This is a genomic window from Phorcysia thermohydrogeniphila (assembly GCF_004339575.1).
GTDB lineage: Bacteria > Aquificota > Aquificia > Desulfurobacteriales > Desulfurobacteriaceae > Phorcysia > Phorcysia thermohydrogeniphila.
On the sequence record NZ_SMFV01000004.1, the window covers coordinates 1 to 56305 of the forward strand.

63 protein-coding genes and 2 tRNA genes (1 of these 65 cut by a window edge) are annotated in these 56305 nt (G+C 44.4%); 30 read left to right on the plus strand and 35 right to left on the minus strand.

Features of this window, described 5'->3' with window-relative positions:
• From CLV27_RS05585 to CLV27_RS05655, 15 genes are all read left to right on the plus strand, one after another.
• Positions 1-171: EF-Tu C-terminal domain-related protein (locus tag CLV27_RS05585; protein ID WP_486644306.1), on the plus strand; the 171-nt coding region annotated here is incomplete at its 5' end.
• A gap of 67 nt (positions 172-238) precedes the next feature.
• Positions 239-403: a 50S ribosomal protein L33 gene (rpmG, locus tag CLV27_RS05590; RefSeq protein WP_132526691.1), complete on the plus strand. Its 165-nt coding sequence runs from the start codon at positions 239-241 to the stop codon at positions 401-403.
• A 21-nt stretch (positions 404-424) separates the two neighbouring features.
• A tRNA-Trp gene (locus CLV27_RS05595) sits at positions 425-500 on the plus strand.
• Between the two features lie 86 nt (positions 501-586).
• Positions 587-769, plus strand: coding sequence for a preprotein translocase subunit SecE (gene secE, locus CLV27_RS05600; protein ID WP_132526693.1), 183 nt, complete (start codon positions 587-589; stop codon positions 767-769).
• Between the two features lie 13 nt (positions 770-782).
• On the plus strand, positions 783-1523 hold the full coding sequence (gene nusG, locus CLV27_RS05605) for a transcription termination/antitermination protein NusG (RefSeq protein WP_132526695.1): 741 nt from the start codon (positions 783-785) through the stop codon (positions 1521-1523).
• A gap of 18 nt (positions 1524-1541) precedes the next feature.
• Complete coding sequence (gene rplK, locus CLV27_RS05610; protein ID WP_132526697.1) at positions 1542-1967, plus strand: 50S ribosomal protein L11; 426 nt, start codon at positions 1542-1544, stop codon at positions 1965-1967.
• 53 nt (positions 1968-2020) lie between these two features.
• Complete coding sequence (rplA, locus tag CLV27_RS05615; RefSeq protein ID WP_132526699.1) at positions 2021-2743, plus strand: 50S ribosomal protein L1; 723 nt, start codon at positions 2021-2023, stop codon at positions 2741-2743.
• A gap of 197 nt (positions 2744-2940) precedes the next feature.
• Positions 2941-3474: a 50S ribosomal protein L10 gene (gene rplJ / locus CLV27_RS05620; protein ID WP_132526701.1), complete on the plus strand. Its 534-nt coding sequence runs from the start codon at positions 2941-2943 to the stop codon at positions 3472-3474.
• A gap of 37 nt (positions 3475-3511) precedes the next feature.
• On the plus strand, positions 3512-3889 hold the full coding sequence (gene rplL, locus CLV27_RS05625; protein WP_132527111.1) for a 50S ribosomal protein L7/L12: 378 nt from the start codon (positions 3512-3514) through the stop codon (positions 3887-3889).
• A gap of 116 nt (positions 3890-4005) precedes the next feature.
• Positions 4006-8340 (plus strand): DNA-directed RNA polymerase subunit beta, encoded by a 4335-nt coding sequence (gene rpoB / locus CLV27_RS05630; RefSeq protein ID WP_132526703.1) that lies wholly within the window; start codon positions 4006-4008, stop codon positions 8338-8340.
• Between the two features lie 79 nt (positions 8341-8419).
• Entirely contained in the window at positions 8420-12832 is a 4413-nt protein-coding gene (gene rpoC, locus CLV27_RS05635) for a DNA-directed RNA polymerase subunit beta' (protein ID WP_132526705.1), read from the plus strand.
• A gap of 83 nt (positions 12833-12915) precedes the next feature.
• The gene (locus CLV27_RS05640) at positions 12916-13851 is read left to right on the plus strand and encodes a YifB family Mg chelatase-like AAA ATPase (RefSeq protein WP_132526707.1); all 936 of its coding nucleotides are present in this window, start codon (positions 12916-12918) and stop codon (positions 13849-13851) included.
• The gene (locus tag CLV27_RS05645; protein ID WP_132526709.1) at positions 13839-15491 is read left to right on the plus strand and encodes a hypothetical protein; all 1653 of its coding nucleotides are present in this window, start codon (positions 13839-13841) and stop codon (positions 15489-15491) included. The genes CLV27_RS05640 and CLV27_RS05645 overlap by 13 nt, the downstream gene beginning before the upstream one ends.
• Positions 15492-15510: 19 nt before the next feature.
• Entirely contained in the window at positions 15511-16527 is a 1017-nt protein-coding gene (locus CLV27_RS05650) for a DNA double-strand break repair nuclease NurA (protein ID WP_132526711.1), read from the plus strand.
• Positions 16528-16539: 12 nt separating this feature from the next.
• A complete protein-coding gene (locus CLV27_RS05655) occupies positions 16540-18261 on the plus strand; it encodes an ATP-binding protein (RefSeq protein WP_132526714.1) in 1722 nt (573 codons plus the stop codon).
• Here the strand turns inward: CLV27_RS05655 and CLV27_RS05660 are convergent.
• Together CLV27_RS05660 and CLV27_RS05665 are read right to left on the minus strand one after the other, a co-directional pair.
• Positions 18251-19330 carry a Druantia anti-phage system protein DruA gene (locus CLV27_RS05660; protein ID WP_165863692.1) on the minus strand — a complete coding sequence of 360 codons (1080 nt, stop codon included), beginning with the start codon at positions 19328-19330 and terminating at the stop codon, positions 18251-18253. The genes CLV27_RS05655 and CLV27_RS05660 overlap by 11 nt on opposite strands.
• 8 nt (positions 19331-19338) lie before the next feature.
• Positions 19339-20520, minus strand: a complete 1182-nt coding sequence (locus CLV27_RS05665) for a TniQ family protein (RefSeq protein WP_132526718.1) — start codon at positions 20518-20520, stop codon at positions 19339-19341.
• Between the two features lie 67 nt (positions 20521-20587).
• Here CLV27_RS05665 and CLV27_RS05670 point away from each other — a divergent pair, with 67 nt between their 5' ends.
• Positions 20588-20770 carry a hypothetical protein gene (locus CLV27_RS05670; RefSeq protein WP_132526720.1) on the plus strand — a complete coding sequence of 61 codons (183 nt, stop codon included), beginning with the start codon at positions 20588-20590 and terminating at the stop codon, positions 20768-20770.
• On the opposite strand, the gene CLV27_RS05675 is transcribed toward CLV27_RS05670, so the two are convergent.
• The 3 genes from CLV27_RS05675 to CLV27_RS05685 are packed head-to-tail and all read right to left on the minus strand — an operon-like array spanning position 20754 to position 24215.
• The gene (locus CLV27_RS05675; protein ID WP_132526722.1) at positions 20754-21647 is read right to left on the minus strand and encodes a TniB family NTP-binding protein; all 894 of its coding nucleotides are present in this window, start codon (positions 21645-21647) and stop codon (positions 20754-20756) included. The genes CLV27_RS05670 and CLV27_RS05675 overlap by 17 nt on opposite strands.
• Positions 21648-21657: 10 nt before the next feature.
• Complete coding sequence (locus tag CLV27_RS05680; RefSeq protein ID WP_165863693.1) at positions 21658-23478, minus strand: Mu transposase C-terminal domain-containing protein; 1821 nt, start codon at positions 23476-23478, stop codon at positions 21658-21660.
• A 56-nt stretch (positions 23479-23534) separates the two neighbouring features.
• The gene (locus CLV27_RS05685) at positions 23535-24215 is read right to left on the minus strand and encodes a TnsA endonuclease N-terminal domain-containing protein (RefSeq protein ID WP_132526726.1); all 681 of its coding nucleotides are present in this window, start codon (positions 24213-24215) and stop codon (positions 23535-23537) included.
• Between the two features lie 167 nt (positions 24216-24382).
• Here CLV27_RS05685 and CLV27_RS05690 point away from each other — a divergent pair, with 167 nt between their 5' ends.
• The 3 genes from CLV27_RS05690 (at position 24383) to CLV27_RS05700 (ending at position 26316) form a co-directional block, all read left to right on the plus strand.
• Positions 24383-25066, plus strand: a complete 684-nt coding sequence (locus CLV27_RS05690) for an ATP-binding protein (protein WP_243644896.1) — start codon at positions 24383-24385, stop codon at positions 25064-25066.
• 201 nt (positions 25067-25267) lie between these two features.
• On the plus strand, positions 25268-25756 hold the full coding sequence (locus tag CLV27_RS08625; RefSeq protein WP_274542983.1) for a prepilin-type N-terminal cleavage/methylation domain-containing protein: 489 nt from the start codon (positions 25268-25270) through the stop codon (positions 25754-25756).
• A gap of 68 nt (positions 25757-25824) precedes the next feature.
• Entirely contained in the window at positions 25825-26316 is a 492-nt protein-coding gene (locus tag CLV27_RS05700) for a prepilin-type N-terminal cleavage/methylation domain-containing protein (protein ID WP_132526730.1), read from the plus strand.
• Here CLV27_RS05700 and CLV27_RS05705 read toward each other — a convergent pair whose 3' ends face one another.
• Entirely contained in the window at positions 26317-28263 is a 1947-nt protein-coding gene (locus CLV27_RS05705) for an LPS-assembly protein LptD (protein WP_243644897.1), read from the minus strand. It lies immediately after the preceding gene.
• A 63-nt stretch (positions 28264-28326) separates the two neighbouring features.
• Between CLV27_RS05705 and CLV27_RS05710 the strand changes: the two genes are divergently transcribed.
• Genes CLV27_RS05710 through CLV27_RS05720 form a run of 3 tightly spaced genes read left to right on the plus strand, consistent with a single transcriptional unit; the run spans position 28327 to position 30492 of the window.
• Complete coding sequence (locus CLV27_RS05710) at positions 28327-28638, plus strand: phasin family protein (protein ID WP_132526732.1); 312 nt, start codon at positions 28327-28329, stop codon at positions 28636-28638.
• Positions 28638-30137 carry an ABC1 kinase family protein gene (locus CLV27_RS05715; protein WP_132526734.1) on the plus strand — a complete coding sequence of 500 codons (1500 nt, stop codon included), beginning with the start codon at positions 28638-28640 and terminating at the stop codon, positions 30135-30137. The genes CLV27_RS05710 and CLV27_RS05715 overlap by 1 nt, the downstream gene beginning before the upstream one ends.
• A 37-nt stretch (positions 30138-30174) precedes the next feature.
• Positions 30175-30492: a hypothetical protein gene (locus CLV27_RS05720; RefSeq protein ID WP_132526736.1), complete on the plus strand. Its 318-nt coding sequence runs from the start codon at positions 30175-30177 to the stop codon at positions 30490-30492.
• 17 nt (positions 30493-30509) lie between these two features.
• Here the strand turns inward: CLV27_RS05720 and CLV27_RS05725 are convergent, their stop codons facing one another.
• The 10 genes from CLV27_RS05725 to CLV27_RS05770 all read right to left on the minus strand — a co-directional run bounded on the left by CLV27_RS05725 (position 30510) and on the right by CLV27_RS05770 (position 38148).
• Positions 30510-30932: a F0F1 ATP synthase subunit delta/epsilon gene (locus CLV27_RS05725; RefSeq protein WP_132526738.1), complete on the minus strand. Its 423-nt coding sequence runs from the start codon at positions 30930-30932 to the stop codon at positions 30510-30512.
• Between the two features lie 11 nt (positions 30933-30943).
• Positions 30944-32386, minus strand: a complete 1443-nt coding sequence (atpD, locus tag CLV27_RS05730; RefSeq protein ID WP_132526740.1) for a F0F1 ATP synthase subunit beta — start codon at positions 32384-32386, stop codon at positions 30944-30946.
• Positions 32387-32400: 14 nt separating this feature from the next.
• Positions 32401-33261, minus strand: coding sequence for an ATP synthase F1 subunit gamma (gene atpG, locus CLV27_RS05735; RefSeq protein WP_132526742.1), 861 nt, complete (start codon positions 33259-33261; stop codon positions 32401-32403).
• 12 nt (positions 33262-33273) lie between these two features.
• Positions 33274-34782 (minus strand): F0F1 ATP synthase subunit alpha, encoded by a 1509-nt coding sequence (gene atpA / locus CLV27_RS05740; RefSeq protein WP_132526744.1) that lies wholly within the window; start codon positions 34780-34782, stop codon positions 33274-33276.
• A 29-nt stretch (positions 34783-34811) separates the two neighbouring features.
• A complete protein-coding gene (atpH, locus tag CLV27_RS05745) occupies positions 34812-35345 on the minus strand; it encodes an ATP synthase F1 subunit delta (protein WP_132526746.1) in 534 nt (177 codons plus the stop codon).
• An 11-nt stretch (positions 35346-35356) separates the two neighbouring features.
• Entirely contained in the window at positions 35357-35830 is a 474-nt protein-coding gene (locus tag CLV27_RS05750) for a F0F1 ATP synthase subunit B (protein ID WP_132526748.1), read from the minus strand.
• Between the two features lie 9 nt (positions 35831-35839).
• Entirely contained in the window at positions 35840-36277 is a 438-nt protein-coding gene (locus CLV27_RS05755; RefSeq protein WP_132526750.1) for a F0F1 ATP synthase subunit B, read from the minus strand.
• Entirely contained in the window at positions 36277-37311 is a 1035-nt protein-coding gene (gene mnmA, locus CLV27_RS05760) for a tRNA 2-thiouridine(34) synthase MnmA (protein WP_132526752.1), read from the minus strand. Before mnmA ends, CLV27_RS05755 begins: the two co-directional genes overlap by 1 nt.
• Before the next feature lie 204 nt (positions 37312-37515).
• A complete protein-coding gene (gene ruvX / locus CLV27_RS05765; RefSeq protein WP_243644898.1) occupies positions 37516-37938 on the minus strand; it encodes a Holliday junction resolvase RuvX in 423 nt (140 codons plus the stop codon).
• A 3-nt stretch (positions 37939-37941) separates the two neighbouring features.
• Positions 37942-38148, minus strand: coding sequence for a ubiquitin family protein (locus CLV27_RS05770; RefSeq protein WP_132526754.1), 207 nt, complete (start codon positions 38146-38148; stop codon positions 37942-37944).
• Positions 38149-38176: 28 nt separating this feature from the next.
• On the opposite strand from CLV27_RS05770, the gene CLV27_RS05775 reads away from it, so the two are divergent.
• From CLV27_RS05775 to gatA, 4 genes are read left to right on the plus strand one after another with little or no spacing between them, the layout of a single operon-like run.
• The gene (locus tag CLV27_RS05775; RefSeq protein ID WP_132526756.1) at positions 38177-38497 is read left to right on the plus strand and encodes a cyclic-phosphate processing receiver domain-containing protein; all 321 of its coding nucleotides are present in this window, start codon (positions 38177-38179) and stop codon (positions 38495-38497) included.
• The gene (gatC, locus tag CLV27_RS05780; RefSeq protein ID WP_132526758.1) at positions 38494-38784 is read left to right on the plus strand and encodes an Asp-tRNA(Asn)/Glu-tRNA(Gln) amidotransferase subunit GatC; all 291 of its coding nucleotides are present in this window, start codon (positions 38494-38496) and stop codon (positions 38782-38784) included. Before CLV27_RS05775 ends, gatC begins: the two co-directional genes overlap by 4 nt.
• Before the next feature lie 20 nt (positions 38785-38804).
• Positions 38805-39029 (plus strand): DUF6485 family protein, encoded by a 225-nt coding sequence (locus CLV27_RS05785; RefSeq protein ID WP_132526760.1) that lies wholly within the window; start codon positions 38805-38807, stop codon positions 39027-39029.
• A 10-nt stretch (positions 39030-39039) separates the two neighbouring features.
• Complete coding sequence (gene gatA, locus CLV27_RS05790; RefSeq protein WP_132526762.1) at positions 39040-40503, plus strand: Asp-tRNA(Asn)/Glu-tRNA(Gln) amidotransferase subunit GatA; 1464 nt, start codon at positions 39040-39042, stop codon at positions 40501-40503.
• Between the two features lie 8 nt (positions 40504-40511).
• On the opposite strand, the gene CLV27_RS05795 is transcribed toward gatA, so the two are convergent.
• Positions 40512-40606 (minus strand) — tRNA-Sec (locus CLV27_RS05795).
• Between the two features lie 44 nt (positions 40607-40650).
• Entirely contained in the window at positions 40651-41325 is a 675-nt protein-coding gene (locus CLV27_RS05800; protein WP_132526764.1) for a histidinol phosphate phosphatase domain-containing protein, read from the minus strand.
• A gap of 33 nt (positions 41326-41358) precedes the next feature.
• On the opposite strand from CLV27_RS05800, the gene CLV27_RS05805 reads away from it, so the two are divergent.
• Genes CLV27_RS05805 through CLV27_RS05820 form a run of 4 tightly spaced genes read left to right on the plus strand, consistent with a single transcriptional unit; the run spans position 41359 to position 43909 of the window.
• A complete protein-coding gene (locus CLV27_RS05805) occupies positions 41359-42009 on the plus strand; it encodes an endonuclease III domain-containing protein (RefSeq protein WP_132526766.1) in 651 nt (216 codons plus the stop codon).
• A 30-nt stretch (positions 42010-42039) separates the two neighbouring features.
• Positions 42040-43071 (plus strand): flagellar brake protein, encoded by a 1032-nt coding sequence (locus CLV27_RS05810; RefSeq protein WP_132526768.1) that lies wholly within the window; start codon positions 42040-42042, stop codon positions 43069-43071.
• A gap of 3 nt (positions 43072-43074) precedes the next feature.
• Positions 43075-43482 (plus strand): hypothetical protein, encoded by a 408-nt coding sequence (locus tag CLV27_RS05815; RefSeq protein ID WP_132526770.1) that lies wholly within the window; start codon positions 43075-43077, stop codon positions 43480-43482.
• Complete coding sequence (locus CLV27_RS05820; protein ID WP_132526772.1) at positions 43451-43909, plus strand: MotE family protein; 459 nt, start codon at positions 43451-43453, stop codon at positions 43907-43909. The genes CLV27_RS05815 and CLV27_RS05820 overlap by 32 nt, the downstream gene beginning before the upstream one ends.
• On the opposite strand, the gene flhB is transcribed toward CLV27_RS05820, so the two are convergent.
• The 17 genes in view from flhB to CLV27_RS05905 are tightly spaced (at most 17 nt apart) and all read right to left on the minus strand, a layout consistent with a single transcriptional unit that may run on beyond the window.
• Positions 43906-44949: a flagellar biosynthesis protein FlhB gene (gene flhB / locus CLV27_RS05825; protein WP_132526774.1), complete on the minus strand. Its 1044-nt coding sequence runs from the start codon at positions 44947-44949 to the stop codon at positions 43906-43908. The genes CLV27_RS05820 and flhB overlap by 4 nt on opposite strands.
• Positions 44942-45730 (minus strand): flagellar biosynthetic protein FliR, encoded by a 789-nt coding sequence (locus CLV27_RS05830; protein WP_132526776.1) that lies wholly within the window; start codon positions 45728-45730, stop codon positions 44942-44944. The genes flhB and CLV27_RS05830 overlap by 8 nt, the downstream gene beginning before the upstream one ends.
• Positions 45727-45996: a flagellar biosynthesis protein FliQ gene (gene fliQ, locus CLV27_RS05835; protein ID WP_132526778.1), complete on the minus strand. Its 270-nt coding sequence runs from the start codon at positions 45994-45996 to the stop codon at positions 45727-45729. Before fliQ ends, CLV27_RS05830 begins: the two co-directional genes overlap by 4 nt.
• Complete coding sequence (fliP, locus tag CLV27_RS05840) at positions 45993-46712, minus strand: flagellar type III secretion system pore protein FliP (protein ID WP_132526780.1); 720 nt, start codon at positions 46710-46712, stop codon at positions 45993-45995. Before fliP ends, fliQ begins: the two co-directional genes overlap by 4 nt.
• Positions 46666-46971 (minus strand): flagellar biosynthetic protein FliO, encoded by a 306-nt coding sequence (locus CLV27_RS05845; protein WP_132526782.1) that lies wholly within the window; start codon positions 46969-46971, stop codon positions 46666-46668. Before CLV27_RS05845 ends, fliP begins: the two co-directional genes overlap by 47 nt.
• Entirely contained in the window at positions 46958-47200 is a 243-nt protein-coding gene (locus tag CLV27_RS05850; protein WP_132526785.1) for a FliM/FliN family flagellar motor switch protein, read from the minus strand. Before CLV27_RS05850 ends, CLV27_RS05845 begins: the two co-directional genes overlap by 14 nt.
• Before the next feature lie 2 nt (positions 47201-47202).
• Positions 47203-47715, minus strand: a complete 513-nt coding sequence (locus CLV27_RS05855; RefSeq protein ID WP_132526787.1) for a flagellar basal body-associated FliL family protein — start codon at positions 47713-47715, stop codon at positions 47203-47205.
• A 17-nt stretch (positions 47716-47732) separates the two neighbouring features.
• Positions 47733-48950 (minus strand): flagellar hook protein FlgE, encoded by a 1218-nt coding sequence (locus CLV27_RS05860; protein ID WP_132526789.1) that lies wholly within the window; start codon positions 48948-48950, stop codon positions 47733-47735.
• Positions 48951-48952: 2 nt separating this feature from the next.
• Entirely contained in the window at positions 48953-49615 is a 663-nt protein-coding gene (locus CLV27_RS05865) for a flagellar hook assembly protein FlgD (protein ID WP_132526791.1), read from the minus strand.
• Positions 49590-50915 carry a FliI/YscN family ATPase gene (locus tag CLV27_RS05870; protein WP_132526793.1) on the minus strand — a complete coding sequence of 442 codons (1326 nt, stop codon included), beginning with the start codon at positions 50913-50915 and terminating at the stop codon, positions 49590-49592. Before CLV27_RS05870 ends, CLV27_RS05865 begins: the two co-directional genes overlap by 26 nt.
• A complete protein-coding gene (locus CLV27_RS05875) occupies positions 50887-51552 on the minus strand; it encodes a FliH/SctL family protein (RefSeq protein WP_132526795.1) in 666 nt (221 codons plus the stop codon). Before CLV27_RS05875 ends, CLV27_RS05870 begins: the two co-directional genes overlap by 29 nt.
• Positions 51549-53138, minus strand: a complete 1590-nt coding sequence (gene fliF / locus CLV27_RS05880; RefSeq protein ID WP_132526797.1) for a flagellar basal-body MS-ring/collar protein FliF — start codon at positions 53136-53138, stop codon at positions 51549-51551. The genes CLV27_RS05875 and fliF overlap by 4 nt, the downstream gene beginning before the upstream one ends.
• A gap of 12 nt (positions 53139-53150) precedes the next feature.
• On the minus strand, positions 53151-53438 hold the full coding sequence (gene fliE / locus CLV27_RS05885) for a flagellar hook-basal body complex protein FliE (RefSeq protein WP_132526799.1): 288 nt from the start codon (positions 53436-53438) through the stop codon (positions 53151-53153).
• A gap of 12 nt (positions 53439-53450) precedes the next feature.
• Positions 53451-53858, minus strand: a complete 408-nt coding sequence (gene flgC, locus CLV27_RS05890; RefSeq protein WP_132526801.1) for a flagellar basal body rod protein FlgC — start codon at positions 53856-53858, stop codon at positions 53451-53453.
• A 3-nt stretch (positions 53859-53861) separates the two neighbouring features.
• Positions 53862-54236, minus strand: a complete 375-nt coding sequence (flgB, locus tag CLV27_RS05895) for a flagellar basal body rod protein FlgB (RefSeq protein WP_132526803.1) — start codon at positions 54234-54236, stop codon at positions 53862-53864.
• Positions 54220-56157 (minus strand): tetratricopeptide repeat protein, encoded by a 1938-nt coding sequence (locus CLV27_RS05900; RefSeq protein ID WP_132526805.1) that lies wholly within the window; start codon positions 56155-56157, stop codon positions 54220-54222. Before CLV27_RS05900 ends, flgB begins: the two co-directional genes overlap by 17 nt.
• Before the next feature lie 2 nt (positions 56158-56159).
• Positions 56160-56305: the final stretch of a hypothetical protein gene (locus CLV27_RS05905; RefSeq protein WP_165863694.1), read on the minus strand. Its footprint extends 1024 nt past the window's final position; 146 of the gene's 1170 nt are visible here — the last part of the coding sequence; its start codon lies beyond the right edge, outside the window; the stop codon is at positions 56160-56162.

Genomic DNA, 56305 nt, shown 5'->3' on the forward strand with positions numbered 1-56305 from the left:
ACAGGAAAGGTTAAGCTTCCAGAAGGCGTAGAGATGGTAATGCCCGGAGACAACGTTACCTTTGAGGTAGAGCTTCTCAAGCCAGTAGCTATTGAAGAAGGACTCAGGTTTGCTATTCGTGAAGGTGGAAAGACTGTTGGTGCTGGCGTAGTTACTGAAATTCTTGACTAATAAAACTCTCGCCCCCTTCTACGAGGGGGCTTTTTCTTCAAAAATACCCTTAAGTTAGGAGTCAAAAATGGCAAAGAAAGGTGCACGTGAGATAATCCAGCTTGCCTGCACAGAGTGTAAGAGGAGGAACTACACAACAACTAAGAACAAGAGGAACACGCCCGACAGGCTTGAACTCAGGAAATACTGCAAATGGTGCAACAAACACACCTTGCACAGAGAGGTGAAATAGTCTATATTTCCTCTTGCAGGTAGGCCAGTAGCCCAATTGGTAGGGCTCCGGACTCCAAATCCGGCGGTTGGGGGTTCGAGTCCCTCCTGGCCTGCCATTTATTTTTATTTCCGTCTTTTTTGATAAAATCTCTAAATCAAAATCCCAAGTTAAAAATAACTCTTTACAGCTTAAGAGGAAATCATGTCTCCAGCAAAGTTTTTAAAAGAAGTCAGAGAGGAGTTAAACAGAGTTACATGGCCTAACAAGGAGGAGGTTGTAGAGGCAACGGTAGGAGTTGTTGTCTTTTGCGCCTTTATCGCAGTTTACTTTTGGGTACTTGACTTTGTATTTTCCGAGCTCTTAAAAGTCATAATTGCCAAATAAAGGGGTGATTCCAATGGGAGAAAAAAAGTGGTATTCCCTTCACGTCCAGTCGGGATTTGAACACAGGGTTAAGGCGAATATCCTCAAGGCTCTGAAAGAAGAGGGACTCAGCGAAAAGGTAGAGGAAATCTTCGTTCCTGCAGTTGAGAAGGTGGTATTCAAGGTGAAAGGAAAAGAAAAGGGGGAGCTCCCTCTCTACTCAGAAGAACCAAGAATCTACGAGGTTGAGGGAGAAGAGGGGAAAAAGGTCGTTTTCAGGATTGAAGACGGTAAGGTATGGGTTGAGTCCTGCGAGTGCGAAAAGAAAAAGTGCACGCCAGATAAGCCAATTGAGAAAATCGGCCAGAAAATCAAGTGTCCAGAAAATAGAGTAGAGGCTAAAATAGAGCTCCGCGACAGACTCTACCCCGGTTACATATTCATAAAGGCAGAGCTTGACAAAAACGTTCAGAGCACAATAAGGAGAGTTCCAAGGGTCTTAGGCTTTGTCAGCGCCGGTGGAAGGCCTGTTGTAGTGCCAGAATCTGAAATTACCATGATGAGGGAAAGGCTCAAGAAGGGCGTCCCAAGAATCAGGAAGCTCGGCCTTGACATTGGAGACAAGGTTAAGATTAAAGAAGGTCCATTCATCGGCTTTGAAGGCACAATCTCAGAGATTGACCCTGTCCACGAAAAGATTATAGTTTTGGTGAACATTTTTGACAGGCAAACTCCGGTTGAACTGGAGTTTGACCAAGTGGAGAAAATCAGTTAAGGATAGACGGAGGAAGATATGGCTAAGAAAGTAGTAGCTGAGGTTAAGCTTCAGCTGCCTGCCGGTGAAGCAACACCTGCACCACCGGTTGGACCGGCTCTTGGTCAGCACGGCGTAAACATTATGGAGTTCGTAAAGGCCTTCAACGCAGCAACAGCTGATAAGAAAGGTCTTGTTATCCCCGTTGTAATTACGATTTACGCAGACAGGACATTCTCCTTCGTCCTGAAAACACCTCCAGCTTCCGTCCTCATCAAGAAGGCAGCAGGAATAGAGAAGGGAGCTCACAGCCCTAAGAAGGAGTGGGTAGGTCAAATCACAAAGAAGCAGCTCAGGGAAATCGCAGAAATGAAGATGCAGGACCTCAACTGCTACGACATTGAAACAGCTATGAAAATCATAGCTGGAACAGCTGAAAACATGGGAGTAAAAATCGTTGACTAAACTTACTCCAACCACCTAAAAGGTGGGAGGCAAAAAAGCCGAAGGAGGTAAAGATGCCAAAGCACGGTAAGAAGTACATGAACGCCTTAGCCCTCGTGGACAGGCAGAAGCTCTATCCCCTTGACGAGGCCATTGCCCTCGTTAAGAAGATGGCAGAGGTAACAAAGAGGAACTTTGACCAGACCGTTGAAATGGCCGTAAGGCTTAACGTTGACCCAAAGTATCAGGACCAGATGGTAAGGGGTAGCGTCGTCCTCCCCCACGGTCTCGGAAAAGAGAGGGTTGTTGCAGTAATCGCTCAAGGTGAAAAGCTGAGGGAAGCTCAGGAAGCCGGTGCTGACTACGTTGGTGGCGATGAGCTTATCCAGAAGATTCAGCAGGGATGGCTTGACTTTGACGTTCTCATTGCAACTCCCGATATGATGGGTAAAGTGGGAAGGCTCGGTAGAATCCTTGGTCCAAGAGGACTTATGCCTAACCCCAAGACTGGAACTGTAACCTTTGACGTTGCAAAGGCCGTTAAGGAAGCTAAAAGCGGTAAGGTTGACTTTAAGGTTGAGAAGGCCGGTATCGTTCACGCTCCAATAGGAAAGGTCTCCTTTGACGAGAAGAAACTCCTTGAGAACGCAGTTGCCCTCTTAAAGGCTATCCTTGCAGCAAAGCCATCCGGAGCAAAGGGTCAGTACGTTAAAACAATCGCCGTTTCTGCAACAATGGACCCAAGTGTTAAAGTTGACGTATTTGACGCTATAAGCAGAGCTCAGTCAACAGAGTAAACTCAGAGGTTGACAAACTGTAAATTTTGAATAAGATTAGCGCGACAGTTTAGGTGCGGTCGTAGAGGGCAGGTGCATAGAGCTTAAACGCCTTAAAAGGCGGCCTGCTGAGACCGGGAGAAGCCTGTCAACCTATCCCTCCCCTCTATGCCCTCCCTCTACGAGACTCCGCGCAAAACTCTCCGGAGGTAGCTCCATTGAAGACGAGAAAACATAAGGAGCAAATTGTAAAGGAAATAAGAGAAAAGTTTGAGAAGGCTTCCCTCGTAATACTCACAGACTTTCACGGCATGACCGTTGCCGAGAGCACCACTTTAAGAAGAAAGCTCAGGGAAGTCGGCGCTGAGTACAAGGTAGTAAAGAACACCCTTATGAGGCACGCCTACCCCGGAACACCTGTAGAGCAGATTAAGGACGCCTTCGTAGGGCCAACAGGTATCGTTTTCGCTACAGAGGACATCGTAGCCGCTGCAAAAGTTTTAAAGGAGTTCTTTGAGGACGAAGGCTTCAACCTTAAATTCAAGGCGGCCGTTGTTGAGGGTAAGGTTGCCGACTACGAGATGATAAAACAGCTCGCGTCCCTTCCAAGCAGGGAGGAGCTCCTCGGTCAGCTTGTATCTGTCCTCAAGTACCCAATCAACGCTATCGCTTGGTCTCTTGACAACCTCTTTACAAAGCTCGTTACAGTTCTTGAGAACGTCAAGGCTGAGAAGGAAAAGGCAGGTGCTTAAATTTTCATAAATCAAGAGGAGGAGAAAAATGGCTGAGATCACAAAGGAGCAGATCATTGAAGCTATCAAGAACATGACAGTTCTTGAGCTCGTAGAGCTCATCAACGCTATTAAGGAAGAGTTCGGCGTTTCCGACATGCCTGTTGTTGCAGCTGGAGCTGTTGCTGCTCCCGGAGCTGCTGCAGGAGCTGCTGCTGAGGAGAAGACTGAGTTTGACGTAATCCTCAAGTCCCCCGGTTCCAAGAAGATTCAGGTTATCAAGGTTGTTAGGGAAATCACTGGTCTCGGACTCAAGGAAGCTAAGGAGCTTGTTGACGGAGCTCCAAAGCCAGTTAAGGAAGGAGTATCCAAGGAAGAGGCTGAGGAGATTAAGAAGAAGCTTGAAGAAGCCGGTGCTGAAGTAGAAATCAAGTAACCCCTTGAAAACCGACTAAAGAAGGACTATAATTTATCAGCTGGGAGACTGCCTATAGGGGTAGTCTCCCTTCTGCTATTTAAAGGTAAAAAAACTTCCGGGAGAAGAGGACGACTATGGGAAAAATCAAAAAAACAGCCCCCTCCACCGTTAGAGAGCCAATAACATCTCTTCCAAGGAAGAGTTTCGCAAAAAGAAAAGAAACTTTCCCAATTCCTGACCTTCTCCAGTTTCCATTTGAATCCTACGAGAGATTTCTCCAGCTCAACAAAGCTCCCCACGAGAGGGAAAACGTAGGACTTGAGTCCGCTTTCAGACAGGCTTTCCCAATTGTAGATGAAGCTACAGGAGTTGAAATCCACTACAAAGGTTACGAGATTGGCGACTGGTACTGTAAGTGTGGAAGGTTTCAGGGGCTTGGCGGTAAAGGGGTAGTTTGCCCTAAGTGTGGAATGGAAGTTGTCTTCCGCCCAAAGTACACCCCAGATGAGTGTAAGGAAAGAGGAATAACCTACAGCGCACCTTTAAGGGTTCTATTTGAGCTCCACGTATGGCAGAAAGACCCAAAGACCGGCGAGAAAATCGCCCCCATCATCAAAGAAAACAAGATGTACTTTGGTGAAATTCCCCTGATGACAGACAGGGGAACCTTCATCATAAACGGAACAGAAAAAGTAGTCGTTAGTCAGCTCCACAGGTCACCGGGTCTCTTCTTCAAGAGCGAAGTATCAAAAACAACGCAGGTTGCCCGCATCATTGACATTGCCAGCATTATACCCGCAATGGGTTCATGGCTTGAATTTGAAATACCCCACAACGAGATACTCTACGCAAAGATTGATAGGAAGAGAAGGTTCATTGGAACTTACCTTTTAAGGGCCTTCGGAATTAGAACCGACGAAGAAATCCTCAACCTCTTCTACGGCGACGTTATAGAGACATTTAAGGTTGAAAACGGTGAAGTTATCAACGTAGAGACCGGTGAAGTTAAAACCCCCGAAGAGCTTACCGGTTACTACCTTGTAACCGACGTTATTGACCCAGAAACCGGTGAGGTTATTCAGGAAGCTTATGAGGAGCTCTCCACCAGCTCAAGGAAGCTCCCAGAAGGAGCTGAGTTTAAGGCTGTAAACAAGAAGGCTACGCCTTACGGTGCCGTAATCATCAACACCTTAAGGAAGGAAAAGAGGGACAGGGTAAGGGAAAAGATAGAAGACCCACTAATTGCTGCCTACGTTGAGATATTCAGAAAGGTAAGGCCGGGAGACACCGCAACAGTTGAAGGAGCTAAGAAGCTCTTTGAGTCCATGTTCTTCAGCACCAAGAACTACGACCTTTCAAGGGTTGGTAGGGCTAAGATAAACGAAAAGGTCTACCCGAAAGAAAAGCTCCAGAAGCTCACAAAGGAAGACCTTAAAAATATTGAGTGGCTTCCACCTTTAAGGGTAGCCAAGGACATCTACAACGAGGAAAACGACATCGTCGTTCCTGCCGGAACTCTCATTGACTCTGAAGTTGCCCTAAAACTTGCCGCTGCAAACGTAGACGAAATACCTGTTGAGCCAGACTACGACGAGGCCGGAAGGATTCTCCACAAGGCCGACATCGTCGGTGCAGTTAAGGCACTCCTTGAAGTTCACGCCGGCATCAGGGAGTACGACGACATTGACCACCTCGGTAACAGAAGGGTTAGGGGAGTTGGAGAGCTTGCAGAGATTGCCTTTAAGTCCGGTCTCTTTAAGCTTGAAAAGGCAATAAGGGAAAAGCTCGCCGTTGCCGATATAGACTCCGTAATGCCCCAAGATTTAATTAACCCAAGGACTGCTCTCAATCCACTAAACGAGTTCTTCACACTCACATCCCTCTGCCAGTTTATGGATCAGACAAACCCACTGGCAGAGACCACCCACAAGAGGCGTCTCTCTGCACTAGGTCCCGGTGGTCTTACAAGGGAGAGGGCTGGATTTGAAGTCCGTGACGTTCACCCATCCCACTACGGAAGAATCTGTCCAATTGAAACTCCAGAAGGTCAGAACATCGGTCTTATCAACTCTCTAACAACCTACGGAAGGATTAACTGGCTCGGATTCCTTGAAACTCCTTACAGGAAAGTTGTTAACGGTAAGGTTACAGACGAAATCGTATACATGACTGCCGACGAGGAAGAGAAGTACGTTATAGCTCAGGCAAACGCTCCCGTTGACGAGAACGGCTACATAGCCGCCGATACGGTAATGGCACGCCACAAGGCGGAGTTTAAGCTCGTTAAGAGAGAAGAAGTCCAGTTCATGGACGTCTCTCCAAAGCAGGTATTCTCAGTCTCCTCCTCTCTCATCCCGTTCCTTGAGCACGACGACGCTAACCGTGCTCTCATGGGTTCAAACATGCAGCGTCAAGCGGTGCCCCTCATAAAGACGGAGGCACCACTCGTTGGAACGGGAATGGAGAAAGAGGTTGCCCTCTACAGCCGCGCAGCTGTAGTCGCAAAGAGATCCGGTATCGTTGAGAGCGTAACCGCTGACAAGATAATAATCAGAGTTGACCCTGAAGAGTTAGAGGAAGGTGGTCTCTCCGTAGATACAGGATTTGACGTTTACGAGCTCAAGAAGTTCCAGAAGTCCAACCAGAAGACCTGCATCAACCAGAGGCCTATCGTCAGAAAGGGACAGAGGGTCAAGAAGGGTCAGATTATCGCAGACGGCCCATCTATGGAAAACGGAGAGTTAGCCCTCGGTAAGAACGTCCTCGTCGCCTTTATGCCGTGGCGCGGTTACAACTTTGAGGACGCTATTCTGGTAAGCGAGAGACTCCTTAAAGACGACGTTTACACATCTATCCACATTCAGGAGTTTGAGTGTGAAGCTGTAGAGACAAAGCTCGGAAGAGAGGAAATTACGAGGGATATTCCTAACGTTCCAGAGTCCCTCCTCAAGAACCTTGACGAGTCCGGTATCGTAAGGATTGGAACTTACGTTAAACCGGGAGACATCCTCGTCGGTAAGGTTACTCCTAAGGGAGAGCAGGTTCTCACTCCAGAAGAAAAGCTCCTTCAGGCAATCTTCGGTGAGAAGGCTAAGGGCGTTAAGGACTCCTCCCTCTACGTTCCCCACGGTGTTGAGGGAGTTGTTATAGACGTTAAGATTCTCTCAAGGAAGGGAGAGAAGAAAGACCCAAGAACCCAGCTCATTGAAGCTGAAGAGAAGGCAAGGCTTGAAAGGGAGAAACAGGAAGAGATTGCCCTCATCAAGAAGGACAGGGACAGAAAGGCTGCTGAGGCTATCCTCGGTAAGAGGGTTAGGGAAGACGTCCGCGACGCAGCCGGAAACCTCATCATATCTGCTGGTGAAGAGATTACAGAGGACAAGGTTGAACAGCTCGTATTCTTTGCCCTCAGGAAGCCGTCAATCATTGACGACGAGGCTACAGTAGAAGAGCTCAAGAAGATAAGGCTAAAAGCGGTAGATAAGATTGCCCTCATTGAGAACATCTATGAAGAGAAGAAGGCTGCCCTTGAAATGGGGCACGACCTTCCTGCCGGCGTTAACAAGAAGGTTAAGGTTTACATCGCTACGAAGCGTAAGCTCACCGTTGGCGACAAGATGTCTGGTCGCCACGGAAACAAGGGTGTTATCTCCCAGATTAGACCCGTTGAGGACATGCCATTCCTTGAGGATGGAACACCTATTGATATCGTTCTCAACCCACTTGGTGTTCCGTCACGTATGAACGTTGGACAGATCCTTGAAACCCACCTTGGACTTGCAGCTAAGGCCCTCGGTAAGAAGATAGAGGAGCTCCTAAAGGTAGGCCTTGAGAAGGTAAGGGAAGAGCTTAAGGCTATCTACAACGACGAGAGAATCAGCAAGCTCATAGACTCCCTCTCAGATGATGAGCTTAGGGAAGTCGCCAAGAAGATAGCTAAGCAGGGTATAAGGTTTGAGTCCCCAATCTTTAACGGTGCAAAAGAGGAGGAGATTAAGGAGCTCCTAAGAAGAGCAGGCCTTCCCGAAACCGGAAGGTTAAAGGTCTACGACGGCCTTACAGGTGAACCTTTTGACCAGGACGTTACAGTTGGTTACATGTACATGCTTAAGCTCATCCACCTTGCCGACGATAAGATTCACGCCCGTTCCACAGGTCCATACTCCCTCATTACTCAGCAGCCTCTTGGTGGTAAGGCCCAGTTCGGTGGCCAGAGGTTCGGTGAGATGGAGGTGTGGGCCCTTGAGGCTTACGGTGCTGCCTACACCCTCCAAGAGATGCTCACCGTTAAGTCCGACGACGTTGAAGGTCGTTCAAGGGTTTATGAGGCCATCGTCAAAGGTAAGTACTCCTTTGAGCCGGGACTCCCTGAGTCCTTCAACGTACTGGTAAGGGAGCTTAAAGCTCTCGCCCTTGACGTAAGGTTCATCAAGCAGATTGAAGAGGATGAAGAAGGAAACGAACATTAAGGCTAATACGGGTGGGGAGCTCTTAGCTCCCTGCCCTTAAACTTCCCTCCCTTAAACCCCTAATCAGGAGGAACTGGTAGTGAGCAAGAAAGAAATAATCTTCTCTGAAGAACCAAAAACTTTTGACTTTGATGCAATTGAGATTGGCCTTGCCTCCCCTGAAAAAATTAGGGAATGGTCCTACGGTGAAGTTAAGCTTCCAGAGACCCTTAACTATAGAACGCTAAAGCCCGAAAGGGACGGTCTATTCTGTGCAAGGATTTTTGGCCCCGTCAGGGACTGGGAGTGTCTCTGTGGTAAGTACAGGGGTTCAAAGTACGCCGGCGTTGTCTGTGATAGGTGTGGCGTTGAGGTAACCCTTTCTAAAGAGAGGCGTAGAAGATTTGGTCACATAGAACTTGCCGCTCCCTGTACCCACATCTGGTACGTTAAGTCCGTTCCGAGTAAAATCGGAGCTCTCCTCGGCCTCTCTGTAAGGGAAGTTGAGAGGGTCGTCTACTTTGAGAGCTACATCGTCCTTGACCCGGGAGACGAGGAGGAAACCGGCCTCAAGAAATTCCAGATACTCACCGAAGAGGAGTACAGGGAAAAGGTAGAGGAGCTCGGAGAGGACGCCTTTGAAGTTGGAATCGGCGCTGCCGGTATAAAGGAGGCACTCAAGAGGGTAGACCTTGAGGAGCTTGCAGAGGAGCTCCGCGAAGAGATTAAGATGTACTCCGGTGAAATCTCCTCTATCAACGCAGACCTCCAGAAGCGCCTACCCAACGTATTTAAAGCAGCAGTTGACACCCTCTCCTACTACACAGGCCTTTCTGAGGACGTAATTATCGGAATCGTTAAGAACGTCCTCGTAGTTGTAACAGACCCGGGCGACTCTAATCTGGAAAAAGGCCAAATAATTGAGTACAACGAGTATAAAGCCCTTAGGGACAAGGTTAACATAGAAGTTGAAAAGGGCGGAAAAGCCCTTGACTGGTACGTTGACTTCTTAGTTGAGCAAGGAAAAATCCAGAGTAAAGAGCTCGTAAAGGAAGAGATAAGAAGGGCTACGAGGAAGGACACAACAGAAGCTAAACTGAAGAAGCTCGTTAGAAGGCTAAAGATAGTTGAGTCCTTCCTCAACTCAAACAACAAGCCAGAATGGATGGTTCTTGAGGTTCTTCCCGTCCTTCCGCCAGAGCTCCGTCCACTTGTACCTCTTGAGGGAGGAAGGTTCGCAACATCTGACCTTAATGACCTCTACAGGCGCGTTATAAACAGGAACAACCGTCTAAAGCGCCTCATTGAGCTTGACGCTCCAGACATCATCATAAGAAACGAAAAGCGCATGCTTCAAGAGGCCGTTGACACTCTCATAGACAACGGAAGACGTGGAAGACCCGTTAAGTCCTCCAAAGGACACCCACTTAAGTCTCTCTCTGATGTCTTAAGGGGTAAGCAGGGAAGGTTCAGACAGAACCTCCTCGGTAAGCGTGTTGACTACTCCGGTCGTGCCGTTATCGTTATCGGTCCTGAGCTCAAGATGCACCAGTGTGGCCTTCCAAAGGTAATGGCCCTTGAGCTCTTTAAGCCATTCATCTACAGGAGGCTTGAAGAGAAAGGCTACGCCAACACGGTTAAACAAGCCAAGAAAATGGTTGAGCGTCAAGAGCCTGAGGTCTGGGAGTGCCTTGAAGAAGTTATTAAAGAACACCCAGTCCTCCTAAACCGTGCGCCAACCCTTCACAGGGTTTCCATACAGGCCTTTGAGCCCGTTCTCGTTGAGGGTAAAGCTATTAAGCTCCATCCACTCGTATGTACAGCATTCAACGCTGACTTTGACGGCGACCAGATGGCCGTCCACGTGCCACTCTCCCTTGAAGCACAGCTTGAAGCCTACACTCTCATGCTCTCAACCCAGAACATCCTCTCCCCCGCCCACGGAAAGCCGTTAGCTGTTCCAACTCAGGACATGGTTCTTGGGCTCTTCTACATGACCCTTGAAAAGCCGGGAGCTAAGGGAGAAGGAAAGGTATTCTCCTCAATAGACGAGGTTCTAAAAGCCCTCGACCTTGGACTTGTAGACCTTCACGCCAAGATAAAGGTAAGACTCCCTGCCAACAAGACAGAGTCCGGAAAGCCTGAAATCGTTGAGACAACGGTAGGTAGGGTTAAGTTCAATACACTCCTTCCGGAGAACTACCCCTTCGTTAACAAGGTAATGACAAAGAAGGCCGTTGCAGAGCTCATTGCCGACATCCACAAGAAGATGGGTAACGAAGTAACCGTTGACATGCTTGACAGACTAAAAGAGGCCGGCTTCATTCAGGCTACCCTTGGAGGACTCTCAATCGGAATTGACGACCTCCACGTTCCTCCTACGAAGAAGGAGCTCATTGAAAAGGCCAAGAAAGAAGTTGCCGAAATAGAGGAAGGCTATAGAAAAGGCCTCCTTTCCAAAGACGAACGTTACAACAAGATCGTTGACATCTGGACAAGAGTTACCGAACAGCTCACCCGCGACATGATGGAGTACATGCAGAACCACGACCTTGACGCCCGCGGAAGGCTTCCAAACGACGGAAGGTTCAACCCCGTCTTCATGATGCTCCACTCTGGAGCTCGTGGTAACGTTACACAGATTCGTCAGCTTGCCGGTATGCGTGGTCTTATGGCTAAGCCTTCCGGTGAGATCATTGAAACTCCAATTATCTCCAACTTCCGTGAAGGTCTGACAGTTCTTGAGTACTTCATCTCTACCCACGGTGCAAGGAAAGGTCTTGCAGATACGGCTCTTAAGACCGCCGACGCCGGATACCTCACAAGGAGACTTGCAGACGTTGCACAGGACGTAATCATCACTATGGAAGACTGTGGTTGCGACGACGGTATAGAAGTTTCTGCCCTTATGGAAGCTGGAGAGGTTGTTATTCCTCTCTCTAAGAGGATTGCCGGAAGATACGCAGCAGAAGACATCGTTGACCCTGTAACCGGAGAGGTTCTCGTTAGGAAGAACGAGGAGATAACCGACGAGGTTGCAGAGAGAATTGAAGACCTTGGAATAGACACGGTTAAAATCCGCTCCGTCCTAACCTGCCGTGCATCCTTTGGAGTCTGTGCCAAGTGTTACGGTAGGGACCTTGCAAGGAGACGCCCCGTACAGCTCGGAGAGGCGATAGGTATCATCGCAGCCCAGTCCATCGGTGAGCCGGGTACTCAGCTAACGATGCGTACCTTCCACATCGGTGGTATTGCCATGAGGGGGGCTGAGGCCTCCGACTACAGGGCTAAGCACGACGGTATCGTCAGGATATTTGACGTCAACACAATCACCGATAGGGAAGGCAGGGTTATCGTCATCAACAGGGCCGGAAAGATTGCCGTTGTTGACGAGAAGACCGGCAAACACCTTGAGCGCTACGACATACCCTACGCTGCAGTCCTTAAGGTTAAAGACGGAGAGAAAGTTACAAAAGGACAGGTACTTGCTGAGTGGGATCCTCACGCAATTCCAATTCTTGCCCTCAGGAAGGGTAGAGTTAGGTACAAGGACATCATCCCCGGTGTAACGATTTCTGAGACTGAGCCGGTAGTTCTTGAGTACAGGACACTTCCTTACGAGCCTACGGTGGAGCTCCTTGACGAAGAGGGCAACGTAATTGACTTCTACCCAATCCCCGTAGGCGCAAGGATTATGGTTAAGGAAGGCCAAGAGGTAGAAGTTGGTGAGCAGATTGCAAGGCTTCCAAGGAAGATCGGTGGAACAAAGGACATCACCGGTGGTCTTCCAAGGGTTGCGGAGCTCTTTGAGGCAAGGAAGCCTAAGGACCCTGCAATCCTTGCCGAGATTAGCGGTAAGGTCTACATAGAAACCGACAAGAACAAGAAGATAATAACAATCCTTGACCCAGAAACCGGTATTAAGCGTGAGTACGAAGTTCCAAAAGGTAAGTACATCTACGTAAGGACTGGAGACTACGTCAAAGCCGGAGAGCCTCTCACCGACGGACAGCTCAACCCTCACGACATCCTCAACATCCTCGGTGAAAGGGCTGTTGCAAGGTTCCTCCTTGACGAGATTCAGTCCGTATACCGCGCTCAGGGCGTAGACATCAACGACAAGCACTTTGAGGTAATCATCAGGAAGATGCTCTCTAAGGTAAGGATTGAAGACGCCGGAGACAGCAACTTCTTAGTTGAAGAAGTTGTTGACAGAGAGGAGTTTGAAAGGGTAAGGGAACAGCTCTTCAAGGAGGGTAAGAGACCTCCTAAAGCAAGGCCTGTCCTTACAGGAATCACAAAGGCAGCCCTCTCTACAGACTCCTTCATCTCTGCTGCATCCTTCCAAGAGACGACAAGGGTTCTCTCTGAGGCCGCAATTGCCGGTAAGAGGGACTACTTACGCGGTCTCAAGGAGAACGTAATAATCGGAAGGCTCATTCCTGCTGGAACTGGAAGGAAGGAGTACAGGAAGGTTACTTGGACTCCGTGCAAGGAGACCCAAACTGAGTGAAACCTCTTCAGCGAGGAAATTCTCTAAGCCCCGCCACTACCGGCGGGGTTTTTTATAATAAACAAAACGGTAAGGGGGATTTTTTGGTATCCACCGTTATCAGCTATACAACCGTTGGCGTAGATGCCTTAGAGGTTTTCGTAGAGGTTGATGCCGGAAGGGGACTGCCGGGAGTAACAATCGTCGGCCTTCCGGACTCGGCGGTAAAGGAAAGTAAAGAGAGGGTAAGAGCGGCCATTGTAAACTCAGGCTACCCATTTCCAACGAAAAAGGTTGTGGTAAACCTTGCTCCGGCAGACTTAAGAAAGGAAGGAACTCTATACGACTTGCCTATAGCACTCGGAATACTGGCAACAGCAGGACTCCTTTCAGAAGAAAGTTTAAGGAACTACATAGTAGCTGGAGAGCTGGGTTTAAAAGGAGAAGTCACAAAGGTAAAAGGGGTTCTACCTGCCGCAATTCTTGCAAAAGAAAGAGGTTATAAAGGTTTAATAATTCCTCCTGAAAACGTTGAAGAGGCCTTACTCATAGAAGGAATAGAGGTTATACCCGTAAAGAACCTTGTAGAAGCGGTAGCTTTCCTCAATGGAGATATAGAGATACCTCCGGCCAAAGCTTTAGGCCTTAACTTAGAACTTAGCTACGACGTTGATATGGCCGATATCGTCGGTCAGCTCCACGCGAAGAGAGCTCTTGAAATCGCCGCAGCAGGCCACCACAACGTCTTTATGGTTGGCCCTCCCGGTTCAGGAAAAACTATGCTCGCAAGGAGGATGCCGACCATAATGCCCCCAATGACGGAAGAGGAAATCGTTGAAACGAGCAAGATATACAGCATAGCCGGGCTAACAGAAGAAGTTCCTGTAACAAGGCGTCCTTTTAGAGCTCCCCACAGTAGCTCTTCAGACGTCTCCCTTATCGGTGGAGGGTGTAGAATCCAAAAGTTCCTGCAACTCTCCAACAAATACTGCGACTCTACAAAATTTATTGCAACTGAGGAACAGCTATGCCTTCCTTAGAAGAAATAATACTAAACGACGATAGAATATGGAATAACACTCCTTACTTTATCCCTTTCGTGATTGACTTGCAGGAACTTGGCGATACTCTGTCCGGTCTCCATTTCAGGGTTCTTTTTCTTAACGAAAAGAAAGACTACGTTTTTACCGTTTTAATTCCACCAGAGTTCCTTAGATACTATTCAATTTTCAGCTACGTGGTAGTTGATAGAAAAAAAGAAAAGGTTGAAATAACAAAGATAGGAGAGGAAAGGGACGTTTGGTTTTCTCTTGAATCTAATAGTTCTTTGACAAGAGTGGGAGACATTCCGTCTCTTTCCAACTTTATTAAGCAATATGTTCCTAATAACAGCCTTCATGGAGAGCTTGACAGGCAAAGAGTTTTAGTCATAAACTCAATAGATGGAACCTACTACATCCCAGCGTCAGTAATAGGTAGTGCTTTTTACTTTCCCTCTACTAAGTTTACCCACAATCTCTTTAAAGGAACTTTGAGCAGTGAAGTTTTAGACTTTAGTTCTACGGCTACTCCTCCATACGTTCACGTTAAACACGGATACTCTAATGCAGACCCTTTCTTCCTGTACCTTTACCTGAGCAATAGGGAGGCTAAAAAGGCTTACGACTCAGTAAGTTCCCTCTACTTTGGAAAAAAGAAGCAAAGAAGGGAACAAGGGAAACCTTTAAGGTACGTTTTTAGGGCAACTTTGCCCGTTTCTGGGGATTGGGAAGCAGGATTCCGAGTTATTCCAATCTCTGAAAGTGAGTTTCTCGTGGCAGAGATATTGTGGGTTAATGAAAGAATGCTTTTAGGAACGGATACCCTTGAGGTCAAAAGGTACACCCGTGAGGGTAAAAAGGAGTCTAAGACGCTTGGGTTTTATCGTTCCTCTAATGCCGTAAGTTCTAAGTCTACTAAGAGATACGACGTTAATCAGGCTTATTCCTCAAAGGAGGCTCCAGAGAAAATTTCGTTCAATCCCCTTTCCCCTAAGGCTGATAAATCTGTAATCATAGTTAAAACCGGAGTTAAAGTACCTAATAATGGAATGGTCAAGGCTATTCCATTAGCCCTTTCTACCAGTGAAGTTAAAGACTTGAGTAAGGTAAGGGGGAAAGAGGATGGTAGTGCTAAGCCTGTAAATTTGGAAAGGAAAGAGAGAGGGAGGGTGGGTAAAGATGAGAGAACATTTGGTTTGGACATCGTTAAAAAGTTAATGAGAAGAGTAGAGATTGCTTTGGGCGTCAAGATAGAATACAGAGAGTTCACTCCTAAGAAGATTAAACCACGGAGGAAAAAAGATTATCAACAGCTTTACTATCCAGACGGTAGAAAGAAAAAGGTTGGAGTATTCTTTATTCCGTTACCGCAGGGAAGATGTGCTACAGTTATCTTTACAGACCAGGGAGACGTTTCGGAGTTTATAAGCTTGCCTATAATTATAGGTAATAGGTGTTTGGAATTCCCAGATGAAGTGGAGAACTTCTTTAAAGCGTTTATGGAGATAAATCACAAAGGGTTTAGACGCTTTTGTGAGAAAAGAGGCTTTAAGGTTTTTTACAAAAAGCCCATACAGGGCGTAAGTAGAAAAGACTGGGAGAATTGGGTGAGGAGGATGATAAGAATAGTTAGTAATTAGAGTTTAGGGAGATGAAGCTATGAAATATACGGAAGCATTGAAAAAAAGGGAGCAGATACTGAGGAAGATAGAAGAAGATATACAAAAACTTGAAGAGATGAAAAAAAGGCTTAGGGAAGAAGTTCTAGACAAATTAAGAAAAAGAAAGGTAAAAAGCCAGTCTGGTGATGAGAAATATAGAACAGCAGGGATAGATAGCGCTAGAGGGATTAAAAGGTATATACCATCAAATTTTTATGCTTATGTGTGTATCTCTTTTAGAGAAAAGCTGGATACTTACTTGCAAGAAGTAGATTTTGATGTAATAGGTTTCGTGGAAGAGGAAGTTGAACTTGCGGATAGAATATTGGAAGGTTTATCAATGGGGGCCGAGATTTTGTTAGCTTGGGAGGAAGTAAAAAATGTAGATTTTGTTTTTATGGACGGTTCTGTTTCTACATTTATAATAAAATTAAATTCTGCAGCAACAGCTGCAAGCAAATTGGAAGGGAAGTTGTCAAATAAACTAAAACAATTTTATGAGAAAATAATAAGTGCTTTCGTCGCATTATTATTATCTGGAAAGGTTGTATTTGTTCCTAAATCTACACAAAAGGACGACTTTAAAAATTTCGTTTTAAGCAAATTGCCATCCTCCTTAAAAGAGAGTTTTGAAGATAGGATAAAATCTATTTCAGATGTAAAGCTAGCCCAAATAATTCTAGAGCCTTTGGAGTATGTGAGGGTTCCTATAGTTCCACATCCGTATAATCTATATAATCCGTATGAGGAAGGTACAGAGGAATATTATCGCTTTTCAGAATTAACAAAAAGCTTGTTTAGTTTAGCCAATAGTCCAGAAGTTTTCTACTTCAAGGGCATAGGCGAGTATACATATAGATTAGAGAGCTTTGTTCAAAATCTTCCGATGGACCTAATAGCACAATACACTTTTGGAAAAACATTTTATTTAACAACCGAAGCTGATAGAAGAGCGAAGGACTATGTAAAAACTTTACTTAAGGCAAGTTTTCCTATAGAAGAGGAAATCAGGTAAGGGGAGGGAACTATGGCTGTAGGACAGATTATTCCACCGTACTCAACTTCTAAGATTAAAGTAGTTTTAAAAAAGGATTTTATTTTCAAAGGAGAACCTATTCTTGGCCGGTATTTAAAAGTAAACTTTAAAAGAAGAGGAAAAGATTGTATAGCGTTGCTTAGGGTGGTTAATCTACAAACAGAAAATAGAACTCTAACAAATGCAGAAATGGCTCAAAATGCTACCCAAATAGAGGGAGTAAAGGAAAGAATACAGAAAAATGATGTTCTGACAATAGATTGTGAAGTCCTAACAGCCTTTGAAAGGAATGGAGATTCATATAGAAGAGTCAACTTAGATACAATAATAAACTCACTTGAGGATGTAGAATTTATTGATGAGAACCTAATAAACCAAGTAATAGATAGAATTAAAGACGATGTGTTTTACTTAGGAAAAGCTATAGATGAAAACTTTGACATCCCTTTGGTTTTTCAACCTTTCTATGTATTAAATGAAGCATATCACATACTTATATCAGGTCAAACAGGTTCAGGAAAATCTACAGAGGCAAAGAAAATTTTAGTAGCTTATGCAAAAAGTGACAAGCAGAAAGCAGATGAGTATAGAAGGAATAATAAACAATACAGAAAAATGAACTTTCTCATCTTAGACCCTGTTGGAGAATTTGCCAAATCTTTTCAGGGTAGAGATACAAGTCATTTTCCTTTAGATTTAGGGAATATCTGGAACATATTAGGCAAAAGAGAACCAGAAATTTATGGTATTGACGAGATAGCTCTAGATAGATGGGATATGTTGGAAGTTTTGATGAAAAAAGAAGGCTTGTTAAAAACAATAGCTATAAAAGGTGCAGAAAATCAAGATATTGCGATAGATATAATAATCCGAGAGTTAAAGGCAAGAGGAGGATTATCTTCCTTAAAAAGAGTACCTGTTAGGGATTTATTTGACATTATTGAAGCCAATTTAGAAAGGATCTATACCCAATCGAATAAAAGAGAGGAGGTCCGAAACCTGATGAGAGAACCTCATATAGAAAGTGAATTTGAAGACAAGTGGCTACAGATAGCAGATTGGTTTGATACAAGCACAGGTAAAAGAAGGATTGATAGCATAGTGAGGGACTTAACTCGGAATTCTGACAAAACAATAATTATAGATTTAAGTAGACTAGACTGGGAAAACCCAATAAAGTTTATGATTATCTATTCAATATTTTCAACACTGATAAGAGCAGGAGAAGATGCATATCAGGAAAACGACATGTTGAATACTTTAGTAGTAATAGATGAAGCTCATAGAATAGCACCTGCGAAGCTTCCATCAGATGCGGAAGAATACAAAAGAAGGACAAGAGAAAAAGTAGTAACAGCGTTTAGAGAGACAAGAAAACTTGGTATTGGTTGGATGGTTATTTCTACAAGAATTTCCAATTTAGATACAGAAATTTGGGAACACGCTCGTGTAAAATTATTCGGCTTTGGGCTGTCAACAGGTAAAGATGCCGACCTTTTAAAGGAACTGTATGGCAAAAATGTTCTTGAGATATATAAACAAAAGATATGGGACCCATATGACTTAATGAGCGAAAGAGTTCATAAATTTATGATAGACGGACCTGTAAATGTAATATCAAAGAAAATTCCAGAATTCTATGAGGCTTATAATAATGTGAACGAGTTCTTGGGAAAGAATGGACTGGATATACTATCCATTTTTACTTCTTAGGCTCCAGTCTTTTGGGGAGCCATCTTTTTTTCCAATAAAAGAAGTTTTCTTCCAATGGTTTTGCAATAAACTTAGGGTCATTTGTTTTCATTAACAAGAACTCTCGCCAATTCTCTGCGAGAGGTGCAAAGTAATAACCCCTTTTTATAGAATGCATAGTTAATTTTTCTTTACTTAGCCCTAAGATTTTTAGTCCCTCAGATATTACTCTAAGTTTATAATTCGGGCCTTGTCCGAACTTATATTTTTTCAACACTTCTTCGTTTCCATACTTCCTAATAACCTCAAGTAATAATTCGTATACTCCATTCAAAGTTAGATGAAAGTGGCTTTGTCCTCTTGTATATCCTACGAACTTCCATCCTCTTAATCTTGTATAGATAGCACTTTTGCCAAAAGCTCCCATGGTATCAATCGCAACTAGATAAGGAAGTTTCTTCTTGTTTTTTATCACTGTTCTTGTATTGCCGTACCTATTGTAGAAATCGTCAATGACTTGTTTTGATATGGCAGAGAGAGCCACTAGTTTAGCTCCTAAAATTTGGTTGTAAGGTGGAACAGCTCCCAATATGTATGCTGTTAGCATGTTATAAAGTCTTTCTTCTTTTATTTTTCTACTCCATCCTATGAATTCATCCCTTACTCCCAGACCAATAATCGGGTCGCAGAGTCCGAATATTCCTATTACCTTTCCTGTATTATCGTCCCACAGGATGTAGTCCATCCTTCTTCCGAAACCGGTAGAAACAGGAACACTCCAAAAGGATTTTGCAAAGTTAAAGATTTTCTTCTTAAGAAGAGTTTTCTTATCAGACTTTCCTTTTTCTATTAATTCCAATCTTGGCACTATATTTTGAGGATCAATTTCATCTAACGATTTTGCAAAAAATTTAGAAACATCCTTTTCATATTTTTTATACTGGGCATTTAAAATCTTAGCAAACTTGTATTGTATGTCCCTTATACAGGAAACTACTTGTAAGTTCCCTTCCTTATCCATTTTAAAGCCATACTTTTCTAGCTCTTCTTGAATTCTAGCTATATACTGCTTCCTTTCTTCATCTATCATAGCCATCCTTATCCCTGTATTTGTTTTTCATCAAAAAAAAAGTTAACATCTCTTCTTTTTCTGCTGTCAAGAAATCTACCTGTAATTTTCCTTAGGTTTATCCAGTTTATCTTTAATCCTCTCTTACGAAGATATTTTACTGCCTCTTCTATTTCCCTGAGAGTTGGAGCATACCCTTTGTCGCTATACTTGTCCACAAATTTCTTATACCAGAATGGATAATCTCTGAAATCTCTTGTTAATTCGGTCTTTTTTAGTTTATTGTCAACTATGAACTTTTCTAAATTCTCTTTTGAAGAAAGTATGTCGGTTATCACTGTAAATAGAATATATTGCACTTTAATGGGAGCATCATAATAGAGTCTCTTTTTCTTCTTGTCCAGCCGAACTCCAATGTTTTCTTCCTCTATTCTTATTGAACCCCAATTCCTTTTCTGCCAGTTGTAAACTACTTTGGTAAAGTGTTCCAGGACTTTAAAATAAGCTATAGAGTAATAGACCCTGTCTTCAAATTCAAAGTATCCTTTTTTCAAAATTTCATATAGCAATCTTATAGCTTCTATTCCTTTTGACTCTTTTGGAACCTCTTCTGCTTTCGCATTCATGAACTCAAACCCGCACTTCCAGCAGTGGAAGTGGAACTTATCTGGCTTCCACTTTTGAATGGTCAGAGGCTCTCCGCACTCCGGACATCTGTCCAGCAAAAATACTTTATGCTTTACACAAGCCGTAGAGAACGTTAGCCTCCACTCTTTACGGAAGTATTCTTCTTCTCTTAAACAGTAAGGGCAGAACCTAAGACCGTGCCTTCTGTTCCTACCGCCTCTGAATCCAACGGGGTTAATAAAAGGTTTATTGCTGTTAAACTTTTTCTGGGCTTCAAATAAGTATCCTTCATAGCTCTTCAAGGTTAAGTTCCAAACCCTTTCCTTTTTGAACCCTACTCTCTGAGAAAGAGCTTTTACGAAGTCCTCTCGGTTCCAGTCAAAGTCCCCGTTAAACACAGATTGGTAATTCCCGAAGTAAAGGTTGAGAAAACTGGACGGTATGGTAAAGTTTTTGACGGCCATCCTGCAGAACCACGAAGAGATAAGTTCGTTCTCAAACGGCTGAGGGTGAACTCTTATCTTCCTGTTGCTAAGACTGTTCTTCGTTAATCCTTGTAGGTTCGTTAGTAATCGTCTACCCACGCTGTTATAATTTAATTAGGGTTTATAGAATTATAACACTATGACACTATAGTTGCAAGAGGTTAACATGAGAAAGGAGAAAAAAGAGATAGTTCAGATTAGTTTGAGAATTGAAAGGGAAAAGTTAAATGCTTACAAGAAATGGTTAATAGACAACGGATACAGGTCTATTAACGAACACTTAAACAAAATGATAGACAACATTCTGAAAAGAGCCAAGGAGGCGAAAGACTCTAATCAAAAGGATTAGCTCTTTTCAGGAGAGGTAGCGTTATCCTTTCCTCTCCTGAAAGGATTGCCTCCCTTGCTGCTAACTTAATGTTTCTTATTATTTCCGCAAGTATTCCTTCCGTTTTTTCTATCAGGTACTTTGCAAGTTCTTCGTTCTTCCACATGTAAGACGGCTGTCTTAGGGGAAGAGTCGCCTCTATCGTTTTTAGTAGCCTCAAAAATTCCTTGTCGTAAGTCCAGTTGGTTAGGTGATATGGGTTAAACCTTCTCTTAACCTCTTCGTCGGTTTCTACGGCTATGAGGACGTCTTTTGTCCCTACCAGCACTATAGGTATTCTCAACCTGTTGGTAAGGCTTTTTACTGCCGCCAGAACTCTCCTTTGTTGGATTGCTGTGCCGTTAAGGACGTTGTGAAACTCGTCAAAGATAATCATCTTGATGTTAAGCAAGTCAACGTAGTGCCTGACGTTTTTCTCCTTTTCCAACACGTCCTCATTTTTCCTATAAGGAACTCCTATCTCGTCAAGTATCCTGTCATAGAGAAGTTTTTCTTTGGGTTCGGTGGGAGTTTCCACTACGAGAACGGGTATTTGGTCAACGTCGGCTTCTTCGTCCTCTATCGGAAAGTGTTTTTCAAAGAAGTGTCTTACTATCATCGTTTTTCCTGAGCCGGAGTCTCCGTAAAGGAGTATTCCATCCATTCTCGGCTTTCTGGGTAGTTTGAGGAGCAGTTCCATGTAGTCCAGAATTTTCTTTGCTCTGCTGTGGTTTATAAATCTGTCCGTCATTGCAAATATTATTCTTTCCTCGTCGGAGGCCTTGAGAACTTTCCTTGCGTCTGGTATAAGTGAGTTAACGTGTTTTTCTATCTCTGCTTGAGAGAGCTTCACTTTCACGTGTCCTCCGTTAATCAACTTCAAACGGTTCTATATCGTCTAAGTCGTCAAATTGTGGCGTTCTTGGTGGTAGTTGGCGTGTTTTTTCTTCGTTTGCTTCCTTTTTGCTTTCGTCTGAAGAAGTCTTCTGTTCTACGTAGGACTTAAAGTCGTAAAGTTTCTTGGAGTTCCTTTTGCGTTTTACTCTCTTGGTTTTCTCTAATGCCTCTTCTTCCAGCGTTATGAGCTTTTTAAGTCCCTCAAGTAGTTCGTATTCCTTTGCTTTTCTCTTAAGGTTTAGGCGTTTTCTGTATTCTTTAAGTTCCCACAAAGACAGCTTGGGTAGTCGGGTTTCCCGACAAGGTATTTTGTAGTACTCTTTAGTCTGGGGGTGCTGGAAGTAGACGTACCTCATGTCCCTTGGGTCGTACTTGAATGTGTAGGTTTCACTCTTTTCGCCTTGTTTTCTAAGCCTTATAAATGGCTTTAGGACGTTGTCGTAGTATCTAAGTCCAAACAAGTGAACTCCGTCTTTTTGAATGGTTCTCCTGGCAGAGGGTAGTAGTGAAAACCAGAGTTTTTTCGCCTCTTCACCGGTTATGAGTTTAAAAAGCCCTCTTCCTTTAGAAGTTTCGTTTCCTAAGATGCCTTCCTTATACTTTTCTTCAGGTGTAGTGCCTGTTTCTGAGTGAATTCTTTTGTGGTAGTAGTTAACTATAAACTCTACGAGCCACTTCTCAAGTTCTAATAGGGTCATGCAGGCGTGTCTTTCAGGGTCGTAGCCTTTTTTCTCTACGGGGTTGGAGAAAGTCGTACCCGGTAGGTTGTGAATTTCCTCGTTAATTGTTCTGAAGAGTCTTTCTACGTGTCCGCCATAGTGAGGAGTTTTACTTGGTCTGTAGTCTATCGTTATGCCGTATTCCTTGCAGAAATCTTCAAGGTAGGTACTCCTAAACTCTTTGGCGTTGTCAACGTGTATCTTCTCTGGTATTCCCCACACCTCCCACTTACCTTCCACTCCAAGTTCTTCCAAGAGGTTGTCTTTAGGGGTAATTCCGACGAAGAGGGTTTGAGCTACTGAAAAGTAGCTTGGGGCGTCCAAAGATAGGTAATATCCGAAAACTGTTCTGCTATAGACGTCTAATGCTATGGTTAGGTATGGCCTACCTATAGGTTCTCTCGTCAACTCGTCTACTACTACTACGTCAAGGAGCGTGTGGTCTATCTGGACGACTTCAAGGGGACGCTCTGGTTCAAAAGAGCTACTTGCGGCTCCGTAAAGCGACTGAGCTACGACTTTACCTTTTCTTTTCTGAGTAGTCATAAACGGGGATAGCTCCTTAATTCGGTTTCTAAACGTGTTAATGTGAGGAGGAGTAAGCCCAAGCTCTCGGCACTTTAAGAGGAGTATCTGGTAGGCTCTCTTTACGGAAACTCTTTTGTAGGGGTTGAGATAGACCGTTTCTATTACTTCTTTTATGAGTTTTTCTACTTCAGGATTAACTCTTTTCTTACCTTTTCCACCTCTTCTGCCGTAGTTGGGGACTAACGCTGAAAGCTGTCCGCCAGATTCTTCAAACTGCTTTATCCACCGGTATAGGGTAGCAGGGTTAAGGTTGAACTCTTTTGCTCTTTCTTCTACCTGTTTTTTGGTTCTACTTGGCACCAATAAAGGCTTTATTACTTCGTACCTAAACCTTGCCAGCTCTAAGTACTTTGAGTCGGGAGAGTCAGGGTCTATTGGGTGATAGGGTTTTTCGTCAGTTGAAATTGAATCAAGCTGAGAAATCGGGACGATTAAAGTTTCCCCAGTTTCAAGGTCTGTTACTTCAACTGTTGACAGGTCTACCACGGCAGTAATTAAGACTCTGCGGTTTCTAAAAAACGCAGTTTGCCCTCTTTTAATCTCTATAGGGGACACGGTAGGCCTCTTTTAGCGTCCTTTTTCAAGTAAACGTAGGTGAGATTCGTTAGTTCTTCGTCAAGGTTAGTTTGAAGTTTACCCGTGGCTATTAGATGCCATACGGTTGAAAGGTAGAAGCCTGTTGGTATGAACTCTCCTTTGCCGAGTATCTTGGCCACGTCAATAACCCTTACGGGTTGTTTTTCTCTCACGAAGTTAATTACGTTTTCCACGTAGGTAGCATAGAGGTTTTCAGGTAAGGGCTTATCCAGATAGTTGTAGAGGAACTTGTAGTTTTTAAGTCTTGGTGTTAATAGGTCTTTTTCCGTGAATACTTTAAAGTCGTAGCCTTTTTTAAGGGCATACTTTTCAAGAGTTTCAAACTTCGTAAGAAGCTTGTCAGAGTTTTTCCTTATTTCTGAGGAGTACTTGACTTCAACGAGAAGAGGTCTTCTTAGAGGTTCATTAAAGAAAACTAGGAAATCAGGGACGTAGTGTCTTCCAGAAGGAGAAGGAACCTTGCATGGTTGTTCTACGTAAGCTTTCACGTCTGGAGAGAACTCCAAGTGGTAGAGAAATGCTAACTCCAATTGAGACTCATAGCTTACTATTCTGGAGTTCTTCCTGCTTGAGAATTTGCCACCTACCGAAAGTGTCTGAATGGGAATAGCTCTTACAGGTTTCATAAGGCGTTCTCCTCTATACTTAGGTTATCATATTGGTAGAGAATTTGCAATAACTTTTGTGTTTTGGTGGAGTGGTCGCACTATATTGTGTTATAGTCGCAGTATTTGTTATCATACTCCACCTGTTAAAACGTTGACTTACGGCTTAGGTAGTTGCAAAAATTTTTGTGTTCTACAGAGGGACGAACGTAAAGCCGGGAGAAGTTAGCCTTGCCCACAACGGAGTTCTATTCTTAGACGAAATGCCAGAGTTTAAACGGACAGCACTTGAAGCCCTAAGACAACCCTTAGAGGACGGTTTCGTAACGATTTCAAGAGCCTCTGGAAGCTTTACCTTTCCTGCCCGATTTTCCCTCATAGGAGCAGCAAACCCCTGTCCCTGTGGGTACTACGGATTCTCAGACGGAGTCCACCACTGCACCTGTTCCCCTCACCAGATAAAAAAGTACATGGGAAAAATCTCCGGCCCCATCTTTGACAGGATAGATATCTACATATCTGTTCCAGCCGTTAAACCAGAAGAGCTAAAGAGTAAGTCTTCAGGAGAACCCTCAGAAAAGATAAGGGAAAGGGTCATAAGGGTTCACGAAATTCAGAAGAGGAGGTTTAAAGGAAGAAAGGTTCGTTTTAACAGCCAGATGGGAAGGAGGGAGATAAAGGAATTCTGCAGGATGTCGGAAGAGGCAGAAGAAATGCTGGTCAAAGCTGTAAGAGCTTTCGGCCTTTCCACAAGGGCTTACACGAGGGTTATCAAACTCTCAAGAACCATTGCCGACCTTGACGGAAGTGACGTTATACAAACTAAACATATAGCAGAAGCACTCAGCTACAGGGAACAAGCTCTAAAATGACAAATTTTGTTACATTACTCGGGATAATTGCTACACTTGAGGTTTTCCGCAAGAAACCTTCTTTAGAATTTGACAAATTTTGTCATTATTACACTCTAAAGCCGTTGAAACTCCGCCCCTGCAACCTGCAGAAAATTGGCATAAATCGTGCTAAAATTCTACAGTGAAAATCAAAAAAACTAAACTAAAGGAGGGTAAAAGATGAAACAAGCAACCCAAATGTCAAGGAGCGGTTTCACTCTGGTGGAGCTCCTAATCGTCATCGCAATCATTGCAATCTTAGCAGCGATTGCAGTGCCCCAGTTTGCCAAGTACAAGGAAAGGGCCTACGTTGCCGCTATGAACTCTGACGCCCACAACATCATAGCTGCAGAGGAAGCTTACTACTCCCAGTACGACAAGTACGCCACAGGAGGTGATACTAGCTTTAACTCTTCAAAGGGAACACTAACAATCTCTAACGGCACTACAACAGTAACTACTCTAAATCTCAGCAAGAATGTTGTGCTTCTTGACTACGATGATTTAACAGCAGCAACCCAAATTGAAGCCGTTACCTGCCCTGATGGTTCTCCCGGTTACAAGTTTGCCCTTGGCCACAACAACATAAAAGCTTCTGACGGAACTTACAAGAGAGGAGTTAAGTTTAACTCCTGCACAGACAAAGCTCCTGTTGAGTGGACTCAGTAATAACTGCTTTGTGGGGGGGGAGTTCCTCCCCTTTGTTTTCTTTTTAATGCCTCAGACCGGGTTGAAGTATGGAAGAGCGGGTAAAAGATGGATTCTCGCTACTGGAGCTCTTAATAATCATAGTAATAATTGGAATTCTAACTACAATTGCTGTGAACGGTTATCGCCTCTTCAAAATAAGAGCTTACAACAACAACGCCCTTTACGACCTTAAAAACCTGATAAACGACGAACTTGCCTACTACGGAGTTGAACAGAAGTTTGTAGGCTTTTCTCCTTCAGACGTAAGCTCAAACGGAATAGTTGTAATAGGGAACTTTACACACAAATACGTTTCAGATGAAGTAAGGGCCGTTGCAAAGGTCAGCAGCAGCGGTGACTACGCAAACTTTTGTACAAAACACAAAATGGGAACTCTAATATACGGGTACCAAACAGAAAACGATACAATCTATTATAAGGAAAGTCAGCAAGGTTACGAGCTCCAAGCCTCCGACTGTCCAGACGCAACAGAAAACGACGATTTCTCTGGCTGGAAGGTCTTATCCCAAAAAGAGTAACTACTTCCTACCTACAAACTTGTAACCGTAACTGCCGAGTTTCACAAGATTTACAAGCAGTGAAACCTGATAGTCCACAGTGTTATCGTAGTTCTTAACCCACCTATAGGTTAAACGGCCACTCCAGCATCCCCTATTAACTGCAAGTGAGTAGGAACGCTCCCTATCCTGCGAAAGCTCCAAATCGTACCTCTGCCTGTAGGAAAGAGAGAAGACTCCAATTTTCAGTTCTGTTCCCCACCGCACGTACCTAACTCTTTCTGTCAAGTCACTACTGTAGTAGTTTGCCCAGAGGCTTAAACTTCCCCAAGAGACTGAAACGTAGGTGTTGCTCTTCTTAAGGCCGTTTTCCTCAGGAGAGTAGTAGAACGTCTCTTTCAGCTCAAGATTCCCCAAGGGGTACAGGTCAAGGTCAAGTCTCCACAGTTTCCAAGGGTCCTCCGAGTCGTAAAGGTCGTACTGGCCACTAATGGACAAACGGAGGAACTCTTTTCCATCCTCGTAAAAATATCCTGTAACCCCTGAGTAAATTTCCTTCTTCTTTCCCACTCTGTCACTTCCATCGTAGAAAGGATTTACTTCCTGATTTTCACTTTCCACAAAACGAAAAGAGAGCTCCGGGTTTAGCGAAACAGAAACGGTATCTCCTAAGTGAAAATACTTGTTAGTTACTGTCTTACTCTCAAACTTAAAAATGCTCCTATCACCACCAAGCTGATACTTTGAAATTAGGTACGAGACTTTCATAGTGTTCTTAAAGACACCAAAAAAGCGGCTGTACTTTAGGATAGGCTCAAGGTTTAGCCTATAGCTACTTCCTCCTGCTTCACGGTAAAAATAGGTTAACTCCGTGTCAAAACTGAATGTAAATGGAGTCTTAGGCAAGGGGATATCCATCAAGTAGAAGTTAACGTTCGGAACTCTCTGGTAAACAGTGCTTGATGAACCATCTAAGTAATCAAGATAAACGGCGTTAACGTTCAAGATTGCGTGTTCCCAAAGCTTAGAGAGGGTAACGTCAGACTTAGTATAAACTCTTGTCTTTTCTTCAACATCAAAAGTAGTAGTACTCTTGTAGTACTCTCTGCTGTTTACAAGCTCTGCATTGAGTCTACCGTAGAGGAGCTCTGAAGGGTAGAAAGAGTGAGAATAAGTAAACTTCCAGTCCCTTCTGTTCTCCCTATCTATCCTGTAGTAGTAGAGCCTTCCCTTACTCTTTTCAGAGAGAACATAGCGGAGTTCTGCTGACTTACCATCCCCATCCCTGAATCGCTTTTCATAAGTAAGTGTTAAGTCAGCACTTCTTCCAAGAACGATATAGAAAGGCTGCCTGTATATAAACCCATCCTCACTCATGTAGCCAAAGCGTGGAAAGAGGAAACCAGTTGTCCTCTTCTTAACGATAGGGCCGCTAAGAACGGGGGAAACGAAAATGGGAATCTCCTTTACCCTGAAAGCTACCCACCTTCCCTCAAAACTTTCCCCCAAAAGAATCCTGAACCTCTTTGCTCCTACTGACCAGTCAGGACAGGTGTGTTTACAGGGAGTATACTCTCCATCGTAAGCTATCCACTCTTTCTCAGAAAGCCTCTCTATTCTATCTGCCTTAATGTAATCGGTTTCTGAAATTTTTCCGGAAACGCCCTCAAGGACAGCCCTTTTTGTTTTAAGGTCGTAAACTATACTCTGGCAGCGAAAGCTTGCAGGAAACTCTTTTACAACAACGTTTCCCCGGACTATCAGCAGTCCTTTTTCTCTATCGTAAACAGCACTATCGCCAGAAATCTCCACCTTATCGTAGGTAATTACTACGTGTCCCCTTGCCTCCACCCTTTTACTTACGTTACCGAATACCTTATCAGCAGTTATATTAACGGGAACTTCAACTGCTAAAGCCCTAGAAAAAAGGAACAGCCAAAAGGCAAAAGCCCAAAGCCCTACTTTCAATAACCTTCCCTCTTGAGAGGATAGACTTAAATTTTAAGAGAAATCATATCACGAGGTAAAAAGATGGGAGGTCCAGCCAAAGCAATAAAGAAACTTTTCTTACTGCAGATAGGAGCTCTTTCCCTCCTTGCCGAAAAGGCCGAAAAATTTGTAAAAGAACTGGAGGAGAAGGGAAAACTCTCTGAGGAGGAAGGAAAGAAGTTCATTCAGCAGCTAAAGAAAAGCATTGAAAAACAGAAAGAGGAACTTTCAGCTGAAGTTGGAAAACTCCTCAAAGAGATGAACTTAGCAACAAGGGAAGACCTTGAAACCTTGAAGGAGGAAATAAAGGAACTGCGGGCAGAAGTTGAAAAACTAAAAGGCCAGAAAGATTGATGGGTTTTATTAGGCGTTCGTGGGAAATTATCGGCCATATCTACTTCTGCTCTTATGAGTACCTTTCATCTTTTCTGCCGGGAGCTCTAGTAAAGCTAGTAGGTTTTTTACTCTTCTTTCCCTTTAAAGAGCTCCTTTCACTTCCTCCGCCGGTAAGGTTAAGGGTAACGCTTGAAAGGTTAGGACCAGCCTACCAGAAAATAGGCCAGCTCCTTTCAACAAGGGTGGATATACTACCGCCTGAGTTCATCAGGGAACTTGAAAAGCTACAGGACAGAGTTCCTCCTTTACCGCCAGAAAAGATTCTTAAAAGCTACAGCCACATAGGAGAGTACATAGAAGAGTTTGACCCTAATCCCATAGGCTCAGGCTCTGTTGCGCAGGTCCACAGGGCCCTTTTAAAAGACGGTAGAGAGGTCGCGATTAAGATTCTGCGTCCCGATGCGGAAGAAATAATAAAACAGGATATGAGAATCCTTAAAGTAACGGTTTCCTTTCTAGCCTTTTTTGTTCCGTTTTTCCGACAGTTTAGAATTTCTCAGATTTTAGATGAGTTTGAAAGAATGCTCACAGAAGAGCTTGACCTAAGAACAGAAGCTGCCTACATGGAGCTCTTTAGACAGTTCTCCGAAAAAGAGCCTTCCCTCTACGTTCCAGAGGTTCTGTGGGAGCTCTCTGGAAAAGAGGTCTTGGTAACGGAGTTCGTTAGAGGGAAAAAACTAACGGAAATCGGCAACCTATCAGAGAAGGAAAGGAAGAAATTAGCAGAGCGCTTGGTCCACATCATTCACAGGACAATCTTTGAACTGGGGGTGTTCCACGGCGACCTTCACCCCGGCAATATTTTCCTGCTTGAAGACGGAAGGTTTGTTTTCATAGACTTTGGAATAGTTGGGAGGCTCTCTCCCGATACCTTATCAGCCTTCTTTGTCTTCTCTTTGGGAGTTATGAACAAGGACTTAGAGTTAATTGTTGGAGCGCTAAGGGAAATAGGAGCAGTTCCAGAAAACATAAACGAAACTCTCCTTAAAAGAGAAATTCTTTCTTTCCTTGACAAATACTACAACCGCCCACTATCCCAGATAGACGCAGAAAAGCTATTTTACGAGGAACTTTCAGCAGCAAGGCGATTTAGGATAGTCCTGCCGGAGGAGCTCTTAGTCCTCATGAAAACCATAGCCCATACAGAATCAATAGCAAGGCTAATATACCCTGAATTTAGACTTCCTCCACTACTCAAACCTTACCTTAGAAAAATAGCTCCAAGAGTAGTCACCCAAGAGGTAAAGAGAAGGCTTACAAGATTAGCAATGACTTACTCAAACCTAATTGAGAAAATACCCAAAATCGCTGAGAGCAACAAAAAAGAAACAGAAAGAAAAGACGATATCTTCTGGGGAAGTGTCATATTAGGACTCGCTGTAGTTCTAACACTTGCTCCAAAACTTTTGTTTATTTACGTTCCAGCCGTTCTGGCAACTAACCGCCTAAGAAAATGATAGACTTAAATTAGGGAACCATCCTTAGGGGTATAAGATGAAAAAGTTTATTTTCTCTCTACTATTTGTAGCCTTCCTCATTTTCCCGCTAACTGCTCAAGCAACCAATGAGGATAAGCCGGTTGAAATCTGGACCGTTGAAAAGGTTGAAAATGGAAAAAGGGTTGAAGTAATAAAGGTAAGGCTTGAATCAGGAAAGATAGTTGAAATCCGCCCCCACCTTACAAAAGAACAGATTCCTAAACCAGAAAGTAAGCTATCCTCAGGCAAGCTGGAAAGACTTCTTGAATATGTAGGAATTGCAATTATAGGGTTAGCCGTTGGGATAGGGGTGTATTTACTGGTGAAGAAGTAAAGGTAAGGAAAGCCCGCTTAGCGGGCTTTCTCTATGAGGGTTTCCTTCATTCTAATCTCAGCTTCAACACTCTGACGAGCTTCAACTTCCTCTTCAGAAAGGGAGGCGAGCCTTTCTTTAAGCTCGGCAACTTCTTTCTCTAAGGACGAAACATCAACCTCTTCTGGGTCGTAGATTTCTTGAACGCCAATCCTGACAACATCCGGCTCTATCTGAACAAAGCCGTTAAAGAGAAGTTTTGTAACCTCATTTCCTTCTTTATCCTTGAACTTCACGAACCCAGCACCTACTGAGTAAAACTCAGGTTGGTGACCGGGGAGAACCCCCAAGTCACCATCATCAGTCTCTATGTAAACTTCCTTAGTTTCAAGCTCTATGTGCTTCCCAGTGGAGGAAGCTATAAGGAGCTTCATCTCAGAGGGTATACCCTTTACAGCCATCCTTATCTCCCTTACTTGGCTTTAGCTTCCTTGAGGAGCTTCTCACCCTTCTCAATGGCCTCTTGGATGTTACCGACCATGTAGAAGGCGTTTTCAGGCAGGTGGTCAAGCTCACCGTTGATTATCATCTCAAATCCTTCAATTGTCTCCTCAATCGTTACGTACTTACCGGGCATTCCGGTGAAGACCTCTGCAACGTGGAATGGCTGTGTGAGGAAGAGCTGGATTCTCCTCGCCCTGTGAACGACGAGCTTGTCTTCCTCAGAGAGCTCTTCCATACCGAGGATTGCGATGATTTCAAGGAGCTCCTTGTACCTCTGGAGGTACCTCTGAACTTCCCTTGCTACGCGGTAGTGTCTCTCACCAACGATGTTGGGGTCAAGCATTCTGGAGGTGGACTCAAGTGGGTCAACAGCTGGGTAGATACCCTGCTCTGCGAGGGAACGGGAGAGAACTGTTGTTGCATCAAGGTGAGCAAAGAGTGTAAACGGAGCTGGGTCTGTAAAGTCGTCAGCAGGAACGTAAATAGCCTGAACGGAAGTAATAGAACCCTTAGTTGTAGAAGTAATACGCTCCTGAATAGCTCCTACCTCTGTTGCAAGGGTTGGCTGGTAACCAACCTCTGAAGGAATCCTTCCTAAGAGAGCGGAAACCTCAGAACCGGCCTGAATGAACCTGAACATGTTGTCAACGAAGAAGAGAACGTCTCTTCCCTCAACGTCCCTAAAGTACTCAGCCATTGTAACGCCGGTCATAGCAACACGCCACCTGTTACCCGGTGGCTCGTTCATCTGACCGTAAACGAGAACTGTGTTTTCAAGAACGCCGGACTCCTTCATTTCAAGCCAGAGGTCTGTACCTTCCCTCGTCCTCTCACCAACTCCGGCGAAAACGGAGAAACCACCGTGCTTCATAGCAACGTTGTGGATAAGCTCCATGAGGAGAACGGTCTTACCAACTCCAGCACCACCGAAGAGTCCTGTCTTACCACCCTTAGCGTAAGGCTCAAGGAGGTCAATTACCTTGATACCGGTCTCAAAGATTTCAGCAGTAGCCTTCTGCTCTGTGAGGGGTGGAGTTGGCCTGTGAATTGGCCAGTACTCCTCAGCCTCAACGGGACCCTGGTCGTCAATGGGCTCTCCAACAACATTGAAGATTCTTCCTCTTGTAGCGTGTCCAACGGGAACCTTTAAGTAGTCACCGGTGTCAATAACTTCCATACCCCTTCTAAGACCCTCTGTAGCTCCGAAGGCGATACACCTTACCCTGTTCTCGCCGAGCTGCTGGTGAACCTCAAGCATGAGGTCACCGGTCTTAATCTTACCGTCCCAAGTAATCTGCTTTACGTTCGGAACTTTAAGGGCGTGGTAAATTTTTGGAAGATGACCGTCCGGGAACTCAACATCTATAACAGGTCCTACAATCTGAACAATCCTACCTTTATGTTCTGCCATATCTATCCTCCCGATTATTTCATTGCTTCAATAGCTGTTGTAATCTCAATGAGCTCCTTAGTAATAGCAGCCTGTCTTGCCTTGTTGAAGGAGATGGTGAGCTTCTTGATGAGGTCTTCTGCGTTCTTTGTAGCGTTGTCCATTGCAGTCATTCTTGCTGCGTGCTCGGAAGTCTCTGACTCCTTGAGGGCCCTTAAAACAGTCGCAGAAACGTAGGACTTAACAGCCCTCTCAACGACGCTCTCATCTGGACCAACGAGGTATTCACTTACAGGAGCTCCTTCCTCTACCTCAACAGAGAGAGGAAGTATCTTCTCAAAGGTAACTTCCTGAGTGAGAGCGTTTACAAACCTGTTGTAAACGAGGTAAACCTCGTCAAAGTACTCGGAGAGGTATCCCAAGTAAAGGTCCTCAGCTATTTCCTCAGCGAGAGGAAGACCAATTCTTCTGAATATGTCCTTAACCTCTTTGCGAACCTTTAGGTCGGAGTACTTTGTAAAGAACTGACTCGCCTTGTTTCCAACCGTCGTAAGGCTTATTTCTATCCCCTCTTTCTGCTTTTCCTTAGCGAACTTGTTAACGTTCCTGATTATGTTGGCGTTGAAAGCTCCACAGAGACCTTTATCTGAGGAAATGACAACCAGCTCTATCCTCTTTACGGGCCTAACCTTGAAGATAGAGTGAAGGGCTGGATTTTCCCTTAAGTAGAGCCCTTCAACTATACCCTTCATAACCTCAGCGTAAGGTCTTATGTTAAAGAGCTCCGTCTGCGCCTTACGGAGTTTAGCAGCGGATACCGCCTTCATGGCGGCGGTAATCCGCTTTGTACCCTTCAAACTCTTTATCTTAGCCTTAATTTCTCTCATTCCGGGCATTTTCTACCTCTCTTAAGCAGTAAACGTAGCCTTGAACTCCTTAATCGCGGAGTGGAGCTTGTTGGTCAGTTCGTCGTCAAGCTGTTTCTTGTCAAGAATCTCCTTGAGGATCTCAGGATGCTTAGCATCCATGAAAGCGTAGAGCTCCTTCTCAAACTTCGTAACAGCCTCAACAGGAATATCATCAAGGTAACCGTTGATTGCTGCAAAGAAGGCTACAATCTGCTTCTCAACTGGAATTGGGCTGTAAGGTGGTTGTTTGAGGAGCTCCATAAGTCTTCTACCGCGCTCAAGCTGAGCCCTTGTTGCAGGGTCAAGATCAGAAGCGAACTGAGCGAAGGCCTCAAGCTCCCTGTACCTTGCAAGCTCAAGCCTGAGCTTACCTGCAACCTGCTTCATAGCCTTAATCTGAGCTGCACCTCCAACCCTTGAAACAGAAAGACCTACGTTAATAGCCGGCCTCTGTCCCTTGTAGAAGAGGTCTGTCTCAAGGAAGATCTGTCCGTCAGTAATGGAGATAACGTTTGTTGGAATGTAAGCGGAGATGTCACCAGCCTTTGTTTCAATAATTGGAAGAGCTGTTAGTGAACCAGCACCAAGCTCATCGTTGAGCTTAGCAGCCCTTTCAAGAAGCCTTGAGTGGAGGTAGAAGATGTCACCCGGATAAGCTTCACGTCCCGGTGGACGCCTGAGGAGGAGGGACATTTCCCTGTAAGCTACAGCCTGCTTGGAGAGGTCGTCGTAAACGATGAGTGCTGCTCTTCCTGTATCCCTAAAGTACTCAGCAACCGTTACTGCAGAGTATGGAGCGAGGTACTGAAGGGCAGCTGGGTCAGAAGCTGTAGCAGAAATAACTATCGTATAATCCATAGCTCCGTGCTCTTTGAGGAGCTGAATCGTCTGAGCTACAGTAGAACGCTTCTGACCGATAGCACAGTAAATACAGATAACTCCTTCCCTCTTCTGGTTGAGGATTGTGTCTATCGCAATAGTTGTTTTACCGGTCTGCCTGTCACCGATGATAAGCTCCCTCTGTCCCCTTCCAATCGGAATGAGAGCGTCAATAGCCTTAATACCTGTCTGGAGGGGCTCGTGAACAGGCTTCCTCGTTACGATACCGGGAGCAATACGCTCAACAGCCCTTCTCTCTACGTATTCAATCTCTCCTTTACCGTCAAGGGGTCTTCCAAGTGGGTCAAGAACCCTTCCTATAAGCCCTTCTCCTACGGGCATGTCAAGGATTCTTCCTGTCCTCTTTGCCTTACTACCCTCAACGATTCCCCTACCTTCACCGAGGAGAACGACACCTACGTTGTCCTCCTCCAAGTTGAAAGCAACACCCTCTGTTCCATCCTCAAACTCTACAACTTCTCCGTATTCAACGTTTTCAAGGCCGTAAACCCTTGCAACACCGTCACCAACCTTGATGACGATACCAGTTTCGTCAAGCTTTACGGAAGCCTCAAACTCTTCAATCTGTTTTCTTATCAGTTCTGAAATCTCTTCCGCTCTGATCTGCATCCCTTCACCTCGCCTTAAGAGTTTTTATGTTAATCAGCTATAGCTTTTTTAAGGTTTTCAAGCTGCGTCTTTATAGAAGCATCAAGAACCTTGTCTGCTACCCTGACAACAAATCCACCAATCAGGGAGGGATCAAGCTTTACAGAGATCTCAGCCTTCTTTCCGAAAATTTCTTCAATTTTTGATTTAATCTTTAAAACCGTTTCCTCGTCAATCTCTGTAGCTGTTGTTATTTCAGCCTTGATAATTCCCAGCCTGTAATCAACGAACTTTTCAAACTCTGAAGCAAACTCCCTGAGCGTCCCCAGCCTATCCTTCTGGGCCATAAGGAGCAGAACTCTTTTTAGCTCCTCAGAAGCCCCAACCTTCTCTAAGATCTGCTCTATGAGGCTCCTCTTTTTCTCAGGAGGAACAACAGGGCTCTTAAAATACTTAATTACCCTGTCGTCAAGGAGAGAACCTATCGTCTTCACCTCTTCCAGAACCTTCTCCAGCCTGTCGTCCGGCAGGACATCAGCCAGGGCCTTCGCGTACCTCCTCGCTACTCTCACTTCCAGTCTCAATTTGATCCCTCCTAAAGCTTTTGAAGGGTAGATTCTATGAGTCTCTTGTTTATCTCAGGATTAGCCGCCGCCTTAAGCTTTGCCTCAGCTATTTCTACAGCCTTACGAGCCGCAAACTTCTTAAGCTCTTCCTTGGCCTTGTAAACCTCTTTCTCTATCTCCTCGTCAGCCATCCTGATTATCCTTTCAGCAGTCTGCTTAGCTTCAGCTATTATCTGCTCTCTCTCCTTAGCAGCAAGCTCCTTTGAATACTGAAGTATTCTCTCTGCCTCTGCTTTTGCTTCCTCAGACTTCCTCTCAGCTTCCTTGAGGAGCCTCAGAACCTCCTCCTTTTCCTGCTTTGCCCTCTCAAACCTGCTGACAACAGCGTTAATACCGTCGGATATGAACTTTGAAACGGGCTTCTTGAGAAGCCAGTATAGGATTGCTATCAAAATTACTGTATTTACAGTTTTCCAAAACAGCTCATGTTGAATGTGCTCCATCTCACCCCCTTATGCTGCCTTTCCAAGTATTTTCTTAACAATTTCTTCAGCTATCTTTTCAGCCTCAGATTCAAGTTTTGCCTTCTCTGCCTCAAAGGAGCTCCAGATTTCTTGCTTGGCACTCTCTAACTTAGCAGCAGCCTCTTCATGCGCCTGCTGAAGGATTCTCTCCCTTTCAGCCCTGGCCTCTTTAACAGCCTCATCAACGAGAGCCTTCGCCTTAGCCCTCGCCTCGCCCAGTACCTGTTCCACCTCTTTAAGTAGGCTCTCAGCCTTTGCCCTCAAGGCCTCAATTTCAGAGTACTGGGCCTCAAGCTCCTTTTCCCTCTCTTCCATCAAGCCAAGGAGCGGTTGGAAAAGAAACTTGTTGAGGAGAACCATAAAGATTAGGAAGTTGACAGCCTGAACCAGTAGGGTTCCGTCTATCGCTACGATGCTCCCCGCCATTACCCTTCTCCTTGCTTTGTGATTTCCCCGCCTCCAAGGAGGAGGTCACCGCTGTAAAAGGCACACACCTGCCCCGGAGCGGGGGCGTCAACTTTCGCCGCTAATTTTACATAATAAAAGCCGTTTTTTAAATACTCTACCGACTCAACTGGAACAGGACGAGAACGATATCTAACCTGAACCTGAAGGCCTTTGAGCTCTTTAACTTTCTCATACTCAAGGTGCCAGTTTACGTTCCATACGTACACAGTACTCTTTAGAACGTCCTCTTTCCCTCCCAGAATCACCCTGTTGTTTTCAGCATCTATTTCAACAACGTAAAGGGGCTTACCGTAAGAGATTCCAAGCCCTCTCCTCTGACCAACCGTATAGCGGTGGTATCCCTTATGCCTACCAACAACTGTTCCGTCCTTTAAAACAAAAAGGCCGGGAGGAGGCTTGACAAACTGCTCTACAAAAGAAACGTAATCCCCCTCTATAAAGCAGATATCTTGGCTTTCACTCTCAAACGGAAATCCTATGGCTTTAGCCCTCTTGATAACCTCGTCCTTAGTAAACTCTCCAAGTGGAAGCAATAACCTCTCAAAAACACGCTGCTCAACAAGCGAGAGGAAGTAGGACTGCTCTTTTCTCCTATCCTTACCCCTAAGGACTAAATGTTTTCCCCACTCCTTAGAAAAAACAACGCGGGCGTAGTGGCCAGTAGCTATGAAGTCAGCTCCAAACTCCTTCATTAAAAGATAAAGGTAATTAAGCTTTATCTTTCTATTACATACCGCGCAAGGGTTGGGAGTTAGGCCCTTTCTATAGTAACGGACAAAGTAATCAATTACCTCTTTCTGGAACTGGTCTGTAAGGTCAATAACGGAAAGTTTAAGTCCTAAGAGCTCCGCTGCTTTTTGCGCCTTTTCAGGTGACGCTTTTTGGGTGAGGCGGAAAAAGACAGGAATAACTTCATAGCCCCTTTCTTTCAGTAGGTATGCCGTATAGAAGCTATCTACTCCTCCACTGAGACCAACAACAACCCTTTTCATGATAGCTCAAGTTTACAGCATGCGAGGCAAAAAAAGAAGGGCGCCGGGATGGCGCCCTTTAAATCTGTGGGGAGGAGGGAGGGGGATAGGGGGGTGTCTACTATTAATAATAGTTCTCATTCTCAAGTTGTCAAGGGGTAACAGCATCAATATGGTAATACTGTTGTAGAAATTTTTATCACAAAAAGCGCAAAGCTAAATATATTAAGGAGAACCTTTGAAGGCAAGCCAGTCTCGGAGGAAAATGGCCGCAGCTATATCGTCCACTTCTTCTCTCTTTTTTCCGAGCTCTCTGCACAAGTTTGTCGCCTCTAAGGTAGAGTAAGACTCATCAACAAAAACAAAGCTTACCTGCCTTCCACTCTCTTTAAGGAACTGCTGAAACTTGGTGGCGAACTTCTTAATCTTCTCTCCTATCTTTGTATCCCTACCCTCTAAGCTTAACGGAACGCCAACAAGAATGGTATCAACGTCTTTTTCATCAATAATCCTTAGGAGCTCCTCAAAGGTCTCCCTGTTACTCTTCCTATGAATAATCTTATAAGGGTACGCTGTAAGCCTTAAGGGGTCTGAAAGGGCTACGCCTATCCTCTTAAAGCCAACGTCAAGGGCCATTACCCTCTTCAACTGCTACCCCTTTGAAGTGGCAACAACTACTTTTACGCGGTCTCCATCGGATAGTCTCTCATCGTCACAGAGGAGTTTACCGTCCTTCACCACGACGGCAGTTTCAGGGTAGATGTCAAGGAGCTCCAGCAGTCTATCAACCCTTATACTCCTTCCCTTTATCTCTACCTCCCTTTCCTTTCCATCCATTTCTACTAAAATTCTGCCCAAAGCCTACCTCCAGAAGGGGAGTTTAACGATGAAAATATACCTTGACGACTGGAGAACGCCACCTCCCGGCTACGTGCTGGTTAAGACCGTAAACGAGTTAAAAGAGTTCGTTAAGGAGCACGGAAAGGAAATTGAGGTCCTTGACCTTGATAACTACCTTGAAGAGTACTCAGCCTACGGAGGAAACGGTATAGACTTCATAAGGTGGTTAGAGGAAGCAGTTTACACGGGAGAAGTAGAGCTTAACCCTAATGTTAAAATTGTATCTCACTCTTCTGACCCTGTAATGGCAGAAAAGATTGAAGAGATTGGAAGAAACATAAAAGCCTTTCTAAGGAGTAAGAGATGAAGCTAAGCAGGGAAGAGGTAAAGCACATTGCAATGCTTTCAAGGCTTGAGCTAAAAGAGGAGGAGATAGAGAAGTTTCAGGAACAGCTCAGCAAGATTTTGGACTTTGTAGAGAAGCTAAACGAGCTGAATACTGAGGGTATTGACCCTAAGTTCCAGATTATCCCTCCCCAGAACGTTCTAAGAGAGGACGTTCCCGGCGTAAGCTTACCACCAGAGAAAACCTTTAGAAACGCCCCTGAAACGGACGGTAAGTTCTTCATCGTTCCTAAGGTCGTCAAGAAATAACGCTAAAGGGGGCTTTAAGAATGGAGTGCAGGAGAGCTGAAAACTTAAAGGACTGTGGCTGTACCTATACAGCATGTTCACGTAGGGGAATATGCTGCCTGTGCATCAGGAACCATAGGAATAAAGGAGAGGTTCCGGCGTGTTTCTTCCCCCCTGAGGCAGAGAGAACTTATAACCGTTCTATAGAGTTCTTCATAAAGGTGTGGGCAGAAAAACTGGGATACAAACTGGTAAAAGAAGCGTAGGGAGGAGAAAATGGAGCTTTTAAATAAACCACTGAAAGAACTTAACAGGCTAATAAAGGAGAAAGAGGTTAAGCCTTCAGAGCTCTTAAAGGAGCTCCTTGACAGGATAGAGGAAACAGAGCCCAAGTTAAACGCCTACATAACTGTATGCGAAGAAGAGGCCGTTAAGAGGGCAGAGATTGCCGATAGGGAGCTTGAGAAGCTCTCTAAGGATGAAGTGCCGGAGCTCTTTGGAATACCCATTTCAATAAAGGACAACATAAACGTAGAAAACGTCAGAATGACCTGCGCCTCTAAGATTCTAGAGAACTTCATCTCTCCCTACGATGCAACAGTAGTAAAAAAACTAAGGGAGAAAGGAGCTATCTTTGCCGGTAAGAACAACCTTGACGAGTTCGCCATGGGCTCTTCAACAGAAACCTCCTACTTTGGCCCTACCAGAAACCCTTGGGACTTAGAAAGAGTCCCCGGAGGCTCTTCCGGTGGTTCTGCTGCTGCCGTTGCAGCAAGGTCAGCAATCGCCTCCCTTGGCTCTGACACGGGAGGTTCTATAAGACAGCCTGCAGCCCTCTGCGGAGTGGTCGGCCTAAAGCCCACCTACGGAAGGGTTTCAAGGTTTGGACTAACGGCCTTTGCATCATCCCTTGACCAGATAGGCCCAATCACAAAAAATGTTGAGGACGCTGCATACCTTCTCAACGTAATCTCCGGACAGGACGCAAAAGACGCAACGAGCGCAAGAGTGCCAGTTCCCGACTTCCTCGCCGGACTAAACAACGAGGTAAAAGGCCTAAAGGCCGGACTTCCAAAAGAATACTTTGTAGAGGGAATAGAGCCAGAGGTAAAGGAGAAGGTTCTTGAGGCAGTTAAGAAGCTTGAAAGCTTAGGAGTTGAAGTAGAAGAGATTTCTCTTCCCCATACTGAGTACGCCGTAGAGACCTACTACATCATCGCCCCTGCAGAGGCCTCATCAAACCTTGGAAGGTTTGACGGAGTCAGGTACACATACAGGGCAAAGGACTATAAAGGTCTAGTTGATATGTTCTGCAAGACAAGGGCTGAAGGCTTTGGCGACGAGGTCAAGAGAAGGATAATGATAGGAACTTACACTTTAAGCGCCGGATACTACGACGCCTACTACCTGAAAGCCCAAAAAGTCAGAACCCTCATCTATCAGGACTTTGAAAAGGCCTTTGAGAAGGTGGACTTTATAGTGACTCCAACATCACCAACAACGGCCTTTAAACTCGGTGAAAAAACGGCCGACCCGATAAAAATGTACCTCTCAGATATCTTTACGATTGCCGTAAACCTTGCAGGCCTACCTGCAATCTCTATCCCATGTGGGTTTGACGGAAAGGGACTCCCTATAGGTCTTCAGATAATAGGAAAGGCCTTTGATGAGGCAACGATTCTCAACGTTGCAAACGTCCTTGAGAAGGAGCTGAAGGTAAACAACTTACCGGAACTTTAGATTTTAAGTGGCGGAGGCGGATGGGAATCGAACCCACCGTCCCGCCCTTGACGGGACCACCGGATTTGAAGTCCGGGGGGGACACCAGCCCCCTTCCGCCTCCAGAAAATTAGTGCTTTAATAAGTTAGGTAATAGAAAAGAACTTATCAAGTTCCAAGAATCTTCTTCAGCCTGTCCTTAGCCCGTCCCACAAGTCTTTCACTGTTAGCAAAACACTCCTCAACCTCCTGAACCGTCAAGCCAGCCCCAACTCCAACCTTTATGGCAAAACCTCTGGCTATTAAGTCAGAAGGCGAGTGAGCATCGGTGTTAATAACGAGGGGAGCTCCCACCTTTTTAGCAAGCCTTACAACGTGGCCGTTTGTAATGTTGTGTCCCTTCCTTGCAGTTACCTCCAAGAAAACACCGTTTTCCGCAGCAAGCCTTACCTCTTCTTCAGTTATAAGTCCCGGGTGAGCAAGGATGTCAGCTTTTCCTTCTATAGCTGCTCGGTTAGTTCCGGGAGCAACCGGCTCAACTACCGTCTCACCGTGAACGACGACAATCGTAGCTCCAGCCTCCCTACAGAGAGCAATAAGTTCTGGAATCTTGACAGGCGGAACGTGTGTAATTTCAACTCCGGGAAGGACGTCTAAGGAGGTATACTCGTTTAGAACCTCCACAGTCTCGTAAAGCCTTTCAAGAACGAATCTGTAGTTTGAGTAGTCAACGTGGTCGGTAATGGCGATAGCTCTATAGCCGATACTTTCTGCACGCCTTACAAGCTCACTTGGAATTAGAGCTCCATCGCTAAAAATCGTGTGGGTGTGAAGGTCTATCACCTTTAAAACCTCCAGTCTATCTTTTTTAATACCATGCTTAGGGAAGTTTACCAGATACTCTTAGAGAGCTACGGAGAACAGAACTGGTGGCCAGCAGAGACACCCTTTGAGGTGTGCGTTGGAGTTCTCCTAACTCAGAACACCGCTTGGAGGAACGTTGAAAAGGCTATAAGCAACCTGAAAGGTCACAAATTACTCACCCCCGAGGGAATCCTTGAGTGCCAAAAAGAACTTTTAGAAGAGCTAATAAGACCTGCAGGTTTCTACCGCCAGAAGGCCAAGTACTTGAAAAACTTCTGTAGCTACCTCGTAAGCTCTGGAGGACTTGAAAACCTAAAAAGGAAAAAACTGGAAAACCTAAGAAATGAGCTCCTCAAGCTAAAAGGTATCGGAAAAGAAACTGCCGATTCCATTTTACTATACGCCCTTGAAAAACCAGTATTTGTAGTTGACGCCTATACAAAACGGCTCTTCTATCGTCTTGGAATTTTAAAGACAGAAAAAGAAAACTACGAAAAAGTAAGAAGAATTGTAGAAGCCTCCTTCTCCCGCGAATCAGACAAGTTAAAAATATTTAAGGAATTTCACGCTTTAATAGTTGAACACTGCAAGGCCACCTGCCGGAAAAAACCTCTGTGCAATAGCTGCTGTCTATTGAAACTCTGTAGGTATGTTAAAATTTAGGTCAAGTCAAAACCGAACACAGGTGAGAGGATGCAAAAACTGAGCTTCCTCAAGTTCCCCACGGCAGGAGCAAACACTCTTTTAATATTTGTTCTCCTTATTGTCGCCTTCCTACTGTTCATTATGCTTGCTGGCCTTATAAGAGAATACCTAAAAGAGAAAAAGCTAAGGATTTCTTTCTTTAAAGAGGCTTCCGAAAAAGGACTTACAGAAGAAGAAGCAACAACTCTATGGACATACTCAAGAAAATTTGGCAGAGACCCATTCCTCGCTTTGGAGTTTAAAGCCCCATTTGAAAGGGTTGTAGACTTTTACCTTAAAAACGCTCCAAATCCAAAAGAAGAATTAGTTCAGGACATGAGAATGAAACTTGGTTTTGACTATATTCCCTACTTCGTTCCTCTAACGAGCACGAAAGACATAGAGCTCTTCCAGACCGCAAAACTCTACATCTCCGACAAGAGACGCTACGAGATAGCCCTCTTTGACAAGGACGAACGCTATATGTACTGGACACTACTTGAACCGGTTGCAGGAGGTAAAGAGTTAGTAGGAGTTGAGGCGAAAATCACCTTTATAAGAAAGGGAGACGGTATATACACCTTCAAGGAAGTCATAGAGAAAACCTCCTACGAGAACGGGAAGCTCATACTTCACATGCCCCACACCTTTGAGCTAACAAGGTACCAGAGAAGGGAGTACGCAAGAGTTGAGGTAGAGCTTGCTGCGTCGGTAGGAATCTACGACAGGAAGGAAGGTAAAACGAAATGGGTATCGGGAGAAATTGTTGACATAAGTGCCGGAGGAGCCAAAGTCTGCATACCTCTTACAGAACTTGATACAGAGCTCTCCGGGATGACCGAAATTATCCTCAGGTTTGAACTCAACGGCCACCACTTTAACCAGAAGGCAACAGTTGTAAATGTATACCCAAGACGGCATACAACGTGCTACGGCGTAAAGTTTGAGCAAATAATGCCTGAGGAGCAGAAGATAATCCACGATTTTGTAAAACGCGAACAACAGCGACTCGCCCAGCTTGCCATAAGGAATAAAGGCTAAATTATGAGGTTCTTAAGCATTCTGCTTAAACTAAGAAAGAGGGAGCTCCGGAAGGAGAAAAAGAGACTATCGCTACTTTTAAGGGAGCTCCACGAACTAGAGGAAGAAAGGAACAGTCTGTTAAAAGCCCTACAGGAAACTTCTGAGTTTGAGCCACAGGATATAAACTTACTTTCCTTTAAGAACTCTTACCAGCACCACCTACTTGGAAAAATAGCAAACATTGATAGAGAAATAGCAACACTTCAAGAAACCATAGAACAGCAGAAGGAGAAAGTTGCCCTGATAAACAGTGAGATAAAATTGCTTGAAAAGAGACAGAAATATTTAAAGCAGGAAGCCGAAAAGAGGGCAGACATACTCCTTGAGAGGTTCATAAATGAGGTTCTTTATCGCCCTGAGCTTGATTAGTATTCTGATTCCCTGTTCCCTGCAGGCACAGGTAGAGGAGAGGGAAGCACGGAAAGAGATTAAGAAACTTGAGAAGCTTAAAGCAGAAGTTGAAGCCCTCTTAGAGGAGAAAAGGAAAGTTCTCCAAAAAATAAAGGAAGAAAGAGAGAAACTTAAAAAGGAAAGAGAGGCTCTTGAAAAGCTCATTAAGGAAGCAAGAGCCGAAAGGTATAAGAAGCTTGCAAAAGTCTTTGAGAAAATGGACCCTGAGCTTGCAGGACAGAAGATATCAAAGTTCACAGACCCAAAAGAGGCAGCCTACATCATATACAACATGAAAGAGCGAAAGGCGGGACAGGTAATGAACTACATAGACCCTGAGATGGTAGATAAGATTGTCAGAATCTTAACAGACATAAAGCTCAAAAGTAGCGAAAGTTCCCCCTAAAACATCTTCCTCCGCCTGTAAATCTTTGCCAGAATTTTTGCAACTACCCTGTAGAACTCCTCAGGGATGTAGTCCCCAATCTCGCAACTCTCATAGAGAGCTCTCGCAAGTTCCGGATTCTCCTCAATATGAACGCCGTGCTCTTGAGCTATCTCCTTTATCTTAAGTGCAACGTGGTCTACTCCTTTAGCAATAACCTGTGGAGCTTCCATCTTTCCACGCTCGTACTTTAAGGCAACGGCGTAGTGGGTTGGGTTCGTGATAACGACATCAGCCTCTGGAACTTTTGCCATCATCCTCTTAAAGGCTATCTCCCTCTGCCTCTTCCTTATGGCCGACTTAATGAGGGGGTGACCTTCGTACTGCTTCCTCTCTTCCTTTATCTCCTCCTTACTCATCTTTAAGTTCTCCTCGTACTCCCAACGCCTAAAGAGGAAGTCAGCACCGGCAATGGGTATGGAGAGGAGACCAAAGATGAGAAAGAGAAGGAGGGTAAACTTCACCATCAAGACTACCTGTTCCTGAAAGGAGATAAAGCCAAGGGTAAAGAAACCGGAAAGAAAGTGCTTGGCAGTGAAGTAACCAACAACAAGGGCAACAAGAAGTTTAAGGGTATTCCTGAAAGTCTCAAAGAGGGTCTTTATGGAAAAGAGTCTCTGAAAGCCTTTTACTGGATTAACGTTATCAAGCTTTGGTATAAGTGGCTTCAGCGTAAAGATAAAACCAAACTGGACAACGTTCCCAAAGATACCCGTTACAAGTAATACAGTAAAGATGGGAAGGACGAGGAGTAGAAATATCCACGATAAAGTGAAAACTGCCGAGTCAACGTCGGGCGATAATGCCACTTTAAAGGTATATGAAAAAGCCTTTTGGAGCTCTCCATAGGCGTAGGGAATGTAAAAGTAAAGGAGTATAGAAACCGCTAAAAGCGAAAAAGCAATAGGGACATCCTGACTCTTTAAAACCTGTCCCTCTTCCCTCGCTTTCTGACGCCGCCGCGGTGTCGCCTTTTCGGTTTTTGAAGGGTCCTTAGCCACCGTTTCCGCTCAGAATTCTGATTAAACCGATTATATCAGTAACCATTCGCTTGACTAAATCTTCAGAAACGTATACGACAACTGAAAAGCCTATGGCTAAAAAGAGAAGACCTACGAACACCTGAAAGGGCAGACCTACAATAAAAACGTTTATTTGCGGTATCAACCTGTTTATGAGGGCAAGAATAAGGTTTGTTATAAAAAGAGTTATGAGAAATGGAAATGCCAGCTTAAAACCTAAGATAAAAATGAGGGAGCTCTCTGAGAGGAAAAAACTTAACAGAGAATCACTTACGTGGAAGTGGCCCGGAGGTATCAAGTGGAAACTTTCTACCATAGCAGCGATGAACAGCCTGTAAGCACCTGTCGTAAAGAACAGAAGGTAAAAGAGAAAGACGAAAAAACGGCCAATAACTGAAACCATTCCAAAGGTAGGATCAAACATGTTAACAACGGTTAACCCCATGAGGTAGCTAAGGAGCTCCGCTGCGTAGATAACGATAGCGTAGAAGACCAAAACCGAAATGGAAAGGGCTACACCTACCAGAACCTCTTTAAGTACAAGAATGAACAGGGATACTGTATCAAGCTCTATAATGTTAAAAGGGGATACGCCTATCAATTCCGAAAGGTAAAACGAGAAGGCCACTATGAGGAAAACCCTGACATTAGGAGGAACAAAAGCCGTTGAGAAGAAGGGAAAAGCCAGCATAAAAGCGCCAACTCTAAGGAGAACTAAAAGGAAAAGGGAGAGAACATTAAGGTCAATGAGCTGGCTCATTGCAGAATCTTCATTAGCATCTGAAAGTTTTCCCTCGTGTAATCAATAAGCTTCATAAACATCCAGCCGCCAAAGAAGAAAACGGCAAGGAGAGCAGCCAATATCTTGGGAATAAAAGTAAGGGTCATTTCGTGTATCTGGGTCGCTGCCTGAAAGATGCTTATGATAATTCCGACGAGAAAGGTAATCACCAAAACGGGAGCTCCAACCAAAAGCGCAACCTCAAGCATCCTCTGTCCAAAAGTTATGACTTGGTCCACTGTCATCTGTAGCTCACGATTATTGACTTTATGAGAAGTTCCCAGCCTCCGGATGCAATAAAGAGAATTAGCTTAAAGGGTAGAGATAGCATCATAGGAGGAATCATCATCATACCCATTGACATTAAGATACTCGCAACGAGGAGGTCAATTACTATAAAAGGCAGGAAGATGACAAAAACAACTTCTAATGCCGTCTTTATTTCGCTAACCATAAAGGCAGGGATGAGAGTAACAAGAGAAACTTCCTCTGGAGATTTCGGCTTTTCCTTCCTTATGTCAAGGAAGAGTTTTAAGTCTTCCTTTCTCGTATTCTTGAGCATAAACTCCTTTAAAGGTTCAACAGAACGCTTTACAGCTTCAACATCCGATATCTCCTTGTTTAGATAAGGCCTAATAGCAACCTCGTCTATCTTCTCAAAGGTAGGCGCCATCGTAAAGAGGGTTAGGAAAAGGGATAAAGCAATAACCACCTGATTAGGGGGCGTCTGGGGTGTTCCAAGGGCATGCCTTAAAAGGGAAAGTATAATCACTATTCGGGTAAAAGAAGTTACCGTGATAAGAATAGCAGGAGCAAGGGAAAGAACAGTTATTAAGAAAATCAGTTTAAGGGTAATATCAATCTGTCCGAGTCTTGAAAGGAAATCATTAACCGTTTCGGCACTGGCAGGAGCGTTAAGAACAGTTACCAGTAGGAGAGTCAGAAATAACGTCCTCTTCATTTTTCTTCCAGTCCTTGAGCAGATAAATACCGCCTCTGTCGTATGCAAGGAAGAACTCTCTACCTCTCACTCTTACAAGTAGAAAACCTCTATCTCTGTCAATGGGCCTATAGTCAAGGAGCTCTATAAGCTGAGCTCCTCTACGAGAAGGGAAAGCCACCCCCAACCTGTTGACAAAGTAGTAAACAACGAGCAGAAGTCCAATAACAGCAGCAGAGGAGAAAAGGAACTTCCAGAGGTTCACATCATACAAGGTCAACCAACCTCAGACTAAACTTGTCGTTGACAATTATGAGCTCCCCAATACCGAACTTCTGCCCATTAACATAGACGTCCAGATAATCCTCAAGCTTTCTATCAAGCTCTATTATGTCCCCTTCTTTGAGCTTTAAAACCTTGCTGAGGGACATACTTTTGCTTCCTACGACAAAAGACACCTTCAGGCGAACATCCTTAAAGCGCTCAAAATCCTTATCCTGTTCCTTCATGACTAACCTGTCTGAACGATAAACTCGGTGAAGTAAACGTTCTTTACACCTCCTAAGGGCAGTATAGCGTTAACTCTCTTGGCAATCTCCTCTTTAAGGAACTCTATACCTTCCGGAGTTCTAATCTCAGAGGACCTCTTAGTTAAAAGAAGGGTTGTTATAGCATCCTTTATCTCTGGAAGCCTCTTCTGGGCCTCCTGCTGGACTTGCTGGTCTTTTAGCTCAAGAACTACAGAAACCTTCAGATACCTCTCAATGTCAGGGTCAGCCAAGTTAACTACAAAAGTTCCAAGGTCAAACATTACACCAACGCTTTCAGTAGCCTTTATCTCCTCAATAATCTTCTGTGCCTGTTTCTCCTGAGACTCAGCAGCCTTCTTATCTAAAACCAGAAACTTGTAGGCAAGACCTCCTCCTACTCCCAGTAAAATCAGCAGAAGCAATAAAATTATTAACTTTTTCTTACCTCCTCCCTTCTCCTGTCCTTCTTGAGCCTGCTTTTCCTCTTCAGCCATCTACCGTTACCTCACCTTTATCTCTTGATGTTCATCGTTTCCTGAAGTATTTGATCGTCCGTTGTAATAATTCTGGCGTTAGCCTGATAGGAACGTTGGGCAGTTATAAGGTTTATAAATTCATTAGCTATGTCAACGTTTGACATTTCCAGAACGCCACTTCTTATCTTAGAAATCACACCTCCCGGCATGATAATCGGTGTAAAGGTTTGAACATTGGGCATGTAGAGCCAGCTACCCTTCCTAACGAGTATCTCTTTATCCCTAAACGTCGCAATGGCTAACCTTGCAATATCCTTAACCTCACCGTTGGTATAAGTGGCTTTTATTACTCCATCCTCACTAACAGCAATTGACATAATGTCTCCCTTACTGTTTCCGTCCTGCTGTGCGTAAAAGATAAAATCGGAAGCGACCTGTTTTACACGGGACATGTCAACCGTGATTGACAAGTTGTTTGCTCCGTTGGTTAAAGTAGCATTTACGGTTATCGGAGAACCGGAAGTAAGATTTCCGTTAGAATCAAACTGGAGCGTTGAGTTCGTAATAGAACTACCATCAAGGTAAACGTAAACTTCCCACTGGTTGCTACCAACCTTCCTGAAATAGAAAGACAAATCGTGCGAATTTCCGAGGGAATCGTAAACGGTTATTGAGTTAACGTAATTGTAAGTAGTAGCATCTGCCGGATCAAAAGTACCGGTAACCACCTGTGCTCTTGAATCAAGGTTCGTAGGCTCTTCAAAGGAAACGGACGTTGTTTCCTTAGGTTCTATACTCATAGGCACGTTTATGCTATCAACAGCACCTACCATGTTTCCGTTTTCATCAAGCTCCCACCCTTGAACCTTCATTCCCTGCATGTTTATGAGGTCACCGTTTGCATCAAGCCTAAACTGCCCGTTTCGGGTATAGTAGGTAATACCGGCTTCATCCTTCACCATAAAGAAACCTTCTCCGTCAAGGGCCAGATCAAGGGAGTTGTTCGTATTCATAAACGTTCCCTGACTGAAATCCTTAACAGTGGTGCTAATAAATGTTCCACCACCAATCTCCTTGTTTACGGGAGCTCCATTCTTAAAAGTTACTAGGCTCCGGGCTAGTAAATCTTCAAAGACAGCTCTCTCAGCTTTATAACCTACAGTATTTACGTTAGCTATGTTATCCGAAATAACTGAAAGCCAATCTTTGTCCGCAGTCAATCCTGTAAAAGCCGTGTAGAAAGACTGAAGCATCCTTACCCTCCTATCCCAACGATTTTGTCTACTGGTATTGAAGAAACCTCAGTTACGGCGTAAACGTTACCACTTTCATCCCTCCTCACCTCTTCAACAAGAGCGAGGCTAACTACGGTGGCATCAACGGGAGCTCCACCGCTTTCAGCATCAACCATAACGGTATAGTAACCGTCTGGAAGGTCTGGATTATCTATCTCTAAAGAATACTTCTCGCCGGCGTTAAGGTTACTATAAACCTTCTCCTCAACTACGTTGCCAGACTGATCAAGTACCGTTACCTTCACCGTATCTGCAGGGGCAGAAAGGGTAAAGGATACATAACCTTTCCCATCTTTAACGTAAGTTTGATTTCCCTCGTACTCCACAAGCTTTCCTATAAAGCCCGTAGCAAAGAGAAGAGCTTGAGACTGGATTGCAGAAACAAAGGTTTTAACGCTACTTTCAAAGGAGTTTAAAACTTCAAGTTCTCTTAGTTTTACGCTGTTGTTGATGAAATCACTGATATCTGCTGCGTTAAGTGGATCCTGCCACTGGATATCGGCCAGTAGAACTTTTAAAAAGTCCTCCTGAGACATCTTAGAGTTGTCGTAACCGGCATCAACAATCTTAGGCTCTTCCGAAGTAGGATAAAGAAAATCAGCTGTTATTCCATCTATAGCCATGGCGCTCTCCGCATTCTTTAATATATTCTACCAAACGGCTAAGTCCTTCAAGACTTTCTGCAAAAGAAACCTTTTCATTCATATCCTGCTTTATAAAGTTTTCTATAGCAGGATGGGCTTCTATAGCCATATCTATACGAGGAGAGGTTCCTCTCTTATAAAGTCCAAGGTTTATAACATCGCTGTTTTCTCTATATACACTCTCTACTTCCATAACTATCGCCTGCATCCTGAGGACTTTCTCATCAACCACCTGAGGAGTCAACCTACTAATGCTTCTAACGAGATCTATCGCAGGGAAAAGCCTTCTGTTTGCCAGTTCCCTTGAAAGCATTACATGTCCGTCAAGAATTCCTACGGCAGCATCGGCTACGGGGTCAAGTGAAACGTCGTCACCTTCAACGAGAACGGTGTATATACCCGTTATACTCCCTCCTCCAACGAAATTTCCCGCCCTCTCAACAAGCTTAGCCATAGTTGTAAAGACCGAAGGGGTATAGCCTTTTGAGGTTGGAGGCTCTCCAACAGCAAGACCTATCTCCCTCTGTGCCATAGCCAGACGGGTAAGTGAGTCTATCAGCAGAAGTACATCTTTACCCCTATCGGAAAAGTACTCGGCAATGGCACAGGCCGTAAAGGCAGCCCTTATCTTTGCAAGGGGTGGCATATCGGAGGTGGCAACAACTACAACGGATTTTTTTAGTCCTTCTTCCCCGAGGTTATCCTCTATGAACTCCCTTACCTCCCTCCCCCTTTCACCTATCAGGGCGACAACGTTAACGTCAGCACTTGTGAACCTTGCAATCATTCCCATAAGGGTACTCTTTCCAACTCCTGCCCCGGCAAATATTCCAATCCTTTGACCTTTCCCAACAGTAAGCAGAGCATTTATTGCCCTTATTCCTAAGTCAAGGGGCTCTTTTATTCTCTCCCTTTTCATCGGGTTGATAGGTTCAGCTTTAAGGGGAACAAAGTCCGTAGGAATAAACTTCTCAGCGTTCATTGGGTTGCCAAAAGGGTCAAGGACAAGGCCGAGGAGGTCTTCAGAAACCCCCACCTTTAAACCGGAAATTTTCGTCTCTACTTTGCTGCCAAGGCTTATACCAACCGTGTCGCTGTAGGCCATAAGAAGGGTCTTTCCATCCTTAAAGCCGACAACTTCTGCCTCAACGTTTCCGTTAACAGTGCAGAAGTCTCCTATGTGAACTCTCGGGAGCTTTGCCTCAATTACAGCTCCCTTTACTCCAGAGACCTTTCCTATAACCCTATACTTAGGAAGACTTCTTAATCTCTCTCTCAATCTCCTCTCTCAAAAGGGCTAATTTTTCCTTTAGACGGGACTCTATGGAAAAGTCCTTAAAGGAAATCTTAAAATCGTTATCACCCAAGGAATCAGAAACTTTAACCTTTTCAGATTCCAAGAAAGGAGCAAGCTTTTTTCCTACTTCAATCTGCAGGAGCTCTTCATCTGGAAACTCTTTAAGTATTTCTCCAACCTTCTCGGCAACGAAGGAAGAGTTAGCAGGACTTATGTAGAGAAATTCAAGGATTTCAATAACGTAAGATACAAAAAGCGACTCTAACCTTTTGAGGATTTCCTTTTCCTTCCTTTCAAGCTCCTTCTGGAAAGCATCAAGGTTTAGCTTTAAAGAGTTAAGCTCCTCTCTATAACGAACTTCAAGCTCTTTAAGCTTCTTTTCATACTCTACGAGAATTTCTCCCTTAGCCTTCTCGTAGCCTGACCTGAAACCTTCCTCATAACCCTTTCTTTGGGCTTCCTCAAGCTCTAAGGAATGTTTTCTCTGGAGCTCTAAAATTTTTTCTCTGTATATGGACTCAATCTCCTCAACGGAAAGTTTCTTTCCTTTCTCCTGCTTCTTCTCCTTCTCTTCCTCAGGTTCAAGTAGCGGAGTAAAGTCTTCCAGCTCTATCATCATTTGGCTAATCCTTCTTCCCTAATCCACTTACTAATAACATTGGCAACGAGCTCCGGATAGTCCCTTGCCACTTCAACAACCTTGACGTAAACCGGGTCGTCCTCTATTCGTATCTCCTCAAACTCCTCCTTATGCTCAGCCCTTGCCTTCATCTCAGCAAGTATGGCTTCAGAAACTTCCGGCCTCTCAGTAGGAGCTCCCTTCTTACCTTTAATGAACTTAAAAGCAGCAAAGCCTCCCATTCCTAAGGCAAGAAGCGCTGCAGCAGCAACGTAGTACCATGGGAACTGTTTTTCGCCTTCAGGTGCCGCAAAGAGTTCCCTCGCTTCAAATGGAACGCTTGCCACAGTTACCCTGTCACCACGTTTAGGGTCAAACCCTATTGCGCTCTTCACAATATTCTCATACGTCTTTATTTCCTCCTCTGAACGGGGGACGAACTTCACTATCTCGTTCCCGTCCTTATCCTTAACCTTCTGGTACTTTCCGTCAACAAGAACACCAACGCTAATTCTCTTTATCCTAAAAATCGGAGTAACTGACCTCTCCACAGTCTTTGAGACGTCATAGTTCGTCGTAACGTCCTTTTTCTCCCTTTTAACAATCCCCCCGCCAGCCTCAAGGTTAACAACAGGCGGAACGTTTGTTGCCGTTCCCGGAACGCCCTGCTCCTGTCTCCTTCGGCCTTCCTCCTTTTCCTGAATCTTCCTCTCACTCACAACGGCTGTCATATCGGGATCGTAGAGCTCCTTCTGCCTCTCTACTCTTCCCATTTCTATTTCTACAGAAGCCCTTACTACGACCTTACCTCCCCCAAGAACTTGAGAGAGCATCGTTTGAATCTTCCTCTCTATTTCCCTCTCTAAACGCTGTTTAACCTCAAATTCCCTCGTTACTTCTAAAGAATCTCCTTCCTCCTCTATCAGGTCGGAAAGAACCCTACCTCTGTTATCAACAACGGTCACGTTGTTAGGCTTAAGCTTAGGAACTGCATGAGAAACCAAGAAAACAATAGCCTTTACCTGCTCTTTGGAAAGTTCCCTACCTTCCCAGAGCCTAACAAGGACAGAGGCCTTTGGCTCGTCCTCTTCCCTAACAAAGAGGGAATCTTTTGGAAGGGCAATGTTTACTTTAACGTCCTTAACAGGGTCAAGCCTTTTTATGGTTCTCTCAAGCTCTCCCTCAAGAGCTCTTAAAAACTCTACGCTCTCCTGAAACTGAGTAGTTCCAAGTTTCGGCTCGTCAAATATCTCAAACCCTACAGCTTTACCGTGGGGAAGACCTTTAGCAGCAAGCTTTAGCCTTACATCGTAGACTTTATCCTTTGGAACAAGGATTATGCTTCCTCCACCCTCTATTCGGTACGGAACTCTTTCTTCCTGCAAGACTGAAAGGATAGCTCCTGCATCGTCAGGACTTAGGTGAGTATAGAGAACCGCGTAGTTCCCTTCCCCGCCTTTACGTAGAGCAAAAACGGCAAGGAAAGAAACGAGGGTAAGAACTGAAAGAAGGAGCACTATATTCTTAGGGTTGGCATTGTTCCTTATAAACGTTTCTATCTTCTCCTTGAAACTCTTTACGTCCACCTACCGCAACCTCTACACCTGCATTCTCATGATTTCTTGGTAGCTTTCAAGGGCTTTATTCCTTATCTCCACTAAAAGCCTCAAAGAAAGCTCTGCCTTTTCAATACGGTACATAAGTTCCTCTATATTCTCCACATTCCCCTTAATAAGGGCTTCCTCTGCTGCTTTTGCATCAAGCTGGTCCCTGTTAACGTCCTCTATGAAATTTTCAATAAGCTCCTTAAAACCACTCTTAACTTTTTTCTCTTTCACTTCCAAGCCAAAAGTAGAACCGATATTTGTATCAAAACTCACCTTCATAACTTCCTCCAGTTACGCTTTGAGTAGACTTAAGGAGCTAAGTATCATTCCCTTGTGAGTATTGAAAGCAGTAAGGTTAGCTTCATAAGTTCTCATTGCCGATATCATGTCAACCATTTCTCTCAGAGGGTCAACGTTGGGAAGCTTCACGTAACCCTTTTCGTCGGCAAGAGGGTTTGAAGGGTCGTACTTGAGTTTAAAGGGAGAAGGATCCTCAACAATCTTCTTAACTCTCACCCTATAGGCCTTTGTCTTTCCAACGTCTTCAAGAACTGCCTCAAAGACGGGAATTTTCCTTCTATAAGGGTTACCGTTCTCATCCAGAGAGTTGGCATTTGCCAAGTTACTTGCGTGGATGTCCATTCTAACTCTCTGGGCAAGCATACCGGTCAATGATATTTCAAGCCCTTTGAAGAGCATCCCTTACCTCCCCAGAATGCTAAGCTTTAGTTTGCCAATTTCTTTTCGTAGAACCTCGTTGAGAGCTCTCGTCATTAAAGCAGTTTCAGCAAGCTTAGCAAGTTCCTTGTCAAGGTTTACTTTATTCGCGTCGTAGCCGTTTACGTCGTTTAGCTCTACTACCCTATAACCGCCACCTTCGCCTGAAGGCTCAATATGGCGAGGGTCAGTTCTTTTAAGCCTTAGCGTTTCTTCAAGCTCTTTTTCAAAGACGAGGTCACGGGGCTTATAGAATGGGGTATCTGCATTTGCGATGTTACCCTGTATAACCTTAGAACGTTCAAAGTAGAAAGATGCTACTTTTGCAATCGGCTCAAGTTCTTCAAAAAGTCCTCCCACCTCTCAGCGCCTCCTCAAGCCTTGCGTCAGAGTATACCGTTTTAGCAAGTCGGGAGATAGTGTCCCTACATCCCTTGAGTTTTTCTATAACCTCCGAAACTTCGCTTACCTTTCCAAGCCGAACTCCTGAGATTACCAAGATACTCCCTGTATAGCAATCAAGGTAACCGCCATCAACGAGCTCTCGGCTTATACTGTAAGCTTGGCCGTACCGCTCCTCCGCCACTGCTTTTTCCATAAGAACGCTAAGGGCAGCTTTGACAACAGGAACAGAACCGTAAGCTTTCCTTAGCATCTCTCTGTTCCTGTCAAAGACTCTGAAACTCTCATCAAGTTTACCATTTTTAACAAGATAGTAAATGAAAATGGCAGGTACCTCTGGGTCTTTTTCCTTAGCACAAGAATTTTTAAGTATTTTTAAATTGGACGGAACACTCCTTTCAAGGAAAATACCGAGCTTAAAGAGGAGTTTTTGGTAACCACAGAGTTTCTTATTTCTGACTTTCTTAAGGACATTATAGGCATCAAGGAAGTCTTTATTATCGTACAAGGCTTGAGCCATAAGAATCATATCATTATCGGAGTTCCACTTTTTAACCATAAACCTGAGAAGGTCTATTCTCAAACGGCGCATATTGCAACTTTTCAGAGCCCCAGCCACCTTTAAAAGAACTTCTCTTGTGAAAATTTCCTTAAAGAAACGCGTGTTTGAGCGGTAGAGCTTGCAGAGTTTATCAGACGGAAGCCTTAAAAGGTAAGGTGTCCAAAGTAACCTCAGGAATTCCCTTTGCTCGTACTTTACCTGCTCGGGGAAAACGAGGGATACTTCCCAGAGAAGCCTTTCAAAAGTGCTTTTGGGTGCACCGATGTCAAATATGAGGTAGCCAAGGTCTGCCAAAGCGTATATACCGACGTAAGTCGTTCTGTAGTTAACGAGTAGATGGGCGATGTACTTTATAGAGTCCTTAAAAGCCTCGTCTTCTGTAAGGGTAGTCCTATACTTGATTTCTGGGTCCCTCATCATGGGAATTATCTTTAACCTTGCTACCTCTGCTTCCTGAGACTTTGGCGCATCCCTGATTACGGAGTAGTAGTAGACAAAAGCCAGTTTTTTGTTACCTTTTCGGAGCTCTATATCCCCCAGTCTCAGAATGGACTTTCTTATAACTTCCTTACTCCTTGTAAGGCTTACTATTCTCCTAAGAAGCTGTTCTGCAAGGGTCAGATTACCTACCCTGTAGATGTTCTCTGCCACCAAGAAGTAGTACTCAGGGTTATCTATCAGGTAGTTCTCATATTTGCGGTAGACTTTTAAGAAGTGAGGGAGAGCCTTTCTGTAATCACCGCGACTAAAAAGCATAAGCCCCCTTACAAACTCAACTTCCCTCTCCTCCTCAGGCGATAATTTCGCAGTGCTTATCAGTATGTAGTACTCCTCAACAACGTCAGGCCTCCTAACCCAAACTGCCGTTCTGATTATTCCAACGGTGGTTTTTATCCTTTCCTTCTCTGTCTTAGCTTTCAGGAAGGCTACCCTGTAGATAGCCAAGGACTGCTCGTAGAAACCTAAGCTCTCGTAAATCCTTGCTTTCATGTAGTAGTAGTCCCAAGGGAGCTCCCTATCCCCCATAGCTATAAAGTAGAGCTGTAAATAGTTAAGCGCCTGCCATAAGTACTGTTTTTTTCCAATCTTTTTGCCTATAGCGAAATAGGTTCGCGAGAGCATTAAAAGAGTATCTCTATAGTAAGGAGAATCCGGTTTTAACAGCCGAAAGAAATACTCAAGAGCCGTAGAGTAGGAGCCTATACTGTACTGTCTAACTCCTTTTTCAAAGGTTTTCTTGTCCTTATCAACTTCAAAGGCATGTGAGGTAGAAGAAAGTATGAAAAGACACAGAATAAAAATCCTAAGCAGCCACATTTTTAGACTCTTAGCTCTAAGGATACCTCTTCTTTTTTCACGCTTGAACTGTAAACCGTTTTCCCCTTTACCTTAAGCTGAATCCTCCCGAAAGCTATCCCGCTTGACCTTATAACAGACTCTATTTCCTCTATCAGCGAAGGAGTTA

Coding starts and splice junctions, on each gene's coding strand:
- rpmG (WP_132526691.1), top strand. CDS start 239: ATGGCAAAGAAAGGTGCACGTGAGATAATCCAGCTTGCCTGCACAGAG.
- secE (WP_132526693.1), top strand. CDS start 587: ATGTCTCCAGCAAAGTTTTTAAAAGAAGTCAGAGAGGAGTTAAACAGA.
- nusG (WP_132526695.1), top strand. CDS start 783: ATGGGAGAAAAAAAGTGGTATTCCCTTCACGTCCAGTCGGGATTTGAA.
- rplK (WP_132526697.1), top strand. CDS start 1,542: ATGGCTAAGAAAGTAGTAGCTGAGGTTAAGCTTCAGCTGCCTGCCGGT.
- rplA (WP_132526699.1), top strand. CDS start 2,021: ATGCCAAAGCACGGTAAGAAGTACATGAACGCCTTAGCCCTCGTGGAC.
- rpoB (WP_132526703.1), top strand. CDS start 4,006: ATGGGAAAAATCAAAAAAACAGCCCCCTCCACCGTTAGAGAGCCAATA.
- CLV27_RS05645 (WP_132526709.1), top strand. CDS start 13,839: ATGCCTTCCTTAGAAGAAATAATACTAAACGACGATAGAATATGGAAT.
- CLV27_RS05650 (WP_132526711.1), top strand. CDS start 15,511: ATGAAATATACGGAAGCATTGAAAAAAAGGGAGCAGATACTGAGGAAG.
- CLV27_RS05655 (WP_132526714.1), top strand. CDS start 16,540: ATGGCTGTAGGACAGATTATTCCACCGTACTCAACTTCTAAGATTAAA.
- CLV27_RS05660 (WP_165863692.1), bottom strand. CDS start 19,330: ATGATAGATGAAGAAAGGAAGCAGTATATAGCTAGAATTCAAGAAGAG.
- CLV27_RS05670 (WP_132526720.1), top strand. CDS start 20,588: ATGAGAAAGGAGAAAAAAGAGATAGTTCAGATTAGTTTGAGAATTGAA.
- CLV27_RS05685 (WP_132526726.1), bottom strand. CDS start 24,215: ATGAAACCTGTAAGAGCTATTCCCATTCAGACACTTTCGGTAGGTGGC.
- CLV27_RS08625 (WP_274542983.1), top strand. CDS start 25,268: ATGAAACAAGCAACCCAAATGTCAAGGAGCGGTTTCACTCTGGTGGAG.
- CLV27_RS05700 (WP_132526730.1), top strand. CDS start 25,825: ATGGAAGAGCGGGTAAAAGATGGATTCTCGCTACTGGAGCTCTTAATA.
- CLV27_RS05710 (WP_132526732.1), top strand. CDS start 28,327: ATGGGAGGTCCAGCCAAAGCAATAAAGAAACTTTTCTTACTGCAGATA.
- CLV27_RS05715 (WP_132526734.1), top strand. CDS start 28,638: ATGGGTTTTATTAGGCGTTCGTGGGAAATTATCGGCCATATCTACTTC.
- CLV27_RS05720 (WP_132526736.1), top strand. CDS start 30,175: ATGAAAAAGTTTATTTTCTCTCTACTATTTGTAGCCTTCCTCATTTTC.
- CLV27_RS05725 (WP_132526738.1), bottom strand. CDS start 30,932: ATGGCTGTAAAGGGTATACCCTCTGAGATGAAGCTCCTTATAGCTTCC.
- atpD (WP_132526740.1), bottom strand. CDS start 32,386: ATGGCAGAACATAAAGGTAGGATTGTTCAGATTGTAGGACCTGTTATA.
- atpG (WP_132526742.1), bottom strand. CDS start 33,261: ATGCCCGGAATGAGAGAAATTAAGGCTAAGATAAAGAGTTTGAAGGGT.
- atpA (WP_132526744.1), bottom strand. CDS start 34,782: ATGCAGATCAGAGCGGAAGAGATTTCAGAACTGATAAGAAAACAGATT.
- CLV27_RS05750 (WP_132526748.1), bottom strand. CDS start 35,830: ATGGAGCACATTCAACATGAGCTGTTTTGGAAAACTGTAAATACAGTA.
- CLV27_RS05755 (WP_132526750.1), bottom strand. CDS start 36,277: ATGGCGGGGAGCATCGTAGCGATAGACGGAACCCTACTGGTTCAGGCT.
- mnmA (WP_132526752.1), bottom strand. CDS start 37,311: ATGAAAAGGGTTGTTGTTGGTCTCAGTGGAGGAGTAGATAGCTTCTAT.
- CLV27_RS05775 (WP_132526756.1), top strand. CDS start 38,177: ATGAAAATATACCTTGACGACTGGAGAACGCCACCTCCCGGCTACGTG.
- gatC (WP_132526758.1), top strand. CDS start 38,494: ATGAAGCTAAGCAGGGAAGAGGTAAAGCACATTGCAATGCTTTCAAGG.
- CLV27_RS05785 (WP_132526760.1), top strand. CDS start 38,805: ATGGAGTGCAGGAGAGCTGAAAACTTAAAGGACTGTGGCTGTACCTAT.
- gatA (WP_132526762.1), top strand. CDS start 39,040: ATGGAGCTTTTAAATAAACCACTGAAAGAACTTAACAGGCTAATAAAG.
- CLV27_RS05805 (WP_132526766.1), top strand. CDS start 41,359: ATGCTTAGGGAAGTTTACCAGATACTCTTAGAGAGCTACGGAGAACAG.
- CLV27_RS05810 (WP_132526768.1), top strand. CDS start 42,040: ATGCAAAAACTGAGCTTCCTCAAGTTCCCCACGGCAGGAGCAAACACT.
- CLV27_RS05815 (WP_132526770.1), top strand. CDS start 43,075: ATGAGGTTCTTAAGCATTCTGCTTAAACTAAGAAAGAGGGAGCTCCGG.
- CLV27_RS05820 (WP_132526772.1), top strand. CDS start 43,451: ATGAGGTTCTTTATCGCCCTGAGCTTGATTAGTATTCTGATTCCCTGT.
- CLV27_RS05830 (WP_132526776.1), bottom strand. CDS start 45,730: ATGAGCCAGCTCATTGACCTTAATGTTCTCTCCCTTTTCCTTTTAGTT.
- fliQ (WP_132526778.1), bottom strand. CDS start 45,996: ATGACAGTGGACCAAGTCATAACTTTTGGACAGAGGATGCTTGAGGTT.
- fliP (WP_132526780.1), bottom strand. CDS start 46,712: ATGAAGAGGACGTTATTTCTGACTCTCCTACTGGTAACTGTTCTTAAC.
- CLV27_RS05850 (WP_132526785.1), bottom strand. CDS start 47,200: ATGAAGGAACAGGATAAGGATTTTGAGCGCTTTAAGGATGTTCGCCTG.
- CLV27_RS05855 (WP_132526787.1), bottom strand. CDS start 47,715: ATGGCTGAAGAGGAAAAGCAGGCTCAAGAAGGACAGGAGAAGGGAGGA.
- CLV27_RS05860 (WP_132526789.1), bottom strand. CDS start 48,950: ATGCTTCAGTCTTTCTACACGGCTTTTACAGGATTGACTGCGGACAAA.
- CLV27_RS05865 (WP_132526791.1), bottom strand. CDS start 49,615: ATGGCTATAGATGGAATAACAGCTGATTTTCTTTATCCTACTTCGGAA.
- CLV27_RS05875 (WP_132526795.1), bottom strand. CDS start 51,552: ATGATGATAGAGCTGGAAGACTTTACTCCGCTACTTGAACCTGAGGAA.
- fliE (WP_132526799.1), bottom strand. CDS start 53,438: ATGAAGGTGAGTTTTGATACAAATATCGGTTCTACTTTTGGCTTGGAA.
- flgC (WP_132526801.1), bottom strand. CDS start 53,858: ATGCTCTTCAAAGGGCTTGAAATATCATTGACCGGTATGCTTGCCCAG.
- CLV27_RS05900 (WP_132526805.1), bottom strand. CDS start 56,157: ATGTGGCTGCTTAGGATTTTTATTCTGTGTCTTTTCATACTTTCTTCT.